Raw genomic sequence first — 57671 nt, 5'->3', positions numbered from 1 at the left:
CGAGCTTGTCGGGCAGCGGATGCACCTCCAGCGTGGCGATCGGCGCGTCGGCCAGGGCGGCCAGCACGCCGCGCAGTTCTGCCAGGCGCTCAGCCGTCATCGACCCGTCTCCGGCCAGTGCAGGCACCCGGACGTCACCGGTCGCCAGCGTCCACACCGGAACGAGTGCCTTGTGGGCGTCAACCATCGTCTCCCCCTCTTTTCCACAACTGCCTATGGCGTACATCAGACAAGAACGCTATGAGCCTCGCGCATCCGGCTACGGACGCTGCCTGCCGGTGAACTGACGATCACCAGGGCAACCCACCAGATCATCCACGGCCGTTAGGCCGAAGACGAGTCGAGGCCGAAGGTCGCCCGGGCCGGCAGTCCAGCCGGGGCGTACGCATCAGACGTCGTCGTCCAGGCCCTCCTCGCGGCGGATCATCCGCCAGGCCGCCTTGCGGGCGCTGCGGTCCAGGCTGGACTTGAAGCCCTTGTCCGGGCCGAAGTACTGGCGGCCCATGCCCGCGATGGTGTCGATGTGGTCGGCCATCTTGTCCGCGAAGACGTTGTCGAAGACGAGGCCGAAGTTCTCCTCGTCGTTGACGACGGCAGCCGCCCGCACCTTCGGGTCGGCCTTGGCCTCCTCGAACGGGCGGATGACGTCCTGCTCGGTGAACTCGGTGCCGAACCGTTCGTTGAACTTCTCGATCAGCTCGGAGAGCAGCGACTTCTCCGCCTCCTTCGCGCCGCCCGAGCCGTTGCCGAAGCCCGGCATCGTCGCCGGCCCCTCGGGGGCGAGGGACACGTCGTACTCGCCGGTCTTCTCCACCCGCAGATGGCTGAGGTCGACCTCGCCTATGTCCACCCCGCCGTCCGCGCGGCGCGGCAGCCGGTTGAGGAGGTAGCGGCCGTAGAGATGCAGCCGTTCCAGCTCGGCGTCCCGGTAGGGGACGATCTGCGCGAGGAAGCCGTACTTCCTTACGTAGTCGTTGAGGTCGGCGCGGAAGCCCTCCGCCGTCTCCTGGTCGTCCTCGTCGTCGCTGTCCTGCAGCGCGGTGAAGCGGGCGACGGCGGGGGAGAGCAGCCGGTACAGCTCGGCGTGCAGCTTCTCCCACTTCGACTGCGAGCCCGCCGCCTTCTCCTTGGCGGCGAAGTACGCGGCGGCGAACTCGTCCATCTCCTGCCCGGACAGGATCGCCGCCTGCATGACCCGGCTCTGCGCGGTGTAGAGCAGGTTGGGGTCGGAGGGGAGGGTGTTCGCCTCCTCGAAGTACGGGCGGAAAGACTCCTGTATGTCCTCGGCGTCGTTGACGAAGTCGAGGACCGCCAGGTCGGCCTGGGTCTTGCGCTCGGCGGTCCGGTTCAGCCGGGACAGGGTCTGGACGGCGGAGATGCCGGTCAGTGACTTGTTGACGTACATCGTCGTGAGGAGCGGCTGGTCGAAGCCGGTCTGGTACTTCTCCGCCACGACCAGGATCTTGTACTCGCGCTGGCCCGGACCCCCGGCTCGGGCGGCCTTGTCGTCGGCACGCGTGTACGCGAACGCCTTCGGCAGCGCGCTCTCCGACAGCCCGCCGTTCTCCTTCGGCTCGGTGGTCTCCTCGCCGTCGACGGTGAGCGATCCGGAGAAGGCGACCAGGACACCCAGGTCGGGGTACTTGGTGTCGTAGTCCCGGTCCTTGATGTAGCTCTTGATCGCGCGCGCCATCTGTACGGCAGCCTGCCGAGAGGCCGTCACCACCATCGACTTGGCCCGCCCGCCGAGACGGCCCCGGCTGTGCGCCACGAAGTGCTCCACGATCACCTGGGCGTGCTGGGCGACCGTCGAGTCATGGGTGAGCGCGTACCGGGCGAGGAGGCCGTTCGCCTTCGACGGGTCGACCTCCCGCTCGTCCGGGTTCTGGTTCACCAGCTTCCAGTACGTGTTGTACGTGACGTAGTTGCGCAGCGGGTCGAGGATGAAGCCCTCCTCAATCGCCTGCCGCATGGAGTACGTGTGGAAGGGCCGGTAGGCCGCCTTGCCGTCGATGTCCTGGAGCGCGCCGAAGAGTTCGAGGGTCTTGGCCTTCGGCGTGGCGGTGAACGCGAAGTAGGAGAGGTTCGCGGCGCGGGAACGCTGCTCGGCCCGCTTCTTGAGCTGCTCGTCGAGGGTGGCGCCCTTGGCCTTGACCGTGATCGCGCCCGCGTCGTCCGAGTCGGAGTCCAGGCCGAGGTCACGCAGAGCGGCCCGTACGTCCTTGGCGGCGTCGCCGGACTGCGAGGAGTGGGCCTCGTCCACGATGATCGCGAAGTGACTGCCCCGGATCTCGGTGGGGTTGCGCTCGATGTAGGAGATCAGCGCCGGGAACGAGTGCAGGGTGACCGTGACGATCTTGCCGGTGCCGCGGGAGAGGGCCTTGGCGAGCTGTTCGCCCTTCGCCCCGTGCTTCTCGTCGATCTTCACGACGAGGCCCGCGGTCTGCTCGAAATTGCCGACTGTTTCCCGGAGTTGGGCGTCCAGGTTGCGGCGGTCGGTGATGACGATGACCTTGTCGAAGACCGGCACGCCCGGCTTGAGGCCCTTCGCGACGGCTTCGGGGTCCAGTTCGCGGGGGTCGGTGGGGGTGTGCAGGTCGCTGAGGCGGTGGGCCAGCCAGCCGATGGTGTTCGACTTCCCCGAGCCGGCGGAGGCCATGACCAGGTAGTCGTGGCCGGCGCCGTGGGTGGCGGCGTGCGCGGTGAGCTTCTTGACCGCGTCCCACTGGTGGAACCTGGGGAAGATCATGGTCTTGGTGGTGCCGCCGCCGGGCGTCTTGCTCTTGTGCAGGTGCACGAACCGCTGGAGCAGGTCCAGCCAGTTGTCCGGCTGCCAGACCTGCTCCCAGAGGTAGGAGGTCGCGTACGTGCCGTACGTGGTCGGGGCGGGGTTGCCGGCGCCGCCCGGCTGGCCGGGTCCGCTGGAGCCGGTGTTGAACGGGAGGAAGCGGGTGTTCTTGCCCTTGAGCTGGGTGGCGACGAAGACCAGGTCCGGGTCGACGGCGAAGTTCGCGACGACCCGACGCGTGAAGATCAGCTCGGTGGGGTCCCGGTCGGTGCGGTACTGCTCCTTGGCCTGCTCCACACCTTGCTTGGTCAGCGGGTTCTTCAACTCGGCCGTGGCAACCGGGATTCCGTTGAGGAAGAGGGCGAGGTCGAGCCGGTTGCCCCAGTCGGCCTGCTTGGTTGCGTACTCGAGTTCCCGGACGACGGTGAGGCGGTTGGCCCGGTAGCCGTCCAACACGGAGTCGTGGGCGACGAGGTTCGGCTTGAAGTACGCGACGCGGAGGAGGACACCCCGGTCCTTTACGCCGTTGCGAAGCACGTCGAGGAGCCCGTTGGTGGCGATGGCCTGGTCCAGGCGGCCGGCGAACCCGCGCTGCGCCTCGTTCGGGTCACCGCCGTAGACGGTGAGCAGCTCGCTCCACTCGTCGGGCTGGGTCGCCCCGATGAAGGTGAACAACTCGTGGGTGTCGAGGCCGAGATCGGCCCGGTAATCCTGCGAGCGCGCCTCGCGCCAGCCACGCTCGACCATGGCGGCGACGATGGCATCACCGAAGGCGGACTCCGTGTGGATGGGGTTCATGGCTACGCGCTCACTCCGTCCGTTACGTTGCGTCCGCTGGCGGTGGTTACGTCGAACTGGCCGGTTACGGCGGCGGTGATGAGGGCTTGGCGGCGCTCGGTGAGGAGCTGCTCCTGGTGATCCAGTTTGCGATGCAGCAGGTCGAGAGCTCCGACCCTGACGTCAAGCAGGCGAACAATCTCGTCTTGCTCTGCACGAGGGATCGAGGGGATGGGGATCTGCTTCATGGCACCCACGTTGAAGTGCGCTTGGATACTGCCGACTGAGTGCTCAGTAACCCGTGCACTGGCATAGCCCGAGTTCAAGACGTACTGCAAGTACCTGGGCGACAGCTTCCTGCCGGGACGCACCACGATGAGATCGATGCAATTCACCCCGTCCAACTCAGCCGGTACCACAGCTGCTGCACCTGCCTGGCCCGTGCGCACAACGACAACGTCACCGGAATTGAGTCGCGACTTGCGGTTCTCGGCATGTCCCTCAGCACTGATCTGCACGAGGTCGTTGGTGCTGATGAAACCAGGCTTGACGTTTAGGCCCCGCAGTGCGGGAGTCCCGCCCGCTTCTACATACCACTTGGCCGGAGTGATGACGATTCCAACGGTGACATCGGCCACCAGATACTTCAGAGGTACCAAAGCATCAGTCGTCTGTGCTCGCTCAAGGCCCAGCGTCGACTCAATGACCCGTTCCCGCTTGAGCGTCAGCAAACTCCGCATCTGGCGGCGCTTCAACGCCAACTGGTCGATGCGGGCGGTCTCGGCGTCGAGGAAGTCGGCGATGCGGTGCTGCTCCTCTGCGAGGGCCGCCGGTACAGTCAGGTTTCCGACTTGCTCAAAATTAAGGCCCTCGCGATTCCCGCCCACCTGGAGCTCGGAGATCTGTTCCTGGATAGGCTGAGAAGACAGCGCATACGCTAGGTATCTGGCGTTCGCCTCTGTGTTGGGGCGAATGATGCAGACATGCTGATTTACATTGGCTTCACCAAGGCCCTCTGGAGCCCTAGACACTCGACCCAGCGAAGCGCCGGTGATGTTCAGTAGGACGTCACCCGGTTTGACCTTCGTTCCTTTCATCTCGCGGTGAGTGGCTTCGCTGATGTAAACTACGTCATCCAATCGAAGGCCATCGAAATGGATGTTTTGACTCCGCAGGAAGGTCACCCCGGATGCGAGGTAACTCTCTGAACCGCCAGAGGGGGTTTTTCCGCTTCCGATCTTGGTTGTGAGTGTCTTCACGCGTCGAGTTCCCCAGCGGGATTCGAAGGAGATCGTCATTTCGTCACCTCCCCCAACAGTGCCTGAATCTCCGCCTCCAGCGACTTCAGCTCCGCGTCGATCTCCGCCAGCGGCCTCGGCGGCTTGTACACGTAGAAGTGCCGCGTGAACGGGATCTCGTAGCCGATCTTCGTCTTCGTGTGGTCGATCCACGCGTCCGGCACGTGCGGCAGCACCTCGCGCTTCAGGTACTCCTCGACGTCCTCGCCAAGCGGCACGTTCTCGTAGTCCCGCAGGTCCGCGTCCGGCTCCGGCGCGCCCTTGACTTTCTGGACCTCGCCCTCGGGGTCCCGTACCCCGATCGTCTCCCGTACCGCCTTCGCGAACGGCGCTGCCGACGGCCAGGTCAGGCCGGCCGCGACCACCGCGTCCTTGAGCGCGACGAACGCCTCGGACTTGGTCGTCCAGGACGAGCCGAGCAGCGTACGAACCGCCGCCACGAACTCCTCACTCCGCTCCAGCTTGACCACCGGCTTGGCCTCCGCCAGCGCCGCCAAGGTCTCCTCCGTGACCTCGAAGCGCAGCTTCAGCGGGCGTTCGACGGTGATGCGCTGGTAGCCGAAGTCCTCGTTCCAGAAGACCTTGACCTTGCTGTGCAGAGCGTGCTCCGGGTCGCCCGCGACCTGCAGCGCCTCCGCGTACAGCCGGGTGATGTCGCCGATGTGGTCGGGGCGGCCGTTCGTCCCGTCGCCGAGTTCCTTGCGCTTGTCGCCGAGCGACTTGCGCATCTTCACCCACTGGTCGCGCGCGTCGAGCAGGACGACCTTGCCCTTGTGGTCGGCGTCCTTGCGGTTGGTGAGGATCCAGAAGTACGTGGAGATGCCGGTGTTGTAGAAGAGCTGGTCCGGGAGGGCGACGATCGCCTCCAGCCAGTCGTTCTCCAGGATCCAGCGGCGGATGTTGGACTCGCCGGACTCGGCCGCGCCCGTGAACAGCGGGGAGCCGTTGAAGACGATGGCGATGCGGGAGCCGCCCCCGCCGTTCACGTCCACCGGCTTCATCTTCGAGATCATGTGCTGGAGGAAGAGCAGCGAGCCGTCGTTGATGCGGGGCAGGCCCGCGCCGAAGCGGCCGGCGTCGCCGAGCGACTTGTGCTCGTACTCGACCTCCTCTTTGACCTTCTTCCACTCCACGCCGAACGGCGGGTTGGCGAGGATGTAGTCGAACTTTCGGCGGGCGTGGCCGTCGTCGGAGAAGGAGTTGCCGAAGCGGATGTTCTCCGGGTTCTGGCCCTTGATCATGAGGTCGGACCGGCAGATTGCCCAGGACTCGGGGTTGAGCTCCTGCCCGTACACCTCGACCGTCGCGTGCTCGTTGAGCGCCTTGATGTGGTCGTCGGCGGCGCTGAGCATGCCGCCCGTGCCGCACGCCGGGTCCAAGACCGTGCGGACGACACCCGGCAGGCTGAGGGCGTCCGCATCCGGGGCCACCAGCAGGTTGACCATCAGCTTGATGACCTCGCGCGGGGTGAAGTGCTCACCCGCGGTCTCGTTCGACTGCTCCGCGAAGCGGCGGATCAACTCCTCGAAGATGTAACCCATGTTGTGGTTGGGCACGACGTCGGGGTGCAGGTCGAGGTCGGTGAACCTGCCGATGACCCGGTAGAGCAGGTTCGCGCTGTCGAGCTTCCTGACCTGCTGATTGAACTCGTACTTGTCGAGGACCTCGCGGGCGTTGTCGGAGAAGGCGCCGACGTAGATCTGCAGGTTCTTCGCCGCGTTCTGCGGGTCGGCCGCGATCTTCCGCAGCGTGAGGTCGCTCTTGTTGTAGAAGGAGTGGCCCGAGGCCTTGCGCAGGAAGTGGTCGGTGTCGATGTCCTGGCCCGCGAACCTGGCGACGGTCTCGACGACCTTCTCGCGCGTCGGCTCCAGGACGCACTCCAGGCGGCGCAGCACGGTGAACGGCAGGATGACCTTGCCGTAGTCGGACTGTCGGTAGTCACCGCGCAGGAGGTCGGCGACGGACCAGGCGTGGTTCGCCAGCTCCGTGTGCTTGCTGCTGTTCAAGAGGTCCCGGCTTCCTTCCGAAGAGCACCGTCCGGGCGTGGGACGGCAGGGATCCAGTGTGGTCGTGTGCGGGGGGACGCGTGGGGCGTTTCAGGCGGAACGGCTGTCCGGGCTGTCCGGTGGCAGGAGTACGCCGGCGGTGAGGCCGGTGGTGAGGGTGGCCGCGGTGTCGGCGGCGAGGTCGGCGGTTCGGCGGACGGCCGCGCGCAGTTCGTACACGCGGCGGAAGGCCTCCCCGTAGCGCCGCTGTTCCTCCAGGGGCAGCAGCGGTACGCGCAGCCGGCCCGGTGTGACGTGCACGTGGGTGCTGCCGGTGGACGCGGAGGCGATGTTGTCCTCGGCGCCGAGGAACCCGGCCAGGAACCACGGGTCGAGGCGGGCCGGGTCGGGGCGCAGGAGGTGGATGTGCGGACCGAGCAGGGCTCCGGCGTCCTGGTCGTCCGCGACCCGGGTCATCGCGGCCGCGGCGCCGCCGCCCCCGAGGGCGCGTACGAGGACGTCACCGGCGGCGACGGGTTGCGCGGCGTCCGCGTGGAGGTCGACGGCCCTGGTGGACGGGGGGTTTCCGGCGGAGATGTCCGAGGCGGTGAGAACCGGCCGGTCCATGGTGGGGGCGGCGGAGCCCTTGGAGCCTCGGGTGCCGGACGGCGCCGCCCGCAGCACGGTCAGGGCCCCGCCGCGCGCCAGGTCGGAGACGGTCGCCGTACGCCACTCGCGGGCCGAGGCCCCGGACGGCTGCCACCCGCCGGACGCGGAGGCGGCCGCCAAGGCGGCCACCTGGTCGGCCAGTTGGCCGTGCAGGTCGTGGACGCGGCGGGACAGGGCGGCCGGGTCGATGTCGGCGGCGGTCGCCCGCACATGGCGGGCCGGGGTGACGTCGACGACGTCGTCGAGGAGGTCGACGAGCGGCACCGCGCGGGCGACGCCGGGCTCATCGGCGTAGGTGTCGGGAGCGGTGGTGAACGCGGCCCACTGGCCGAGGACCCGGTCGGTCAGCCCCGCCCAGTCGAAGGAGGAGGCAGAGGCGGAAGAGGCGGGCGCAGAGGAGGCGGCGGAAGAGGAGGAGCCGGATCGGCGGGGGCGCGAGCCGCCACGGGTGCCGGCGCCGGCCGTGGCCGTGTCGGTGGCGGACGGCGTGCCCGCGGCGCCGTCCCGCTGCTCGCCCTCCCCGTCGACGAACAGCACCGTCGTACGGTCCGTGCCGCCCGGCTCGGGGCGTTGGAGCACCCAGATCTGCAGCCCGATGTGGAGCGGATACGCGGCACGCGCCGGAAGGGAGACGACGGCGCGCAGGGCCCCGCTGCGGATGAGTTCCGCGCGGATGCGGCGGCCGGAGGAGCGGAAGGCGAGCGCGGGCGGCAGCAGCATGACCGCGTGGCCGCCAGGCTCCAGGTGCGCGAGGGCATGTTGCACCCAGGCCAGTTCGGATTCGATGCGCGGTGGGAGTCCGTACGCCCACCTCGGGTCGTAGGCCAGCTCGTCGTGACCCCAGTCGCGGTCGGCGAACGGCGGGTTGCACAGGACGGCGTCCACGGTGACGTCGGGGAAGGCGTCGGCGCGCAGGCTGTCGCCGACGCGGATCGCCGTCTCGGCCTCAGGTGCGGCAAGCAGCAGCCGGACCGCGGTGCGCCGGCCCTGGACGGGGAGCGAGTCCTGCCCGAACAGCTCCTGCGCACCCTGCCGGGCCGCGGCGGCGAGGAGCGTGCCGCTGCCGCAGGCGGGGTCGAGGACGCGGGACGCGCCGGCGGGCAGCAGCCGTGCCATGAGCAGGGCCAGGCCGTCCGGGGTCTGGTAGACGCCGCTGGCGGCGCTCTCGTCCAGTTCGCGTTCGGCGAGGACGTCGACGGCGGCCTGCGCTCCCGCCTCACGGACGCAACCCAGCAGGGCGCGGAGCACGCCCGCGTCGTCCGGGCCGTAGTGGAACGGCTCGGCCTCGGGCACGGCGACCGGGAGCTCGCCCGCGGACTTCTCCGCCCGGGCGATCAGCTGGTCGTCGGGCAGGGTGGCGAGTTCGGCCAGCTCCTCCGGCGTTCGGCGGGAAGCGGCGGCCACCAGCGGGAACAGTCGCGCGGCCACTCCCGAGCCGGGCCCCATCAGCCGTAGCGCCGTCCGCAGCTCCTCGGTCGGCGAGGCGGCGGAGGTGTGCCCGCGTGCCCGCAGCCATGCCTGGACGGCCGGCAGGTCGTAGAGCGGGCTGGTCTCCGTGCCCGCACTGGGGGCCGGGAAGTCGTCGTGGCGGCGGCGCCAGTTGCTGACGGTGGCGCGCGTGACCCCCGCGATGCGGGAGATCTCGGCGGCTGTCACGTGCGCCGAGGGCGCCGGTCGGGCTGGTGGCTGCTGGGGCATGGCGTGGGGTTCCGCACCTCTCGGGCCAGTCGGACAGGAGACGGTTAACACATTACAGCGGTCGTCAAGTCCGTGAAGCTGTTTGACGGTGCTTTCAGTGCTGTGCTTATCTATTCCTGCTTCCGAGTGGAAGCGGCGGCCGGGGTGCTCTGCTGCGTCCGCGCCGCGCATCGGCTCTCTCCACTCACGGCCGTCGCACATCTCGCGCATCGCAACAGGAGGAACCCAGATGACCAACCAGCCCCCGCAGCAGCCGGGATACGCGCACCAGCCCGGATTCCCGCACCAGCCGGGTTATCCGCAGCCTCCCGTGCCGCCGAAGAAGCGGTCCGTGGCCAAGATGGGCTGCCTCGGTGTCCTGGCCGTGATGGTGATCGGCGGCATCGCCTCCGTGGCGGGGTCCGGCTCGGACGACTCCTCGGCCGGCCCCGCGTCCTCCGCCGCGTCCACGGGCTCCTCCAAGGGCAAAAACGGCTCCTCCAAGGGCGGTCGCTCCTCCAAGGCCACCGCGCCCCAGCAGTCCACCGTCGACGCCTTCAAGGCGTACGTGAAGAAGCACGAGTCCGCGAAGACGCGGGAGGCCGCGACGCACGTCACCAAGGTCCAGGGCGCCGACAAGAACAACGACATCCTGGACGCGGCCGACATCTACACGGACTACACCGGGGACCTGGTCAGCGCGGACGCCGGCAACGCCAAGCTGCTCGCCTCGGCCTTCGCGGACTTCCAGGCCGACCGGGGGAAGGCCAGCAAGAACGGCCTCGTCACCGTCTACAACGCTGACGGCGAGATCCTCAGCAACGGCAACTACTGAGGTCGTGGCCGGAGCCCGCGCCGAGGGCTCGGCGGCAGGGCCCCCGTCCGCCCACTCGCTCCGCCCGGGCGCAACACCCCCACAGCACGCACCAGTTCCCCCGCTCGTGACTCGGAAGGTCACCGTGACGATCGCCCCGCACACCGAGCTGGTCCACCACTACACCGAGGACTTCACCGCGCTGCAGGACGCCGTCCTCACCCGCATGAACGGCATGGCGTCCCCGGAGACCACCGCGGCCCTGGCCCACCCGACGCTGGCCGGGCCCATCGCCATCGCCCTGGCCCACGCCGACGTCCTCGCCCGTGGGGACGTCAGGCGCACCGAGCTTTCAGGGTTGTCGGCACCCCACCGGCTGCGACACCTGCGTGAGCACGCACGCCGTGTGCGCCGGGCACGGTCCGCGGCGGATGCCGTGTGCAAGGAGCAGCGTGCGCGTCGCGTCGCCGATCGCCGCAGGCCCCCGCTGGAGCCGCTCGAGCTGCGCGTGGCGCGCGCCGCGGACCCGGAAGCGTACGGCCGGGCCCTGCGGGAGGAGCTCCTCGACCGCGGATCGACGGCCGCCGACGGGCGGGAGCCGGACAACGATCTCGCCCTGTGGGCCTGGCAGCGGGGCCCGGCGGCCGCCGAACTGCCGGTAGCCGTCCGCGAACTGCTGGAGTGCCACGACGCCGCCTTCGTCCAGGTTCTCCTGCGCGACGCCCGGGAGGGGGAGAATCCGCACCTCGCGCACGACGCGGTGGTGGAACGGTGGGGCCGGCATGCCCGTACCGCGCTGGCCTGGGGCCGCTACGCCATCGCCCAGGCCGAACGCCAGGTGCTCGCCCGTCCTCTCACCGCCCGCCGTGCGCAGCTCGACGCGCTCGACGACGCCTACCAGGACGCCGCGATCCTCGCGGCCCGCGCTCGCGAGGCCAAGCACCGGATCGCCGATCTCCATGACCGGATCCGGGACCGTGCGACCGCTGGGCCCGTCGCGGAACTCATCGCGCAGTGCCGCGCCGCAGCCCACATACGCTTCGCCGCAGGCGAGCCCGAGTTGTGGCAGCGGGTCTGCCGGCTGGCCACCGAGCACCAAGCGGACTGCGACGCGCGGGCCGACGGCTGCCCGCGGTGCCACCGCACCCTCGCCGCCCTCCTCACCGGGAACACGTCCGCCGACACGTCGCAGGACGGCGGTGGCGACGGCCGCGGTTCGGAGGGTCTCGCCCCCGGCTACAAGAAGCGTTACGCCATCCTGGACGACTCCCCCAGCCGCGCCGCGGTGGCCGTCGCCGACGCCGCGGTCGGCGACGAATCCGCACTGTGCGGCTACGGCTGGGCCGCCGAGGACGGGACTACCAGATACGGCGACTCGATGGCCTCGTGCAGCGGCGAGGCCGAGATCATCGGTATCTGCCAGGCCGCCCTCAGTCTCCTGGGCCGCCACCCGGAAGCCCCCGTGGTCATCCTGTGCGACAGCACCGAGGCCGTCGAGAAAGTGAACCTGGCCCTGACGAGTGCCGATCCTGCAGCTGCCCACCGCACCGTCCTGTTCCCCGAGGGCAGGGAACTCCTGGACCGCCTGCTGCCCCATCGCGACCGCTTCCAGGTCCGCTGGCTCAAGGGCCACATCGGACACGACCTCAACGAAACCGCCGACGCCCTCGCCGGCCTCGCGCTCCGGCGCGCCACCGGCCGCCTCTCTGTTTCCGCCGCCCGCAAGGAAGAGGCACGGATCCTGCGCTCTCTCAGCTCCGACCAGCAGCCGGGCATGGCCGCCGCCTGACCCCGACTACTTCCACCTCCGGCCGTCTGACCCCTTGTCACTAGATGGCCTTTGAATGTTATTTCAACGGTGTACGGGCACATGCCCGGCGCAGCACCCTTCGGGGCACTGCAAGGGAGGGGACACACATGGGCACCACCACGCGCGACGAGATCATCGTCATCGAGCAGAAGGCGGTGGACCGCGCCTACGACTGCTACGACGCGCGGCTGGCCGAACTGACCGGGGGGTCGGTCGCCTCGGCCTCCGCGAGCGGCAAGGACAGCGTCGCCAACCGTCTCGCGGCCGAGGAGCGAGCCGCGGCGTACGGAGGTCTCGGCAACGCGTCGCTGGTCATCAGCCGCGTAGACGTGCAGGACGGGCCCGGTGGAGAGCGCGGTACCTGGTACGTCGGCCGGCGTGCCGTCTCCGACGTCCAAACCCGCGACACCGTTGTCGTGGAGTGGACCAACGCGCTCGCGAAGAAGTGGCTCGACGCGCTGCCGGACGCTCCGGGAGAGGTGCTCCTGCGGCGGCGGCTGCACTGCACGCAGCGCGTCGTCGAAGGCTATGCCGACGACATCGCCGTCGCCGTCCCCGCCCCGCGGCCGCCCGTGGACGACGACGCCGATCCGGAATCCGCGGCGGCGGACGCCGCCACCGACGTACAGCGGCCGGAAGCCGACGTACAGCGGCCGGAAAAGGCAAGGCCGCCCGTCCTCACCCCGGCCGACGTCGCCCGCCTCCATCGTCAAAAGCCCCAGCAGCCCGACGACTTCCTCCTGCGCGAGCTTCAGCGCTCCCGCGGCGGCAGCATGCGGGACATCGTCGAGACCATACGCCGCGACCAGATGGCTCTGGTCACCGGTTCACCCTCCGACATCCTCGTCGTGCAGGGCGGCCCGGGCACCGGCAAGTCGGCGGTCGGCCTGCACCGCGTGACCTGGCTCGTCAACAACGGGCACTTCAAAGCCCAGGACGTCCTCGTCGTCGGCCCCCATCAGCGGTTCCTGGACTACGTGAGCCAGGTGCTGCCCACGCTCGGCACCCGGAACGTCAACGCCGTACAGGTGACCCGCCTGTGGGACGGCGAGATCCTCGGCACCGACACCCTCCAGGCGCGGCTGGTGAAGTCCGACGAGCGGATGGCGGCCGTCCTGCGGCGGCGCGTCGAGATCGAGTGCCGTCCCGAGGCCGTCGACGAGTTCACCACCACTCCCTCCTACGAGGGGGCCAAGCCGGAGCTCACCGTCACCGCCGGCGGCACGACCCTGCGTGTCCCGCGCTCCGAGGTGCTCGCCCTGCTGGAGGACGTCCGCCAAGGTGATGGCTCCTACCGTGAGCGCCGCGACCGGTTCCGCGGCCTGCTCGTCGACCGCCTGCTGCGGGAACTCGTCGCCGTCGCCCCTCGCCGCAGCCGCGACGACACGATCCGCCGCGACCTGGAACGCAACCGTCAAGTCGAGCGCCTGATCGAACGTGTCTGGCCGTCGCCGGGCGCCAGGGAAGCCCTGCGCACCCTCTACGACTCGGAAGATCTCCTGCGTACCTGCTCCGAGGGCATTCTCGACGACGCGGAGCAGGCCGCTGTGCACCGCCCCCGGGCTGACAAGGCCGACGCCGATCCCTGGACGCTCGACGACCACGTCTGCCTCGAAGAACTGCGCTACCTCATTACCGGGGAGACCCCGCAACGGTACGGGCACATCGTCGTCGACGAGGCACAGGACCTGACACCCATGCAGGCCCGCTCCCTGCGCCGGCGCTCCGCGGCGCACGGCTCCATGACCATCCTCGGCGACCTGGCCCAGGCCACCGGCCCCCACACCCACACCGACTGGGACCGCCTCGGCACCCTCCTGTCCGACCACGGCGACTGGCGCGTGGCCGAGCTGACCACCAGCTACCGCGTGCCCGCCGAAATCATGGAGTTCGTCGCCCCTCTGGCTCGTACCGTCGCCCCCGCACTGCCGTACCCGCAGGCCGTGCGCGCGGCGGGCCAGGACGCCGTACGGACGGTCGCGACCGACCCGTGGAAACTCCTCGACGACACCGTGGCCGAAGCCACCCGCCTCATCGGCACCAGCGACGGACACACCCTGCGCTCCGTGGCGGTCATCGTCCCCGACGACTCCGGCTGGCTCGACGAGATCAGCCGCCACCTGGACCTGGCCGACGGCATCACCGAGCAGGGCCGCGAGGCGGTGTCCGTGCTGGCCGCCGCCCAGGCCAAGGGCATGGAGTACGACCACGTCCTCGTCGTCGAACCCGCCACCATCGCCGACCGCGGCCCGGCCGGCCTGCGCCAGCTGTACGTCGCGCTCACCCGCAGCACCCAGAGCCTGACCGTCCTGCACACCTCCCCGCTCCCGGAGGCCCTCACGAACACCGACGGCGGCAGTACCCAACCAGCACCCACCGAAGGCGAACCAGGCATGGCAGACGGTGACGTCCCCGACATCGGTACGGACATCCGAGTCCGCGTGACCGGCCGGGCACCCGGCGGCCGCTACAGGGTCAAGGCCCTGGATCCCTCGATTGACGTGCCTCTGGTCCTGACCGTCCGCCACGGCTCGGTGCCCCCGGGCCCCGGCGAGGAACTGGACTGCTGGGTGTTCGCCCACGAGACGAACCACTGCCTGCTCACCGCGGACCAGCGTGGTCGCCAGCCCATCTCGCCCAGAATGGCGGAACGCTACGTGGCGGCTCTCGGCGTCTTCGACGACCTGACCAACGGTGACGGAACCATTCCGGAGAACGCCCGTGACCGCCTGTCCGAGCTCAAGGGCATGGCCAACCGCGTCCTTCGCCGCGACCAGGCGGACTGGGTGGACGTACGCCGTGTGCTCGGGTCTCCGGACAAGCACCGCCTCTGCCTCCTGCGCGACCTCGCGGCGCACACCAACCGCATGCTCAAGGACAACGACCTGGACGTGAACCGGCTCCAGGAGGACCTGGCACGCGCCGGCTGGGCCCAGGCCCTGGACGAAGCCCGGGAGACGCTCCGGCACCGCTGGGCCGCCGTGGACGAACCCGAAACCAACAATGCATCCTCCTCCGCTGAACAGCAGTCCGAGCAGAAGGAAGCCGAGCCTGTGACCTCCGCCGAAGACATGCCCGCCACGTCGGCGCCCGCGAAGGGGCTTCTGCACTCGCTGGAGACAGCGGCGGCCGCCGACCGCACGTGCAAAAAGCACGAGGCGGTGCGTCACGCGCTCAAGGCGGCCCTGCTCTGGGCGGACCTGCAGCCGACCGACTCCCCGATCGTCGACGTCAGCCGCATCGCGGAAGACGGCCACTTCCTCTACGAGGTTCTCGGTGCAGGCCGCTCCACCTACGCCGACCTCCGCTCGGGGGCTACCCGCCTCTTGGAGATCAACCACACCCTGCCCGCTCCTGCGGACCGCCTCTATCTGGTGCTCTCCGAACCGCCCGCCGAGGACTGGTCGGCCGACACCTTGTACGGCGTCTTCGGGGTTCACGTCCTGTGGCGCACCCCCGACAGCTGGGGCGGCCTGGACGCGGAAACCGCCCTGAGCTCCGGCCAGGTGTAACCCCTTCCGACATGAGCGCGACTGTCCCGTGCCCGCTCGTGCGCTGCTCGCGCCCTGGAAGCGCGGCGTGCCCGCAGGGCAGGACGTTCCCATTCAAGGCCGAAAGGCCCCTCGGATCCCAGCGGTCCCAGGGGTCATGGCAACACTCTGAAGGCGGTTTTCCACGCGCACCCCGGTCGGCCCACGAGGTGCGCGTGGACAACCTGCAGACGCTGCGGCACCGGGGGCGACAAAGGACCCGCCCCCATCAGGAACCAGGCGTCGGCGCCAAGTGGTTGCTGACGGAGAAGATCTCCTGGAGTCTGTCAACGCCTTCCCCCACCGCACCTTCTGGTGGGAGGGAGTCGGCGGCTCCCAGCTGCAGACGTCAGGGAGCCTTCCGGTTCGCCCGCTCGTATAGGGCTGTATAACGCCGGAGCGCCTCGTCGGCGAGTTCCTTGTCCAAGCGCCCAGCCAGGATCCGCTCGCGGGTGGCACTCGCGGGGAGTCTACGCGCCTTGAGGCGCTTGACCTTCTGTTCGGCATCCGTGAGCGAGGCTTCAGCCAAGGCAAGAGCGGGTCGACGGCCGGATGCCTCGTCGATCTTCCGCTCAAGCCGAGCGGTTGCGGAGTCGAGTTGATCAAATCTTCGGCAACGCTCGCACACGAGGCCGCCAGATCTCTGGAGCCGGAAGAGGAACTGGTGGCAGGCGCTACACGGGGATGAGAGTGCGAAGAGCGCCAGTGGGACTCGGGTGCCGGATTCTGGAATTTGGCCGCCCGTTTGACGGACGTGGCGGACCTTGTTGTGCATCGGCCGGACTCCCTCTCTAGCTTGCTATTTGAGCCGCGTACTTGGTCCGGCCGGTTGAAATCCGGTGTTAGCGGGGCGTGGAGCGCGGTGGGCTGTGGCTGTCGGAGTGTCGAGGTCCGAAGCACAGAGTGGCCGCAGTAGCGAGTCTCCCGGTAGATGTCCTCGCCGTCGAGCCATTGGAGGTCGGTTTCGAACCGAGTTCTACTTGATCCTCGACATCCGCGCAGACGTCCCTCCACTCATGGCCATCCCATCCGTTTGCACTGGAGTCCAGGCAGGCTCATGCGGTCAAGTCTCGGGTGTTCCCGGCGGTGCCGTGCTAGATGCGTGCTAGATGGGGAGGGAACCGGGGGAGTCGCCCGCGCATCCCACGCAGGATGCTGCCTGAGGGCGCGTTCCCATGTTTCGTTCCCATGCAAGGCCAAAAGGCCCCTCGGAGACGACTCTGAGGGGCCTTTCTGGTGCATCGTGCCTGGTCAGACATGGTGCCCCCGGCAGGATTCGAACCTGCGACACCCGCTTTAGGAGAGCGGTGCTCTATCCCCTGAGCTACGAAGGCGGATCGTGGCCGCGTGGGCCACAGGCGTCAGCGTACCGGATGTGGGCGGTCGCAGGTGGGGGACGCCGGGCGTCAGGTCAGGGGGACGTGGGTGAAATGGGTGGCCACGTGCAGGTCTGCCTCGATGGCGGCGGCCGTGCGGCGCAGGGCGGGGAGGAGGTGCTCGAGGCACTGTTCGCGGGTGTGGCGGGCCGTGTGCATGGCCACGCCGGCCGCGGCGACCACCCGGCCCGCGCGGTCGTGGATCGGGACCGCGAGGGAGCGGAGGCCCGCTTCCAGTTCCTCGTCCACCAGGGCGTAGGCGTGCTCCGCGGATTCGGGGTGCATCTGCGGCACGAACGGTGTGTCCGACAGGAGGACGCGGCCCAGGGCGGTGGCGTGGGCCGGGAGGCGGGTGCCCACAGTGATGTCCACGCTCATGATGCGGCCCGTCGTCGCCCGGGCCGTGTACTGGATCTCCTCGCCGGAGGGCGTCAGGACCGCCAGCGACGTCGACTCGTGGACGTGGGAGGCCAGTTCCTCGAGGTGCGGCAGAGCCGTCCGGGGGAGCGAGGTGCGGGACAGCGGCGGGAAGCCGAGGGACAGCACCCTCGGGGTGAGGGTGAAGGTCCGGTCGTCCTCCTGGCGTACCAGACCCAGGTGCTCGTACGTGATCAGCGCTCGCCGTGCCGTCGCCCGGGACAGCCCCGTCGCCTTGGCCACCTGCGCCGACGTGAGCGCGGCCCTGCCCTCGCCGAAGGCGGTCAGCACGGTCAGGCCGCGGGCCAGGGACTCGACGAACTCCCGGCCCAGTTCCTGCTTCGACGCGGCCGTCCACGTCGCCAGGTTCGACGGGGGTGAGGTGCCCGAGAGGGGCGGGGCCGCGCGCAGGTCCGCCTCCATCGCCGCGACCGTCCTTTGCAGGCGGGGCAGGAGGGTGGTGCGCAGGTCGTCCGCCGAGCGCCGGCTGGTGTGGCTCACCACGCTCGCCACGCACGCGATGCGGCCCGTGTCCGGGTGCCGTACGGGTACGGAGACCGCGACCAGGCCCGGCTCGATCAACTGGTCGTCCAGCGACCAGCCGTCCTCCCGCGCCCTCGCGGCGCGCCGCTCGAAGTCCGCGCCGATCGCGCCGACCGCGTCGATAGCGTCCCCCGGCCGGTCCGTCGGCGGCAGCCGTGGGGGTACGGCCGTAAAGCCCCTGTCCTCCGGGTCGGCCGTCCGGCGTGCGTGCCAGAGCCGCCAGTCCGCGTCGGTCCACTCCGTCGCGAACAGCGGGCCCGGTGCGGTGCGTTCGGCGGGGAGCAGGTCGCCGATGCGGAAGCTCAGCGACATCGCGCGGCGGCGGGTGGCCTGGTGGATGAAGCGGATGCCGTCCCGGTCGCCGACCGCCAGGGACACCGACTCGTCCAGTTCGTCGGCGAGGGCGTCGGCGCGCGCGTGGAGCAGCGCCGGCAGCCGCAGGGCGGCCAGGTAGGCGTTGCCCAGTTCCATGAGGCGGGGGGCGAGTACGACGTCCCGGCCGTCCGGACGGACGTACCCCATGCGGGCGAGCGTCGCCGTGATCCGGTCCACGGTGGAGCGGGCGAGTCCCGTGGCCCGTTCGAGGGCGCTCGGGCTCAACGTTCCGCCGGCCTCCGTCAGCTGCCGCAGCACCGCCACGCCCCGCATCAGCGGGGTGACGGCCTCGGCGGGCGGGACGGCCGCAGGGGCCGCGGTGGGTGCGGCGGGGGAGCCGGCGCCGGTGACCCGGTGGGCCACCGGCGGGGTGTTCGCGGGCATCGCTTCTCCGGTACGGGGGTGGCGGCAGGCCTACCGTAAGCCCGCACCGCGCGTTCCCTCCTCCGTACCTTCCGAGCGACCCGCATCCACCGGCCCCTCACTGCCGGGTGACCCGCACCCGGTAGTTCCCGTCGAGGTCGGCCGCCGCCACGTCGATGCGGATGCCCGCCCGCGGGTCCCGGAAGGACTGGCCCGGCGCGAAGGGCGCGTCGGAGAGCTCGGCGTGAACGTTGGGGCTGCGGGTGCAGCCGCCGGAGCCGCGGTGGGCGTCGTAGACCTTGATCGGGCCGCGGCCGGTGTCGACGTCCGCGTCGACCTTGTAGACGAGGACGCCCGGTTGGCAGACGGTCTTGTCGTTGCCGGCGCGGGTGCGCAGTTCCAGGGCGTAGCCGCTGCGGGCGTCGAGGGGGACGAAGACGAGTTTCGGGCCGCCGGGGCGGGCCAGCGGCGTCAGCGGGTACTCGACCGAGCCCCGCTTGGCCGCACAGCTCACCTGGGAGGCGTCCAGCCAGCCCAGCTTCCACTTGTGCCAGCCGAGGAGATCGTTGTCGGCCCCCCAGTCCTCGCTCATGATGTCCCAGTGGCCGACCGCGCCACCGCCCTCCGGCGTGTACAGGTCGGGCAGGCCGAAGACATGGCCGTTCTCGTGGGGCAGGACGCGGTAGCCGGTGGTGTCGTACGAGCCGGAGCCGTCGTCCTGGCGGGAGTAGACGAAGGAGGCGTTCGCCACCGGGACGCCGTCGGCGACCGGGGCGGCGCTGTTGCCCGCGAACGTCACCGACAGCACCGTGTCCAGCGCGGACGGTCCGGCGTTGGGGGTCATCAGCACGTTCAGCAGGTCGTAGTCCCGGAAGTCCACGGTGGGGTCGGCCGCCTTGACGATGTCCTGGACGAGTTGGCGGTAGCCGGGGTCGAAGGGCGCGCCGCGCTCTATGCCGTACGCCTTGAAGGGCTTGGGCATGCGCAGCCACCCGGATATCGGGGTTTCGGGGCGGTAGTCGAGCCGGCCGTAGGAGGCGGTGCGGAACCACTCCTGGGTCCGCGGGAAGAACTCGTGGTAGCGGTCGAGCGCTTTGCCCTCGCCCGGCGCGTCCGGGAAGTCGATCATGACCGTCAGGGCGTGGACGGTGCCGACGGAGCGGGCGTAGCCGCTGCCGGTCGGTATGCCCTCCGACATCTGCACGGCCGAACCGCCGCTGATCAGACACGGGTTGAGGGCGGGGGAGCGGGCCAGGACGGCCGAGCCCGCACCGGTGGCCGAGGGCCCCGCCGTGAGGCCTCCCCATCCGGCCGACGTGCTGACCGCCAGGGTCAGCGCGGTCACGGAGGCGAGGGCGGCCGCACGACGCTTGCGTATCCGGTGGCGGGGCTGCGGCTGCATCCGGGGACCTTTCGCGCCAGGCAGCCACCGGTCTCCGGCTGCGTCCTTTCGATCACCCTGTGTCGTCGGGGCGGTGGACGCGCGCTGGAGCGGCCGATCGTGCGACGGCCGATCGGGAGGAGGGGCCGGTCAGGCGGGGGCCGGGGGGCACCCATGGTCCGGGGGCGGGGGGCACCCATGGTCCGGGGCCCGCCCGGGGGGTCACCCATGGTCCGGGGGCCGGGCGGTCGCCCACAGTCATGTGACCCAGGTCACCGGAAAACTTGGCCGACGCGGGAAATAACCGGGGATCGTTTCCCCGTTTAGCCCTGTGTCGAGCGAAACGGGGAGTCCTTCCCCGGATCGCGGCGACACGCGACAGGACTCAACAAGACCCGAGGTTCGGGGCCTGAGGCCCAAGGCCCCATGGCGCCATCCCGAGCCCCCGGACCCGCAAGCCCCACGATCAGTCGAGGAGTACGCCGTGCAGACCGCGACCGCCCACTCGCGCAAGGCGACCCGGCCCCGCGCCGACGCTCTGCGCAACCGGGAGCGGATCGTCACCGCCGCCCGCGAGATGTTCGTCGAGTTCGGACCCGAGGTGCCGCTCGACGAGATCGCCCGCCGGGCCGGCGTCGGCAACGCCACGCTGTACCGCAACTTCCCGGACCGCGACGCTCTCGTCCGCGAGGTCGTCTGTTCCGTCATGGACCGTACGGCGCTGGCGGCGGAGCAGGCGCTCGCGGAGACCGGCGACGCCTTCGAGGCCCTGGAGCGCTTCGTGCACGTCGCCGCCGACGAGCGGATCAGCGCGCTGTGCCCGATGATCTCCAGCACCTTCGACCAGCACCACCCCGATCTGGAAGCCGCCCGCGAACGGGTGGAGCGTCTCGTCGAGGAGGTCATGGACCGCGCCAAGGCGGCCGGGCAACTGCGCTCGGACGTGGGCGTCGGCGACCTGATGGTGGCCGTGGCCCAGCTCAGCCGGCCCCCGGCCGGCACCGGCTGCCTCGGCACCGACCGCTTCGTACACCGTCATCTGCAGCTGTTCCTGGACGGGCTGCGGGCCCCGGCCCGGTCCGTCCTGCCAGGTGAGGCCACGACCATGGAGGACCTGAGGACCTGCGCCAGGCTGCCTGAGTAACGCGGGCACCGCACCGCGCCCCTCCTCCACCACCCGGGCGCCGAGCCGCCCAGCCACCGAGGCGCCGAGCCACCCAGCCGCCAAGACCACCCAGCCACCCGGGCGTCGAACCGCCAAGTCGAGCCATCCAGCCACCAACGCCACCCCACCCAGCCACCCAAGCCGTCAAGACCCTGCGGCCGTCACCGACGACGAGCCGCCGGCACACGTCACCCTTTTTCCGTCACGAAGTCCCGAAGTGGGTACCCCCATGTCCGAAACAGCCGTGAAGGCCCCCGGCGTCCCCGACGCCAACCGCTGGAAGGCGCTCGTCTTCATCGCGCTCGCCCAGCTGATGGTCGTCCTGGACGCCACCATCGTGAACATCGCCCTGCCCTCCGCCCAGCAGGACCTCGGCATCTCCGACGGCAACCGGCAGTGGGTCGTCACCGCGTACGCCCTGGCCTTCGGTGGTCTGCTGCTGTTCGGCGGCCGCATCGCCGACCTGTGGGGCCGCAAGCGCGCCTTCGTCACCGGCCTGGCCGGCTTCGCCGCCGCCTCCGCGCTCGGCGGCGCGGCCACGAGCGGCGCGATGATGTTCGGGGCCCGCGCCCTGCAGGGCGCGTTCGGCGCGCTGCTCGCGCCGGCCGCGCTCTCCCTGCTCGCGGTGATGTTCACCGACGCCAAGGAACGCGCCAAGGCGTTCGGCATCTACGGCGCGATCGCCGGTGGCGGCGGCGCCGTCGGCCTGATCCTCGGCGGCTTCCTCACCGAGTACCTGGACTGGCGCTGGACGTTCTTCGTGAACATCCCGTTCGCCGTCCTCGCCGCGGCCGGTGCCTACCTGGTCGTCCGCGAGCCGGAGGGCAGCCGCAAGCGCGCGCCGCTCGACATCCCCGGCGTCGTGCTGTCCACCCTGGGCCTGGTCGCGCTGGTCTACGGCTTCACCCGCGCCGAGTCCGACGGCTGGGGCGACTCCGTGACCGTCGGCATGTTCGTCGGGTCGGCCCTCCTGCTCGCGGCATTCGTGGTCGTCGAGTCGAAGGTCAAGGCCCCGCTGCTGCCGCTGCGCGTGGTCACCGAGCGCAACCGCGGCGGTGTCTACCTCTCCCTGGGCCTGGCGATCATCGCGATGTTCGGCCTCTTCCTCTTCCTCACCTACTACCTCCAGGTCGTGAAGGGCTACTCGCCGGTGAAGACCGGCTTCGCCTTCCTCCCGATGATCGCGGGCATGATCACCGGCTCCACCCAGATCGGCGCCCGGCTCATGACCCGGGTGGCGCCGCGGCGGCTGATGAGCCCCGGCTTCCTGGTCGCGGGCCTCGGCATGCTGCTGCTGACCCAGCTGGAGATCGGCTCCTCGTACGCCACGCTGCTGCTGCCGGCGATGCTGCTGCTCGGCCTCGGCATGGGTACGGCGTTCATGCCGGCCATGTCCCTGGCCACCCTGGGCGTCGAGCCGCGTGACGCCGGTGTCGCCTCGGCGATGGTCAACACCTCGCAGCAGGTGGGCGGTGCGATCGGTACGGCCCTGCTGAACACGATCGCGGCCTCCGCGAAGACCGGGTACGTCAAGGACCACATCGGGGCCGCCGTGTCCAGGCCGCAGCAGCAGCTGGTCCAGCTGGAGGGCATGGTGCACGGCTACGCGAGCGCCATCTGGTTCGCCGTCGGCATCCTGGCCGCGGCCTCCTTGATCGCGCTGACCTTCGTCAACGCCGGCCGCCCGGGGAGCGCGACGGTCACCGGCTCCGGCGCGGGCGAGGGCGTCGAGGACGAGGTGGCGGTCCCGGTCGTCGCCCACTGACCCACCGGCCCACCGGCCGCCCACCGACCCATCCACCGGCCGTCCACCGACCGGACGGCCTGCCCCTTGCCTTGCCCCGGCCCCTCCGCGCACTCCGCTCAGCGGAGCCAGGGCAGGTCCGCACCCGCTTCGTCCGGCTGGAGTCCCTCGGCGACGATCCGCATGATCTCGCCGAGGGATTTCTGCTGTTCCGGGGTCAGCCGGTCGAACAGGGCCTGGCGTACGGCGGCCACGTGGCCGGGCGCGGTACGGCGCAGGACGTCCCGCCCCTCCTCGGTCAGCACCGCGAACTGGCCCCGCTTGTCGGAGGGGCAGTCCTCACGGCGTACCCATCCGTTCTTCTCCAGGCGCGCCACGGCGTGCGAGAGACGGGAGCGGGTGATCTTCGCGTTCCTGGCCAGCTCGGTCATCCGCAGCCGGAGGCCCGGGGACTCGGCTAGCTGGACGAGGAGGCCGTAGTAGATGTGCGGCATCCCCGCGTCACGCTGCAGCTGCCGGTCGAGGTGGTCCTCCAGGAGGGTGGTGGCGTGCAGGTAGGAGCGCCAGACGAGCTGCTCCTCGGCGGTGAGCCAGCGATGGTCCCCGGTGGGGCCGGGGCCGGAGCCGGTCGCGGATGCGGGTGCCGTGTTCATGGCTCCACTGTACGAGGCCACTTCTTGAAAGTTAAACAATCGGGACGTACCCTCTCGAGTAAAGCTTTAGCTTTCAAGCAATGCCGGAGGGAGCCGCCATCATGTCCGAAGCCACCCAGGCGCACACGCAGCAGGGCCGCAGCCGGGAGGGTACGGCGGAGCGTGCCCCGGGACGCATGCCCGCCCTCTACCTCAGCCACGGCGCCCCACCGCTCGCGGACGACCCGGTCTGGCCCGGTGAACTCGCCTCCTGGTCCGCCGCGCTGCCCCGCCCCAAGGCGATCCTCGTGGTGTCCGCCCACTGGGAGGAGGCCCCGCTCGCCATCGGCGCCACCGAGCCGGTCCCCCTCGTCCACGACTTCTGGGGCTTCCCGGAGCGCTACTACCAGGTGCGCTACGACGCTCCCGGCGCCCCCGAACTCGCCGCGAGCGTACGCAAGTTGCTGCGCGCCCCCGGTATGCCGGTGCAGGACGTGCCCAGTCGCGGCCTCGACCACGGCGCCTACGTCCCCCTCGTCGAGATGTTCCCCGCGGCCGACGTCCCCGTCCTGCAGATCTCCATGCCGACCCTCGACCCGGTGAAGCTCATGGACATCGGCCGCAGGCTGGCCCCGCTGCGCGACGAGGGCGTGCTGATCGTCGGCTCCGGCTTCTTCACCCACAACCTGGCCGCGCTGCGTCACGCCGGGCGCGGGGTGCCGAGCTGGTCCTCCGAGTTCGACGACTGGGGCCGCCGCGCGCTGGAGACCCGCGACTGGGACGCCCTGCTCGACTTCCTCGACAGGGCCCCGGCCGGCCGGTACGCCCATCCGCGCACCGAGCACTTCGCCCCGCTCTTCGTGACCATGGGCGCGGCGGAGGCCGGTGGGGAGCTGGACACGCAGAAATCCGTGATCGACGGCTTCTGGATGGGAATGGCGAAGCGGTCCGTGCAGTTCGGCTGAAACAAGCACACACGCGCTGCGTACCTCTGGGTGTGGAGAGTCTGGGAATCTCCTGAGAGTCCGGGTTTGCGGCAACCTTCGGCCGGTACCACCCGTCCTTGAGGGTGGGAGAGCGGCCGAGGGCGACGCTCTCCCCGCGGCTCTTCCCGCGACGCTCTCCGTGGCCCTCCCCGTGAGGGACCGGCCACCGCACGTGTGACCGGAGCCTCGCGGCGGCCGGAGCGCGGGGCTCGCGGGGACCTCGACGGAGAGGGCGCTCACCGCTCTGACCTGCGTCTCCGTGAGGGCCGTCGGCGGTGCTCGGGCGCAGCGGCCGTGCAGGGTACTGCATGATCAGAAAAATTGGGGGGTGGGTTGGGAATTCTGTCCGGATTCCAGTCGTTGTTTCCATCGGATGCGGGGCACCCGAGGAGAGTCCCCCAAGACAGTGTCCAGCGTCCGCAGCCCACCCGCTGACCCACCATCGCAAGGGAGCACGCATGGCAACCCGTGCCGTCGCCCGTCGTAAGTCCGCCACCGGCGAGACGGCCGACGCGGCAAACAGTGTTCGCGCCCATGGCGGCGAGATCGCCGACCGCGACCTGGTCGGCATGTATCTCGACGAGATCGCGCGCACACCGCTGCTCGACGCCGCGAAGGAAGTCGAGCTCTCCCAGGTCATCGAGGCGGGTGTGTTCGCACAGCAGATCCTCGACGGGCTCGAGGAGTCCAAGGCGGACGCCTCCCGCGAGGAGCTCGAAGCCCTGGTCGCCGAGGGGGAGCGGGCCAAGGACATCTTCATCCGTTCCAACCTCCGCCTGGTCGTCGCCGTCGCCCGGCGCTACCCGCGCAGCGGTCTGCCCCTGCTGGACCTGATCCAGGAGGGCAACGCCGGCCTGGTGCGCGCCGTCGAGAAGTTCGACTACCGCAAGGGCTTCAAGTTCTCGACGTACGCGACCTGGTGGATCCGTCAGGCGATCACCCGCTCCATAGCGGACCAGTCCCGCACGATCCGCCTGCCCGTCCACCTCGTGGAGGAACTCGGCCGCATCCGCCGGGTCCAGCGCGAGTTCAACCGGGAGCACGGCCGTGACCCGGAGCCCGCGGAGATCGCCACCGAGCTCGGCTCGACGCCGGAGCGCGTCGCGGACGTCCTCGACTGGGCCCGCGACCCGGTCTCGCTGAACATGTCGGTGGACGACGAGGGCGAGACCCAGTTCGGCGACCTCCTGGAGGACACCTCGGCGGTGTCGCCGGAGCAGTCGGTGCTCACCCTGCTGCGCAGCGAGGAGCTCGACGACCTGATCGGCCGCCTCGACCAGCGCACGGCCTCCATCATCAAGATGCGCTACGGCATCGATGACGGCCGGGAGCGCACGCTGACCGAGGTGGGCAAGGAGCACGGGCTGACGCGCGAGCGCATCCGCCAGATCGAGAAGCACGCCCTGCTGGAGCTGAAGAAGCTGGCCCGCGACACCGGCTTCGACGCGGCGGCCTGACCCGGTCCCGAGGCGTCCGCGTGACACCACCCCTGGTGTCGGCGTGACGCGGGCCCCGAAAGGGGAGCCCCGTCACGCCGGCCGCGCAGGGGGGAACCGGGACTGTCCGCCGCTCGCGGAGGGTTCCGCGGCTCGCGGGTGCCGGAAGGGTCTCGTCGATGCCGGAAGGCGGGCGAGCGCCGCGCGCCGGCCGCGTACGCCGGGTGGCAGAAGTACGCGCGAACAATGGCGCTGTACCGCCGCTTCAACCCGGGGGGCCGTGGGAACAACCTTTCAGGGCACAGCAGTTCGGCCCGCACGGCCCCGCACGAAACCGCCCGCACCGACCCCGGAACGGCCACCGGAGGAGTCGGCGGACGGACCACCGAGCCAAGTCCCGACGCACACCCCCCCGGCGCCGGGACTCTCCCCAGCCGGGCTTCGGCGCCACCCCCCCCCGGGTGCCGGAGCCCGGCTACTTCCTTCTCCGCCTCCGCACACACCGGACAGGCGGGGCACCCCGGACCTGAACCCCGGGGTGGCCCGCCCAGATGGCAGATTGTGCCACACAGGCATAACCTGCCGATGTGAGCAGTTCCACCCCTTCTCCGAGACGTACCCCCTCCTCGCCCACGCTGACCGAGCGCCGCAAGGCGGTCACGCGGATGGAGATCGCCCGGGCCGCGGCCCGCCTCTTCGTCACCCGGGGGCTGCGGGCCACCCGCGCCGAGGACATCGCCCAGGCCGCCGGTGTCGCCCCGCGCACTTTCTACCGGTACTTCGCCACGAAGGAGGAGGCCGTGGCGCCCCTCTACGCGGCCGGCGCCGAACGGTGGACACAGGCGGTGCGCGAAGCCCCCGGCGACCTCCCCGTCCTCCGCACCCTGGAACACGCGGTGCGCTACACGCTGACCCCCGGCGCCGGGGTCTCGGAGGCCTCCTGGCAGTGGGTCCGCACGCTCATCCGGCTGGCCGACACCAATCCGGCGGTGCGCAAGGTCTGGGCGGAGGAGTGCCAGGCGTCGGAACGGAGGCTGGCGGAGGTCCTGGCGGGGCGCCTCGACAACGTTGCCGAGCGGCCGCCCGGCTCCCAGGAGGTGCGCTTCGCCGCCGCCGTGGCCAGCGCCGCCGTACGCGTGGCGGTGGAGAGCTGGGCCGCCGGGGAGTCCCGGCCCGACGGCCCGGACGGCCCCGCCGAGCTGGCCCTGCGCAACCTCGCCGCCCTGCGCGACTTCGACTGGACCTGATCCGCGCACCCCTGAACGCGGACCGTCCCCGCCGCCGGCCGCGTCCCGCTCAGGCGCCCCCGGCCGCCCGGCTCAGCCGCGCCCCCAGTTCGCGGACGCCGTCCACCAGTTCCGCGGGCTCCCGCACCACGAACTCCAGCCCCGTCATCAGCAGCCGCACCGCCAGCCACTCCACCCGGTCACCGGTACTCGCCCGCACGCGGCACCCGCCGCCGTCGAGCGGCTCCGGCGCACCGAGCCAGGCCGGCAACCGCCCCGCGACGACGTCCGCGGACTCGGCGAACGTCACGGTGAACTCGTACGTCCCCTGCTGCCGGTGCATCGACTGCCGCAGGTACTCCGCCGCGCTCCCGGTCGGCAGCTCCCGCGGAGCGAACCGCGCCCCCGTCGCGAACGGCTCGCTCACCCGGTCGACCCGGAACGTCCGCCAGTCCGCGCGATCGAGGTCGTAGGCCACGAGGTACCAGCGCCGCCCCGTCGAGACCAGACGGTGCGGCTCGGTCAGGCGGCGCGTCTCGGTCCCGTCCCCTGCCCGGTAGGAGAACCGCAGCCGCTCCTGCCCCGCGACCGTCGACGCCATCACGGTCAGCGTCTCGGGCGCGATGCTCGCCCCGTCCCCGCTCACCAGCGGTGTCGTCGCGGCCTGCAGGGTGGAGACCCGGTGCCGCAGCCGGGCCGGCAGCACCTGCTCCAGCTTCGCCAGGGCCCGTACCGACGCCTCGTCCACGCCCTCCACCGCGTGCCCGGCCCCCGCCCGCAGCCCCACCGCGATCGCCACCGCCTCCTCGTCGTCGAGCACCAGCGGCGGCATCGCCTTGCCCGCGACCAGCCGGTAGCCCCCGTCGGAGCCCCGCGTCGCCTGCACGGGATAGCCCAGCTCCCGCAACCGGTCGATGTCGCGCCGGACCGTACGGCGGGACACCCCGAGCCGGCCGGCGAGTTCACCGCCGGGCCATTCGCGGGGCGTCTGGAGGAGGGACAGGAGCGTCAGCAGCCGAGCCGGAGTGTCCGTCGTCATGCGTTCGAGGATGCCGTACAGCTAGGACATGATCTGACCTATTGCGCTTCTACCGTGAAGCCATGACCACCGACACGACCCGCGACACGCCACCCGAACCGGCGGCCGCCGCCGACGCCCCGCGCACCTCCGGCCCCACCCCGCACACCGCCGGCTTCTCCGGCGCCCCCGGCACAGCCGACCGCCGCCGCTGGTTCGCGCTCGCCATCGTCATGACCGCGGCCTTCATGGACCTCGTGGACGTCACGATCGTCAACATCGCGATCCCCTCCATCCAGCGGGACGCCGGCGCGTCCTTCAGCCAGATCCAGTGGATCACCGCCGGTTACGCCCTCGCCTTCGCCGCCGGCCTGATCACCGGCGGGCGGCTCGGCGACATCCACGGCCGCAAGCGGCTGTTCCTCGTGGGCATCGGCGGCTTCACCCTCGCCTCCGCCCTGTGCGGCTTCGCCGCGAACCCGGACATGCTGGTGGCCTCCCGCATCCTCCAGGGCGGCATGGCGGCGATGATGGTTCCGCAGGTCCTGTCGATCGTGCACGCCACCTTCCCGGCGCACGAACGCGGCAAGGTCTTCGGCCTGTTCGGGGCGATCGTCGGGCTCGGCGCGGTCTCCGGTCCGCTGCTCGGCGCGCTGCTCACCGAATGGAACCTCCTCGGCCTCGAATGGCGCCCGATCTTCCTGATCAACCTCCCGGTCGGCGTCGCCGCCCTCCTCCTCGGCGGCCGCTTCATCACCGAGTCCAGGGCCCCGCGCGCGCTGAGACTGGACCTCGTCGGAGTCGGCCTGGTCACCCTCGGCCTGCTGATGCTGCTCTACCCGCTGACCCGCGGCCGTGAGCTGGGCTGGCCGCTGTGGGGATACGGGTCGATGGCGGGCGCCTTCGTGGTCTTCGCGGTCCTGGTCGCGTACGAGCGGCGGAAGGCGGCGCGGGACGGCTCCCCGCTGGTCGAACTGTCCCTGTTCCGGGTCAAGAGCTTCGCGGCGGGCATCGCCGTCCAGACCGTCTTCGGCGTCGCGCTCGGTGTGTTCTTCCTGGTCTGGACGCTGTACATGCAGATCGGGCTGGGATGGAGCGCGCTGCGGGCGGGGCTGACGGGTGTCCCGTTCTCGATCGCGGTCTCGGTGGCGGCGGGGATGTCGGTGCAGAAGCTGGTTCCGCGGTTCGGCCGCAAGGTCCTTCAGGCGGGCGCGCTGACCATGGGCGCCGGTGTCCTGCTCTACATCTGGGAGTCCGGCCGCTACGGCCTGCACATCGCCTCCTGGCAGATGGCGCTGCCGCTGGTCGTGATGGGCGCGGGCATGGGCCTGATCGTCGCCCCGCTGACGGACGCCGTGCTCTCGGAGGTGCCGCGCGAGCACGCCGGTTCGGCGTCCGGCCTGATCAACACCGTGCAGCAGATGGGCAACGCGCTGGGCCTCGGCCTTGTGTCGGTGGTGTTCTTCGGCGTGATCGGCGACCGGCCGGCACCGGCCCAGGTCGGTCCGGCCTTCGTGCACGCCTTCCGGCACGCGCTGGTGTACGTCGTCGCGGTGATGGGCGTCATCTTCGTCCTGATGTCCGCGCTGCCCAGGCGCCCGGCGCAGCACATGGAGGGCGCAGGCGAGGAGCAGGCGGCGCCCGGGACGCCGGAGCGGGAGCGCGCGCTCGTGGGCTGACCGCTCCGCTCCTACTCCGCAAGCCCGTTCATGCCCGATTCGAGCCCGAACCTGTTTACTTTCCCCGAACGCGGGCGTAGCCTCGCAGGGAAACCACAGGTTCGGGCATCGGTCGGAGGCAAACGGACATGTACGCACCGGAGCGGCAGCAGGAGATCCTCCGGCTCGCCCGTGACGGCGGCCGGGTGGACGTCGTGTCGCTCGCCGAGGAGTTCCAGGTGACCGCGGAGACCATCCGCCGGGACCTGAAGGCCCTCGACCGCGCCGGCCTGGTCCGCCGGGTGCACGGCGGTGCCATCCCGGCCGGGCGCCTCGACTTCGAGCCGGACCTCACCGAGCGCGAGTCCACCGCCGCCGACGAGAAGGACCGGATCGCCAAGGCCGCCCTCGCCGAGCTGCCCACCGAGGGCACGGTGATCCTCGACGCCGGTACGACGGTCGCCCGCCTGGCCGGGGCCGTCCCGCTGGAGGCCACTCTCACCGTCGTCACGCACAGCCTCCCCATCGCGGCCCGCCTCGCCGACCACCCTGGCATCCAGCTGCACCTCGTCGGAGGGCGCGTGCGGCACCGGACCCGCGCCGCGGTGGACGCCTGGGCCCTGCGCGCCTACGGCGAGATCCGCGCCGACGTGCTGTTCGTCGCCGCCAACGGCTTCTCCGCCGAGCACGGTCTCACCACCCCCGACCTCGCCGAGGCCGCCGTGAAGCGCGCGGCGGTCGCCGCCGCCCGACGTGTGGTGCTGCTCGCCGACTCCGCCAAGCACGGCCAGGAGCACTTCGCCCGCTTCGGCGACCTGAGCGACGTGGACCTGCTGATCACCGACAGCGGTCTGAGCCCCGAGGACGGCGCCGCCATCGAGCGCGGCGGCACGGAAGTGGTGCGCGCATGATCCTCACCGTCACCCCCAACCCGTCCCTGGACCGCACCTACGAGGTCCCCACACTCCACCGCGGCGAGGTCGTCCGCGCCACCGGCGAACGGATGGACCCGGGCGGCAAGGGAGTGAACGTCTCGCGCGCGGTCGCCGCCACCGGACGGCGCACGGTCGCCGTGCTGCCCCTGGGAGGCGCGCCGGGCGCGCTGGTCGCGGAGCTGCTCGACGCGCAGGGCATCGAGGTCGCGCCGGTGCCGGTCGCCGGGGCCACCCGCTCCAACATCGCCCTCGCCGAGGCCGACGGTGTCCTGACGAAGATCAACGCGCCGGGGCCGGAGCTCTCCGCCGACGAGCAGGAACTGCTCCTGGACACCGTGCGGCGGCAGTCGCGCGGCGCCGACTGGATCGCGTGCTGCGGCAGCCTGCCGCGCGGACTCGACCCGTCCTGGTACGCCGACCTGGTCGCGCGGGCGCACGCCGCCGGCGTGCGCATCGCGCTGGACACCTCCGGACCCGCGCTGCTCGCGGCACTGCGCGAGGGCCCGGACGTGGTGAAGCCGAACGTCGAGGAGCTGGCGGAGGCCGTCGGACGCCCGCTGGCCACGGTGGGCGACGCGCTGAAGGCGGCCGAGGAACTGCGCGGGCTGGGCGCGGGCGCCGTGCTCGCCAGCCTCGGCGCCGACGGCCAGCTGCTCGTGGACGGTGCGGGCGCCTGGTTCGGCTCCGCGCACGTCGACGTCGTCCGCAGCAACGTGGGGGCCGGCGACTCCTCGCTCGCCGGCTTCCTGATCGCGGGCGGCAGCGGCCGGGAGGCCCTCGCCTCCGCCGTCGCGCACGGCGCGGCCGCCGTCCGGCTGCCGGGCAGCCTGATGCCGGCCCCGCGCGACCTGGACCCTGCGGCGGTGACGGTCACGGCCGAGGTGCCGGTCGACCGCCCCCTGAAGGAGCCGGTGCCATGAACGTACGTACGACGTCTCCCGCTTCCCCGCACAGCACCCCCGCCTCCGCCCCCGCCCACCGCACGCCCCGGGCGACACGCGTGCTAAGGAGCCCGCGATGAGCAGCATGATCACCGCGGACCTGGTCGACCTCGACCTGTCCGCCGACACCAAGGACGCGGCGGCCCGAGCCCTCGCCGAGCGGATGGTGGCCCAGGGCCGGGTGACCGACCTGGAGGGTTTCCTCGCGGACGTGGCCGCCCGCGAGGCGCAGATGCCGACCGGTCTCGACGGCGGCATCGGCATCCCGCACTGCCGCAGCGAGCACGTCACCGAGCCCACGCTCGCCTTCGGGCGCAGCGCCGCCGGGATCGACTTCGGTGCGGCGGACGGCCCCGCCGACCTGATCTTCCTCATCGCCGCGCCGGCCGGCGCCGACGACGCCCATCTGACGATCCTGTCCTCGCTGGCGCGGCAGCTGATGAACGCCGAGTTCACCTCCGCGCTGCGGTCGGCGGGCGACGCGGCCGCCGCGGCGGCGCTGATCCGCGGTGACGAGGCCCCCGAGGCGGCGCGGAGCGACGGCGAAGACTCCGCTGCGGCGCCGGGGGCGGCCTCCGCCGGCGCCGCAGCGGGCAGCATGCCCGAGACGGACACCGCCGCCTCGGGCTCCGCCCCAGTCCCCACTCCGGCGCCGGGCGTCACCGCCGGGTCTCCCACCGAGTCCAAGGCTGCCGCCGGCTCCGGCGCTCCCGCCGGGTCCGAGGCGCCCGGCGCATCCGGTGGGCGTCCCTTCCGGATCGTCGCCGTCACCTCCTGCCCCACCGGCATCGCCCACACCTACATGGCGGCCGAGTCGCTGGAGAACGCGGGCCGGGCGGAGGGCGTCGAGGTCGTCGTCGAGACGCAGGGCTCGGCCGGCTTCACCCGGATCGACCCGGCCGTGATCGCCGCCGCGGACGGCGTGATCTTCGCCCACGACGTGCCCGTACGCGACAAGGACCGCTTCGCCGGGAAGCCGACCGTCGACGTCGGCGTGAAGGCGGGCATCAACCGGCCCGGCGAACTGATCACCGAGGTCCGGGACAAGGCGGCGCGCGGCGAGGTCACCTCCGGTGCGGCGCGGACACCGGTCGAGCGGGCCGGCGACGCCCACGAGGGGTACGGCACCAGGCTGCGCAAGTGGCTGATGTCCGGCGTCAGTTACATGGTCCCCTTCGTCGCGGCCGGTGGTCTGCTGATCGCTCTCGGCTTCGCGATCGGCGGCTACAAGATCAACAAGGCGCCGTCGGTGATGGACCACTTCGTGTGGACCCAGGGCGACAGCTGGGCCGCGCTGCTCTTCCAGATCGGCGTGGTGTCCTTCGGCTTCCTCGTCCCGGTCCTCGCCGGATACATCGCCTACGGCATGGCGGACCGCCCCGGCCTGGTGCCCGGTTTCGTCGGCGGCTCGATCGCCCTGACCATCAACGCGGGCTTCCTCGGCGGCCTGGCGGCCGGTCTGATCGCCGGCGGTGTGGTGATGGCGATCCAGAAGGTGCGGATACCGCAGGCCGTGCGCGGCATCATGCCCGTGGTGGTGATCCCGCTGATCTCCTCGGCGGTGGTCGGCTTCCTGATGTTCGTGGTCATCGGCAAGCCGATCGCCGCCGGGCAGAAGGCGATGACCGACTGGCTGAACGGCCTCACCGGCACCAACGCCGTCCTGCTCGGCGCCCTGCTCGGCCTGATGATGTGCTTCGACCTCGGCGGCCCGGTCAACAAGGTCGCCTACACCTTCGCCACCGCCGGCATCGCGGTCGCCGACCCGAGCGACTCCGCGATGAAGATCATGGCCGCGGTGATGGCGGCGGGCATGGTGCCGCCGCTGGCGATGGCGCTGGCGACCACCGTGCGCGGCCGGCTCTTCACCCGGGCCGAACGGGAGAACGGCAAGGCCGCCTGGGTGCTGGGCGCCTCCTTCATCTCCGAGGGCGCGATCCCGTTCGCCGCGGCCGACCCGCTGCGCGTCATCCCGTCCGCGATGGTCGGCGGCGCGGTCACCGGTGCGCTGTCCATGGCCTTCGGCGCGACCCTGCGCGCCCCGCACGGCGGCGTCTTCGTGGTCCCGCTGATCGGCAGCCCGTTCCTCTACCTGATCGCCATCGCGGCGGGCGTGTGCGTGACGACGGCCCTGGTGGTCGCGCTGAAGAGCCTGCGCAAGCCGGCCCCCGGCGCGGCGGCCCAGGGCACGGGGGAGAACGCGCAGGCGCCGGCGGCCGACCGGAAGCACCCCGTGGCGGCGTGAGTCCGTGGCGCCGGCCGCCGCCCTGGGAACGACCCGGGGGCGGCGGCCGTCGCCCTGCCCGCCTGCTTCTGCCGCTGTCCCTTTGGGGCACTGTGAGTTGTTCCACGGCACCTGCGAGATACGTCACGGTCCGGGGTCAAAGTCCCGGCCGTGGTGTCTACTGGAACGCATGCCTGAGCATGTCTCGCCCCTGATGTGGATGGGTGTGGCCGTCCCCGCCGCGCTGACCGCCGCCTGTCTGATCGGCCTGGCCCGCATCCGACGCGCCGTCCGCCTCGAGACCGCTCACCGGCCCACTCTCCCGCGCCTGCCGGCCGTCCCCCACCAGTCCGAGTCCGGCCCCCACCGCGAGTCCGTCGAACTGACCCCGGCGGAACGGGACGCCTTCGTGGGCCTGATGCGGCAACTGGACGAGGGCCACTGAGCGGCCGCTGCCGGCGCTCGCCCCTACGACACCCGCGCCGCCCGGCGCTCCATCGCGTCCCGGGCCGCGTCCTCCGTCGCGTACACCTCGCACATGTGCCGGCCGTCCGGCGTCGCCGTGTGCTCGACCTCCCACAGGGAGATCTCACTCCCGTCCCCGAGCAGGAAGGCGTGCTCGTAGAGGGAGAAGCACAGCCCGGCGCGGCCCGCGCGGCAGGGGCGGCCGAAGGCCTGGGTGATCTGGTGCGCGGCCGCCGTCGCCAGCAGGGAGGCGATGTCCGCGCCCGGCCGGTCCGGGTTCTCCGCGCGCCGCAGCAGACGGCGCGCATGATCGGCCGAGCCGTCCGGCACATACGTGTGCCGCGCCTCGGCAACCTGCGAGAGCTGCATCAGCACCGGGAGTTCGAAGTCCGGCGTGTCCGCCGGGAGCGGCAGTCGGCCGGTGGCGGTGCGCAGCTCCTCCTCGTCGACGTAGACCTCGTGCTGCGGCTCGCTGCCCGGCGCGGTGTTGTGCACCAGCTCCCAGAGGGTGAGCGCCGAGCCGTCGGCGAGCAGCCAGGTGTGCCGGTACGTCTCGCGGTGCAGCCCCGCGCTGTGGTGGGCGGAGTGCAGCGAACCGTCGTACGCGAGGGCGCAGTCGAGCCGCCGTATGGTCTCGTCGGGCAGTTCGAAGGAGTTCAGGGCGCGGCCGAGCAGTCGCGCGAGGTGCTCCTCCGGAGACTCGGGCGATTCGCGTGGCTCGTACGCTGCCGTCTCGTACGGAACGCTCAAGGTTTCTCCCGGCGTCGCTGCATGTCACCTTGTGGGTGCATACCGTAGCCCCTCGGTCGGACATCATGTCCGGGAACCGAGAAAACGTACGCCGGGAAAACGAGCGGGCCGCGCGAGAAGTTCCCGCACGGCCCGGCGATGGGTCAAAATCCGCTGCTGGAAGGCCTGTTGGCGATCACACGGCGCTTCCCGCGGTCCACTGGCTCCAGTCCATGTTCCAGCCGTTGAGCCCGTTGTCCGGGGCGACCGTGGAGTCGGGGGAGTGCTTGACGACCACGACGTCGCCGACGAGCGAGTTGTCGTAGAACCACTTGGCGCTGGTGTCGCCCTGCGCGCCCTGCACGTCCGCGAGCCCGACACAGCCGTGGCTGGTGCCCTCGCGGCCGAAGGGCGGGTTGCCCTTGTTGTACCAGTAGTTGCCGTGGATGAACGTGCCCGACGAGGTCAGGCGCATCGCGTGCGGTACGTCCGCGATGTCGTACTCACCGCCGAAGCCGACCGTGGAGCCGTTCATGCGCGTCTGCACGAACTTCTCCGAGATCACCATCTGCCCGTTGTAGGTGGTGTGCTGCGGGCTGCCGGCCGAGATCGGCACCGTCTTCAGGGTCTGCCCGTCCCGCACGACGGTCATCGTCTGCGTGCCGACGTCGACCGTGGAGACCTGCGAGCGGCCGATCGTGAAGGTGACCGTCTTCTTCTGCACGCCGTAGACGCCGTTCGCGCCCTGCACGCCGTCCAGGTCGATCCTCATCGTCACCTTGGAGCCGGCCTTCCAGTAGTCCTGGGGCCGGAAGTCGAGCCGCTGCGCGCCGAACCAGTGGCCGACGACCTGCTGTCCGCTGTTGGAGATGACCGTGATGTGCGACTGCACGGCCTTCTTGTCGCTGATCGCCTTGTCGAAGGTGAACGACACCGGCATCCCGACGCCCACCGTCGCGCCGTTGTCCGGTGTGTACGTGCCGATGAAGCTGTTCGCCGAGCTGACCGTGGTGAAGATGGAGTTGGCGGCGGCGGTACGCCCGTCCTCGTCCTTGGCGGTCGCCGAGATCTGGTACTTCGTGCCGCGCTCCAGCTGCTCCTTCGGCTTCCAGCTCCGGCCGTCGGCCGAGATCGAACCCTGCACGGCCTGCCCCGAGCCCGCCACCGTCATCTTCACCTCGGTCAGCCTGCCGTCACTGACCTTCACGCCGGTGGCGTTGATCGAGGCACCCGTCGAGCCGTCCTTGGCCGAGATGGCGATCTTCGCCGTGGACGTCTTGGGGTTGCTCCTGTCACCGTCCTTGCCGTCGTTGGCGGTGGCGTCGCCACCGCATCCGGTGAGGGTCAGGGCGCCGACCATCAGGGCGGCACAGGCCACCAGTGCGCGCCGCGCTGCTATGTCCGGCGTTGTCACGGGCTGCTCCAGGTTCGAGTGGTGAGGTGATCCGCTGCAGTGCGTCGGTAAAGAGCGATCCACCACCCGCCGGGGTTCCCGCCGATCGCGCTACGGGCCACCGCGTGACAGAACCGGGACAATCGCAGGCATCACGAGATATACGAGCCGGACCGTCCACCTCCGACTCCGTACAACTCCTCGTAGGCGGGCCAGGCCCCGCCCGGCCCGTCCACCGGCTCGGCGGCGCGTACGGCCCGTACGATCGCCCGGGTCACCACGTCCGCGCCCGCGGCCAGGACGGCGTTCAGGGCGAGGGGATCGCGGGAGTCCAGCGGGTGTTCACCCGTGGCCAGAGCGAACACCGTGTCCCCGTCGTTGAGCAGATGGACCGGGCGCACGGCGCGCGCGATGCCGTCGTGCGCCGTCCCGGCCAGCTTCTGCGCCTGCGCCTTGGACAGGTCCGCGTCGGTGGCGACCACCGCCAGCGTGGTGTTCAGCGGCGGCGTGCCGTTCCGTTCGGCGGACTCGGCGAGCCGCCGGCGCGCGGTGTCGTGGACCCGCGCGTCCGGGTACGTCACCCGCCCCCGTCCCACCTCCCCGTACAGCACCCCCGTCTCCGGATCCAGCGCCGATCCCACCGCGTTGGCCGCCACCAGCGCGGCCACCGTGATCCCGGAGTCCAGCACCGTGCTCGCGGTGCCGATCCCGCCCTTGAGCGGACCCACGGCCGCTCCCGTCCCGGCGCCCACGCAGCCCTCCGGCACGGACGCACCCGGTTCGCTCGCCGCCGCCTCCTCGACCGCCGCGCGCCCGGTGGCCGCGTCCGGCCGGGCCCGGAAGTCGCCGCCCCGCCCGAGGTCGAAGAGGCAGGCGGCGGGCACCACCGGCACGACCTGCGCGGGGTCCGGCCCCACCCGCACCCCGCGCCCCCGCTCCTCCAGCCAGGCCATCACCCCGGAGGCCGCGTCGAGCCCGTAGGCGCTGCCCCCGGTCAGCACGATCGCGTCCACCTTCCGCACCAGGTTGCGCGGATCGAGTGCGTCGGTCTCCTTGGTGCCCGGGCCGCCGCCGCGCACGTCGACGGCGGCGACGGCACCGCCCTCCGGCGCGAGCACGACCGTGGTGCCGGTGAGCCACCCGCCGCCCCTGCGCGTCGCGTGTCCCACCCGCACACCGGCGACGTCCGTCAATGCGTCAACTCTCATGGGGGCAGTCTCCCGCCGCCGCCCGTGTCCCGGAGCGGACTTCACCGACGGCCCCGGCCGCGCCGGACCGTACCCTGGAGGCATGAGTACCGCCCCCGAGCCGCGCGATCCCAAGAGTGCGCTGATCTTCGACGACCCCCTGAGCCAGCAGTCCACGGACGACACCGACCGCGGGTGGGGCGAGCGGACGGAGAGGGACAGCGCCGCCGACCTGAAGCGCTTCCTCGACGAGAAGCCGCCCCACCACATCTGAGGCACGCTCCACCGCCTCCGGGGTCAGCCCTGCGACCGCCAGGGTCAGCCCTGTCGACTCCGGTATCGGCCCCGGCGCCTCCCCGGCCGACAGGCCTCCCGGAGTCCCGCCGGCCCGAGACCGCTACCGCCGGCCCTGCTCGGGGCCGCGCTGCGCGACCAGCTCGTCGCGGATCTCCTTGAGCACTTCCAGTTCGGTCACCTCGATGATCTCCCGGGTGCCCTCCCGGGCCTTCCTCCGTGCCTCCTGGCGGGCCAGGAACTTCGCCATGGGCAGGACCATCAGGAAGTAGACCACCGCCGCGGTGATCACGAACTGGAGGGTGGCGCCGAGCACCGATCCCCACAGGATCTGGATGCCCTCGTCGCCCTTGCACCTGTCGCTCAGGCACGAGCTGTAGTGGTCGAGGTTCTTGGTGCCGATCGCCCCGATGACCGGGCTGATCACACCCTTCACCACGGCATTGACGATGTTGGTGAAGGCCGCGCCGACGACCACCGCGACCGCCAGGTCGACGACGTTCCCGCGCATCAGGAAAGCCTTGAAGCCCTGCCAGACGCTCGGGTCCTTCTTCTCGCTCACCTCGGAGCCCTCCTCGTACAAACAGGTTGTGGAACAAACAGCTCCGCAACCTACGGCTCACCACAGCGTCACCGCCAGCCGGGACGTCACACCGGCCCCCGCCAGACGCGCCGCCGTGGCGCGCGGCACCGAGAGAGCCACCAGCGCGCCGCTCTCCGCCGTGCCGTCCACGGGTTCCGGCACCTTCGTCACCCGCGCGCCCCGCGCGACCACACGGGCCTCGCCGCCCGCCGCCGGATCCTTCGCGGCGATGACGTCGACCCGGTCTCCCGGCCGCAGCAGCCGGACCGTGGCCGCGTCGGCGATCCGCACCGGCGCGGTCACCAGGGCCTCGCCGTGCCCGCCGGGGTGCTCCCGCACCCGGGCCGCCGGCGGATGGCCGCGGGGCCGCCCGCTCCGAGGAGAGTCGGGTCCGTATCCCGGCCCCGCCGCCACCAGCGCGGCCGCGGTCACGGCGAGCCCGGCCGCCACCGCCCGCCTCCGGTGCCGTACGAGCCGCCGCAGCCCGTACCGGCCGCCGCGCACCCGCACCGGCGCGAAAGAGGGCACCGGGCACGGGGCGGGAGCGTCCGTGCCCGGCGGGAGCAGCGACGACGGAGAAGCCGGGGAAGGCACCGCCGACGGACACGACGGACACGACGGACACGACGGACACGACGGACACGGCGAAGAGGGCGGAGGCGAGGGAAGCGACGGAGACGACGGAGACGAGGACACGGGAACCCGCTGAACCACCAGGGACCACCACCTGTGGACGACGTGGAATCGGTTGCGATGCCACGATCCACGAAGCGGCGGCCGTCCGCCGGGGCCCGTGTGCTACTGCCGGGTTGTGGACAACCGCCTCACCCGAACGGGACGTTCCGCCAGGCAGCGGAGGCAGCGGAGGCAGCGGAGGCAGCGGAGGCAGACCAGTCCCGCCGGAGAGGCCCCCGCACCCCCACCTACGGCAGCACGAACCCCGGATCCATCCCGCCCAGCGCGTTCGAGCACAGGCAGTCCCGTTCCGCCTCCGGGGGCAGCGCGGCCACCGCGTCGAAGAGCACGCCCCGCAGCCGTTCCACGTTGGACGCGAACACCCGGAGCACCTCCTCGTGCGAGACGCCCTCGCCGGTCTCGGCACCCGCGTCGAGGTCGGTGACCAGGGTCAGCGAGGTGTAGCAGAGCTCGAGTTCGCGGGCGAGCGCCGCCTCCGGGTGGCCGGTCATGCCCACCACCGACCAGCCCTGCGCCTGGTGCCACAACGATTCGGCACGGGTCGAGAAGCGCGGGCCCTCCACCACGACCAGCGTGCCGCCGTCGACGGGTTCCCAGTTCCGCCCGCGTGCCGCCTTCAGGGCCGCCGCGCGCCCGGTGGGGCAGTAGGGGTCGGCCAGGGAGACGTGCACCACCCGCGGCACCGTGCCGTCGGGCAGCGGCAGCCCGTCGAAGTACGTCTGCACCCGGGACTTCGTACGGTCGGCGAACTGGTCCGGCACCAGCAGGGTGCCGGGCCCGTACTCGGGGCGCAGGCCGCCCACCGCGCAGGGGCCGAAGACCTGGCGCACGCCCACGGAGCGCAGCGCCCACAGGTTGGCCCGGTAGTTGATGCGGTGCGGCGGAAGGTGGTGGCCGCGGCCGTGCCGGGGCAGGAAGGCGACCCGGCGGCCGGCGATCTCACCGAGGTAGAGGGAGTCGCTGGGCGGCCCGTACGGCGTGTCGACCTGGATCTCGGTCACGTCGTCCAGGAACGAGTAGAAGCCGGAACCGCCGATTACACCGATCTCTGCGTTCGCCATGACCAGCACACTATCCGCCCCCGACCGTCGTGAGGAGGCCGCTTCGGGAACGCCGGGAACCCCGCCGTCCGGCGACGGCGGGGCCCGGGGAGAAGAGGTGTCAGGCGGCGGAGCTGCCGGCCGAGCTCGACGGCGAGGCCGAGGACGTGCCCGCGGCCGACGAACCCGAGTCGGAGGAGGACGACGAGCTCGAGGACGTGCTCGACGACTTCGACGACGCCGGGCTGCTGCTCGACGAGGAGCCGCGGCTGTCGTTGCGGTAGAAGCCGGAGCCCTTGAAGACAATGCCGACCGCGGAGAACACCTTCTTCAGGCGCCCCTGGCAGCTCGGGCACTCGGTCAGCGCGTCGTCGGTGAACTTCTGCACCGCCTCGAGGCCCTCGCCGCACTCGGTGCACTGGTACTGGTAGGTGGGCACTGTCTTCCTCCTGGCACTCTGACTCGATGAGTGCTAACGACGATCCATAGTGACGTATTCCTCGAGATCAGTCCACCGACACGGGCGCGCGGTGACCGACGCCACGTGCGACCGTCCGGGCGCGGGGCCGCGCGTCGAGCCGTGACCGCAGGGCCACCAGGGTCGCCAGGGCCAGCACCGTGCCCGCCAGCGGGACCAGGAACCCGGCGCCGCCCCACAGCCGGTCCTCCAGCTGCCCGGCGACGGTGACGGCGGCCGCCTGGCCGAGCGCGACGGCGCCGGTGAGCCAGGTGAACGCCTCGGTGCGGGCGCCGGCCGGCACCAGGCTCTCGACCAGGGTGTAGCCGGTGATCAGGGCGGGTGCGATGCACATGCCGACCAGGAGGCCGAGCACGGCGAGGACGGCCGCCGAGTGGGCGGTCCACAGGGCCGACGCGGTCAGCGCGAGGGCCGCGTAGCCGAGGACGAGGCGGCGCTGCGGGGAGGCCTTCCAGGCCACGGCTCCGCAGACCACGCCGGAGAGCATGTTGCCCGCGGCGAAGATCCCGTACAGGACGCCGTTGAGGCCCGGCTCGCCGATCGACTCGGTGAACGCGGCCAGCGAGACCTGCATCCCGCCGAAGACCGACCCGATGCCCAGGAAGGTCACCATCAGCACGCGCACGCCGGGCACGCGCAGGGCGGAGGCGTGCGCCACGCGCGCGTGGGCCTCGGCGGTGACGGCGGGCTGGGTGTGCTTCTGCGCCGCGAACAGCAGACCGCCGGCCAGGGTCAGCACGGCCTCCGTCAGCAGGCCCGCCGCCGGGGCGACGGTCGTGCACAGCGCGGTGGCCAGCAGCGGGCCGACGACGAAGGTCAGCTCGTCCGTGACCGACTCGAAGGCCGCCGCGGTGCTCATCAGCGGGGAGTCCTTGAGCATCACGCCCCAGCGGGCCCGCACCATGGGCCCGACCTGCGGCACCGAGGCCCCGGTCGGCACGGCGGCCGCGAACAGCGCCCACAGCGGGGCGTGCGCGAGAGCGAGCGCCGTCAGCGTCAGTCCCGCCAGGGCGTGCATCAGGACGCCGGGCACCAGCACCGCGCGCTGCCCGTGACGGTCGGCGAGCCGGCCGCTGTAGGGGGCGAACAGGGCCATGGAGACACCGGTGACGGCCGCGGTGGCGCCCGCCGCGCCGTAGGAGCCGGTGGTGTGCTGCACGAGCAGCACGATGGAGAGGGTGAGCATGGCGAACGGCTGGCGGGCCGCGAAGCCGGGGAGCAGGAACGTCCAGGCGCCGCGGGTGCGCAGCAGCTGCCCGTACCCGGGCCGGGAGGACGATGCCGCCGGACCGGTCGGTTCGGTGGGGTTCCCCGAGCGCGCCGGGTTGGTGGCGCTCGCGGTGGTCGCCGCGTGCGCGGAGTCCGTCGAGGTGCCCGGCTCCGTCGTGTTCCGCGCCGGTCCGGTGGAGACCGTGGATGCCACGGCCCGTGCCTTTCTGCCGCCTGGTAGCGCGGGCCCACGGGCGGGGCTCCGGGCGCCGAGAGCTGTCCTCTTGCGCGGACTGCGGTAGATACCGGCGCCCACTGCGGGGGGCGAGACGGCCGCCATACGGTCGCGCCAGCTCTGCGTCAGGCAGAGTTGGTTCGATCAGGGTGCGCCTTCATCGTACAGGGGCCGGTGCCTCGTACCCCTGTGAAAAGGAGCACCGCGGCGGCCGTTCGCCTGTGATTGCCGCCGGTGTGAACAGTGCGAAACGTGCCCTCAACGCGAGCCGCCGGGATGCCGCCGCTCGCCGTGGCCGCCCCCGTTGGTGCCCAGCCAGCCGGCCAGCTTGCCGCCCCGGCCCACCGCGCGCAGCCGCCGTTCCGCGGCGTCCCGGACGGGGTCCGTGGCGACCACGAGCAGCTCGTCGCCGCGCCGCAGGACCGTCGTCGGCAGCGGGACGAACGACTTTCCCTCACGGACCACGAGCGTGACCGCGGCCCCGGCCGGCAGCCGCAGCTCGTTGACCTCCACGCCGTGCATCCGCGACCCCTCCGGGATCGCGACGGAGAGCAGATGGCCGCGCAGCCGCTCCAGCGGCGCCGCCTCGATGCCGAGGTCGGCGGCCTCCGGTCCCACGCCCAGGCGCAGCGTCCGGGCCAGCCACGGCAGGGTCGGCCCCTGCACCAGGGTGTAGACCACGACCAGGATGAAGACGATGTTGAAGATGCGGTGGGTGGCGTCGACGCCGTTCACCATCGGGATCGTCGCCAGGATGATGGGCACGGCGCCGCGCAGCCCGGCCCAGGACATCAGGGCCTGCTCCTGCCAGGGCACCCGGAACGGCACCAGGCTGGTCACCACGCTGAGCGGCCGCGCCACCATGGTCAGGACCAGGCCGATGACGAGGGCGGGCCAGATGTCGTCGCCCAGTTCGTGCGGTGTGACCAGCAGGCCGAGCAGGACGAACATGCCGATCTGGGCGATCCAGCCGAGCCCCTCGGCGAAGCCGCGGGTGGCGGGCCAGTGCGGCAGCCTGGCGTTGCCGAGCATCATCGACGCGAGGTAGACGGCGAGGAAGCCGCTGCCGTGCGCGAGGGCGCCGGCCGCGTAGGCGGTGACCGCGATCGCCATCACGGCGATCGGGTAGAGGCCGGAGGCGGGCAGTGCGACATGGCGCAGGCCCCAGGAGCCGAGCCAGCCGACCGCGAGGCCGATGGCCGCGCCGATGGCCAGTTCCAGAGCTATCTCACCCAGCAGTACGTACCAGTGTTCGACCGGCCCCGCCGAGGAGAAGGCGACGACCAGGATGACCACCGGGGCGTCGTTGAAGCCGGACTCGGCCTCCAGCGTGGCCGTCACGCGCGCGGGCAGCGGGACCCTGCGCAGGACCGAGAAGACCGCCGCCGCGTCCGTGGAGGACACCACCGCTCCGATGATCAGCGCCGGCCGCCAGTCCAGCCCGATGAGGTAGTGCGCGCCGGCCGCCGTGACGCCGACGCTCACGCCGACCCCGACCAGCGCCAGGACGGAGGCGGCGGGCAGGACCGGCTTGATCTCCTGCCACTTCGTGCCGAGACCGCCCTCGGCCAGGATCACGACCAGGGCCGCGTAGCCGATGATCTGGGTCAGCTGGGCGTTGTCGAAGTGCAGGTGGACCAGGCCGTCCTGGCCGAGGAGGACACCGATCCCCAGGTAGACGAGCAGGCTGGGGAGCCCGCTGCGCGAGGAGATCCGGACCGCTGCCACGGCGACGAGCAGGACGAGCGAGCAGACGAGAAGGAGCTGGTTGAGGTGGTGGACAGTCAGCGGCGGTTCCTCCCCCGGAGGTCTCGGGTTACTTCGTTACCTTACCTAACTCTTGACGCTTTCTTGACGCTTCGCGGGGCAAGATCGAACGTTCGCCCGCGCCTGGACCCGACTCCGCGTCAAGAGGTATCGGGCCCTGCGCCTATGGTTGCTCCAGCACTCCAGTACCGCCTGCCGCTCGCGTTAGGACAGCAAGGACAGCGATGCCCCCCAACACCACCGCCTCAACGGGTGACAAGCCCGGCAAGTCCGGCAGGAAGAAGGGGCGAAAAGCCCGACTGATCGTGCTCGTCCTGGTGCTGGCCCTCATCGGAGGCGTCGTCTACGGGGCCTACTGGTCCATCAGCACGGTCCGCTCCTCCTTCCCGCAGACCAAGGGCACCGTCACGCTGCAGGGCCTGTCGGGCCCGGTCGACGTCAAGCGCGACGGCTACGGCATCCCGCAGATCTACGCCTCCTCGGCCGAGGACCTGTTCATGGCCCAGGGCTTCGTCCAGGCCCAGGACCGGTTCTACGAGATGGACGTGCGCCGGCACATGACCTCCGGGCGCCTGTCGGAGATGTTCGGCAAGGGCCAGGTCAAGAACGACGCCTTCCTGCGCACCCTGGGCTGGAACCGGGTCGCCCAGCGGGAGTACGACACGAAACTGTCGGCCTCCACCAAGAAATACCTCCAGGCGTACGCAGAGGGAGTCAACGCCTACCTCAAGGGCAAGGACGCCTCGGACATCTCCCTGGAGTACGCGGCCCTGGGCTTCACCAACGACTACCGGCCCGGACGGTGGACCCCGGTCGACTCCGTGTCCTGGCTGAAGGCGATGGCCTGGGACCTGCGCGGCAACATGCAGGACGAGGTCGACCGCGCCCTGATGACCAGCCGCCTCGGCCCCAAGCAGATCAAGGACCTCTACCCGGACTACCCCTACGCCCGCAACAAGGCGATAGTCACGGAGGGCCAGTACGACACGCTCGGCAGGACGTTCCGGGCGAGCGGCGGCGCCGGCACCCCGACGGGCACGACCGGCTCGGCCGGCAGCTCGACGGGCACCGGCCGCTCCTCCGGCACCGCGGGCACCGGCGGCACCTCCGGGACGGCCGGCACGAGCCGGTCGGCCGGCGCGGGCGGCATCCCGGCGTCCTCCGGTTCGGGCGTGCAGAGCCAGCTGATGGGCCTGCACGACGCCATGCAGGACCTGCCCTCGGCCGTCGGCGTCAACGGCGACGGCATCGGCTCCAACTCCTGGGTGGTGTCCGGGAAGTACACCATCACCGGCAAGCCGCTGCTGGCCAACGACCCGCACCTGGGTCCCGCCCTGCCGTCGGTCTGGTACCAGATGGGCCTGCACTGCCGCACGGTCTCCAGCGCCTGCCCCTACGACGTCACCGGCTACACCTTCGCGGGGATGCCGGGCGTGGTGATCGGCCACAACCAGGACATCGCCTGGGGCATGACCAACTCCGGCGTCGACGTCACCGACCTGTACCTGGAGAAGCTCGGCGGCGACGGCTACCTGCGCGACGACAAGGTGGTGCCCTTCACCACCCGCCAGGAGACGATCAAGGTGGCCGGCGGCGCCGCCAAGACGATCACCGTCCGGGAGACCGGCAACGGGCCGCTGCTCTCCGACCGGGACGACGAGCTCGTCACCGTCGGCCGGAAGGCCGCCGTCGACACCGCGGCGCCCGACCGCGGCGACGGCTACGCCATCGCGCTGAAGTGGACCGCGCTGGAGCCGGGCACCACCATGGACGCCGTCTTCGCCCTCGACAAGGCGAAGGACTTCGGCGAGTTCCGGTCGGCGGCGGCTCTGTTCGACGTGCCCTCGCAGAACCTGATCTACGCCGACACCCGGAACCACATCGGCTACACGCTGCCCGGCCGCATCCCGGTCCGCGCCAAGACCGACGACGGCTCGATCCCGGCGCCGGGCTGGGACTCGAAGTACGACTGGACCGGCTACCTCAAGCAGGACGAGCTGCCCTACGAGTACGACCCCAAGCGCGGCTACATCGTCACCGCCAACCAGGCCGTCGTCGACCCGAAGACCTACCCGTACGCGCTCACCACGGACTGGGGCTACGGCGCCCGCAGCCAGCGGATCAGCGACCTGATCCAGTCGAAGATCGACGGCGGCGGCAAGATCTCCACCGAGGACATGCGGCAGATGCAGCTGGACAACAGCAGCGAGATCGCCAAGCTGCTCGTGCCCAAGCTGCTGAAGATCGACATCGGCGACAAGGACGTCCGCCAGGCGCAGAAGCTCCTGGAGGGCTGGGACTACACCCAGAACGCCGACTCGGCGGCGGCCGCCTACTTCAACGCCGTCTGGCGCAACGTGCTCAAGCTCGCCTTCGGCAACAAGCTGCCCAAGGAGCTGCGGGTCAAGGGCCAGTGCCTGTGGGTGGAGCCGTCCGACACCACCGGCCCGGCCGACGAGGCGCAGAAGGTCCGCGAGTGCGGTGAGCGCGACTCCGACCAGGCGCAGCCCGACGGCGGCGACCGCTGGTTCGAGGTGGTGCGCACCCTCACGGACGACGAGAACAGCGACTGGTGGAAGGCGCCTGCGGCGGGCACCCGCCCCAAGGCCGACAACCGGGACGAGCTGTTCCGGCGCGCCATGATCGACGCCCGCTGGGAGCTGACCGCCAAGCTCGGCAAGGACATCGACACCTGGAGCTGGGGCCGGCTGCACCGCCTGTTCCTGAAGAACCAGACCCTGGGCACCGACGGACCCGGCTTCCTGCAGTACGCCCTCAACCGCGGCCCCTGGAAGCTCAGCGGCGGCGAGGCCGCGGTCAACGCGGCGGGCTGGAACGCGGCCGGCGGCTACGGCGTCATCTGGGTGCCGTCGATGCGGATGGTCGTCAACCTCGCCGACCTGGACAAGTCCCGGTGGATCAATCTCACCGGCGCCTCCGGGCACGCCTTCAGCGCCCACTACACCGACCAGACCGGCAAGTGGGCCAAGGGCGACCTGCTGCCGTGGTCCTACTCGCCGGACGCGGTCGACCGGAGCACGAGCGACAAGCTCACGCTCAAGCCCTGAGCGGCCGGTGAGAAAAGGGGCCCGCACCCACCTCGGGGGCGGGCCCCTCGCGCTCGGCACGTCCGGCACCGGCGCGGTCATCTCCCTGACCGGGTCGGGCAATCACGCGGCCGGCGACCGTGCCGGTGATCCACGCTTCCGGTTATCGGAAAGCTGAACAGGAGCCGAGTCCGGGTGCGACCGACAAAGCCCCGAGCAGGGTTTGACCGGCGCTCTGATAAAGCCCTGATAATGCACTGATCAAGCTCTGAAACGCCGCACGCCGGAGGGCGTCACGACCGCCTGCACCGGCCGGTCGTGTCCCTCCCCGGGGACGTGCCCGACGACCTCGGAGTCGTACAAGAGCACCACCAGCGCCGGGTGGACGCCCGCGCGCTCCAGACGGGCCAGGACCCGGTCGTAGGATCCGCCGCCGCGGCCCAGCCGCGTCCCGCGCGCGTCGACGGCGAGCCCGGGCAGCAGGACGACGTCCGCCTCCGTCACCGCGTCCGGGCCGAGCCGCTCGCCCGCGGGCTCGAACAGCGCCATCCTCCCGCCGTGTTGCACACGCGTGAGGGAGCCCTCCCCGCCGTACACGCCCCAATCCAGGTCGTTGTCGGGCAGCAGGGCCGGCAGCAGGACGCGCGCCCCCCGCGCGCGCAGCGCGTTCAGCAGCGCGAGGGTGCCCGGCTCGGCGCCCACGGAGACATACGCGGCCACCGTGCGCGCCCCCGCCAGCTCGGGCAGCTCCAGCGCGCGCCCGGCGAGCCCGGCCGCCGACTCCCGCACGTCATCCGCGGTCAACCTGTTCCTCACCGCGAGGAATTCCCGGCGCAACATTTGCTTGTCAGGCTCGCCTTTGTGTCCGGTGTGACGCAACGTCGTTCCCGTACCCTTCCCAATGTGCTCGTACAAGAGCCGAATGACCGGAGCCGCAGATTCCCTGCAAAGGCACCGGATAAGGTTGCGGACATGACTCAGTCGCACCCCAGGATCAGCAAGGCTGTCATTCCCGCAGCAGGTCTCGGTACCCGGTTCCTGCCGGCCACCAAGGCCACTCCCAAGGAGATGCTGCCGGTGGTCGACAAGCCGGCGATCCAGTATGTGGTCGAGGAGGCCGTCACCGCGGGTCTCAACGACGTCCTCATGGTCACGGGCCGCAACAAGCGCCCCCTGGAGGACCATTTCGACCGCAACTACGAGCTGGAGTCGGCCCTGGAGAAGAAGGGCGACGAGAGGCGGCTCGCCAAGGTGCAGGAGTCCAGCGACCTGGCGATGATCCACTACGTCCGCCAGGGCGACCCCAGGGGCCTGGGTCACGCCGTGCTCTGCGCGGCCCCGCACGTCGGCCACGAGCCCTTCGCCGTGCTCCTCGGCGACGACCTCATCGACCCGCGCGACCCGCTGCTCCAGCGGATGATCGACGTCCAGGAGACCTACGGCGGCAGCGTGGTCGCGCTCATGGAGGTCGCGCCCGAGCAGATCCACCTCTACGGCTGCGCGGCCGTGGAGAGCACCACGGACGGCGACGTCGTCCAGGTGACCGGCCTGGTCGAGAAGCCGGACGCGGCGGACGCCCCCTCCAACTACGCGATCATCGGCCGGTATGTGCTCGACCCGCACATCTTCGACATACTCCGGACCACGGAACCCGGCCGCGGCGGCGAGATCCAGCTCACCGACGCGCTGCAGCAGCTCGCCCAGGACGAGAAGATCGGCGGCCCGGTGCACGGCGTCGTCTTCAAGGGCCGCCGTTATGACACCGGAGACCGTGGCGACTACCTGCGTGCCATTGTCAGACTCGCGTGCGAACGTGAAGACCTGGGCCCCGACTTCAAGGCCTGGCTTCAGCGCTACGTAGCCGAGGAGATGTAACGACGTTGAGCAGCGCCGCGACCCCCGCCGCCGACCCGGACCGCCTGTGGTCGGTGGACGAGCACCTGGAGGACGTCCTCACGACCGTCCGCCCCCTCGACCCCATCGAGCTGAACCTGCTCGACGCCCTGGGCTGCGTCCTGGTCGAGGACGTGACGGTGCCGGTCTCCCTGCCGCCGTTCGACAACAGCTCCATGGACGGCTACGCGGTACGGGTCACGGACGTCGCGGGCGCGAGCGAGGAGTTCCCGGCGGTGCTGGAGGTGATCGGGGACGTCGCCGCGGGCGCGGCCGGCCTCACCCGGGTGGGACCGGGTCAGGCCGCCCGCATCATGACCGGCGCGCCGCTGCCGCCCGGCGCCGAGACGGTGGTCCCCGTGGAGTGGACCGACGGCGGCCTCGGCGAGGGCCCGGTGCGGGGGATGCGCGCCCGCAGCCTGGCCCCCGAGGGAGCGCGCGGGCACGTGCGCGTGTACCGGTCGGCCGAGGCACGCGCGCATGTGCGCCCCCAGGGCAGCGACGTGAAGGCGGGCGACCTCGCCCTGGAGGCCGGCACCGTCCTCGGGCCGCCGCAGCTCGGGCTGCTCGCCGCGATCGGCCGCGGCACGGTCCGGGTGCGCCCGCGCCCGCGCGTGGTCGTGCTCTCCACCGGCAGCGAACTCGTCCAGCCCGGCGAGCGCCTGGGCGAGGGCCAGATCTACGACTCCAACAGCTTCGCGCTGACCGCGGCCGCCCGGGACGCCGGCGCCATCGCCTACCGGGTGGGCGCCGTCGCCGACGACGCCGACACCCTGCGGTCCACCATCGAGGACCAGTTGGTCCGCGCCGACCTGATGGTCACCACCGGCGGCGTGAGTGTCGGAGCGTACGACGTCGTCAAGGAGGCGCTGGCGCACGTCGGCGACGAGGACGAGTCCGGCGGCGGCGTCGACTTCCGCAAGCTGGCCATGCAGCCCGGCAAGCCCCAGGGGTTCGGCACCGTCGGCCCCGACCACGTCCCGCTGCTGGCGCTGCCCGGCAACCCCGTCTCCTCGTACGTCTCCTTCGAGCTGTTCGTCCGGCCCGCGATCCGCGTCCTGATGGGCCTGGAGGACGTCCACCGGCCCCGGACCCGGGCGACCCTGGCCGCCGGCAAGGCGCTCGGCTCGCCCAAGGGGCGCCGGCAGTTCCTGCGCGGGACGTACGCCGACGGCGAGGTGACCCCCGTCGGCGGCGCCGGGTCCCATCTGGTCGCGGCCCTCGCCCAGGCCGACGCGCTGATCGTCGTCCCCGAGGACGTCGAGTCCGTCGAGCCCGGCACCGAGGTCGAGGTCGTCCTGCTCGGCTGAACCCGTCATGCGCGGGGGTGCGCGGCCGACCCCATCACGCCCGGGGGTGCGCGGCGGGCTCCCACGCGCGCGGGTGTGCGGCGGGCCCGGGGGTCCTGGTCCGCTGCCCGCTCCGCCCGGGCGGTACCGTGTCGCGCACAACAGGCCCGCGCACCGCACCGCGGCGGGCCCGGACCGGGAGCGCCACACGATCATGACCGTGCCTTCCCGGGGGGAGACCCCCGGATCCCCTGCGCAGGACCGACTGACGCACCTCGACGACGCGGGCGCCGCCCGCATGGTCGACGTGTCCGGCAAGGAGGTGACCGCGCGCACCGCCCGCGCCGCCGGCCGCGTCCTCGTCTCGCCCCGCGTGGTCGAGCTGCTGCGCGGCGAAGGGGTCCCCAAGGGCGACGCCCTCGCCACCGCGCGGATCGCCGGGATCATGGGGGCCAAGCGCACCCCGGACCTGATCCCGCTGTGCCACCCGCTGTCGGTGTCGGGTGTGAGACTGGACCTGTCGGTCGCGGACGACGCCGTGGAGATCACGGCCACCGTGCGGACGACGGACCGCACGGGCGTGGAGATGGAGGCGCTCACCGCGGTCTCGGTCGCCGCGCTCACCGTGATCGACATGGTCAAGGCGGTCGACAAGGGAGCGGTCATCACGGACGTGCGGGTGGAGGAGAAGACGGGCGGCAAGTCGGGCGACTGGAGCCGGGCATGAGCGGCGCGCCGGACGTGCCGTACCGGGCACTCGTCGTGACCGCCTCCAACCGGGCCGCCGCCGGGGTGTACGAGGACAGGGGCGGTCCGCTCATCGTGGACGGCCTGAAGGGCTTCGGGTTCGCCGTGGACGGCCCGCGGGTCGTCCCGGACGGCGACCCGGTCGAGGCCGCGCTGCGCGCCGCCGCCGAGGCGGGGTACGACGTCGTGGTCACCACCGGCGGCACCGGCATCTCGCCCACCGACCGCACCCCCGAGGCGACCCGCCGGGTGATCGACCACGAGGTGCCGGGCATCGCGGAGGCCGTCCGGGCGTACGGACGGCGGAAGGTGGCGACCGCGGCGCTCTCCCGGGGCCTGGCCGGAGTGGCCGGACGGACGCTGATCGTCAACCTGCCGGGCTCCACCGGCGGGGTGAAGGACGGACTGGCCGTCCTGGAGCCCCTGTTGACGCACGCCGTCGACCAGCTGCGCGGCGGCGACCACCCCGGGCCGGGCGGGGAGCCGGCTCCGTCCGGCGACGACCGGTCCAGACGCCCCGGGGGTGCGAGCTGAACAGCCCGTCCTGGCCCGTGGTGCTCGCGGAGGGCGATGTCGTCCTCCGCCCGATAAAGCTGCGCGACCAACGGGTCTGGCGCGAGGTCAACCGGCGCAACCGGGACTGGCTCAGACCCTGGGAGGCGACCATCCCGCCGCCCACGCCCAGCGGCCCGATAACGCACCGGCCGACCTACCGCCAGATGGTCCGCCACCTCAGGTCCGAGGCGCACGCGGGCCGGATGCTGCCGTTCGTCATCGAGTACCAGGGGCGGCTGGTCGGGCAGTTGACGGTCGCCGGCATCACCTGGGGCTCGATGTGCTCGGGCCACGTCGGCTACTGGGTGGACGAGGCGGTGGCCGGCCGCGGAGTGATGCCGACGGCCGTGGCGCTCGCCGTGGACCACTGCTTCCGCACCGTCGGCCTGCACCGCGTCGAGGTCTGCATTCGCCCGGAGAACGGGCCGAGCCGCCGGGTGGTGGAGAAACTCGGATTCCGCGAGGAGGGGCTGCGGCCGCGTTATCTCCACATCGACGGCGCCTGGCGCGACCATCTGGTCTACGCGCTCACCGCGGAGGAGGTGCCCGACGGGCTGCTGAACCGGTGGCGCCGCACCCGCGCCCAGCGGGCCCGGAACACGACCTCCGGCGAACAGAACACCCCAGGGAATCCCGCGTGGCCCGGAAATTGAATAAGTGTTCGAAATTGCCTCGTCCTGGATCTGCTCGCGACCGTCTCGGGGACATTGAATTTGCAGGGTTGACGGCCGACTGATCGCATCGGTCACAAAAAAAGTTCGAAATATCAGCCAGATCGTGCGACACACCGGCGCAATTGGCAGATGGCCTCACGCAAACCCCTCTACCGTGTGAGGCGTGAGCAGCAGCGGCCTCATCTACGCAGTCATTGTCGGGGCCTGGGCCGCCTACTTGGTGCCGATGTGGCTCCGTAGGCAGGACGAGCTGAACGAGGCCCGTCCGACGGAACGCTTCAGCACAGCCATCCGGCTGCTGTCCGGACGGGCGGGCATGGAGCGCCGGTACGCCAGGGACCTGCGGGCGCGCTCCACCGACGAGGGGGAGCGTGACGCCATGGGACCGGACGCCGTCACCGACTCGGTGGACGTCCGGGCCTTCGCCGTGTCCCCGACCCGGGCACAGGAGCCCGCTCCGGTGCCGGCACCGGAGCGCGAGCAGACACCGGACCGCGGGCGTCCGGGGGCGGCACATCCCGGGCGCCCGGGCAGACCCGCGGCCCGGTCCGCCTCCGCGGCGGCCCACTCCACCGGGCCGGCCGTCACGGCCGGCGAGGTGCCCGCACGGCCGCGTGTGCCCGCCGCCCGGCGGGCCCCCGGCGCGGAGGCGGCCGCAGCGCGCGCCCGGCGCTCGAAGGTCCTCGCGCGCCGCCGGCGCACCACCGTCATCCTCTTTCTCGCCTTCACCCTGGGCGCGATCGTGGCGGCGGTCGGCGGCCTGGCGCTCCTGTGGGCGCCCGCGGTGCCCGCCGTCATGCTCAGCGGGTACATCGTGTACCTGCGGGCGCAGGAGCGGCGCCGCTTCGCCTTCCAGATGGACCGCCGCCGCGCGGAGGCCGCCGCGCAGCGGCTCCGCGAGCGCCAGCCGCGCCGGCGGGCGGCCGTGGAGGCGGCCGCGGACGAGCCGGAGGCCGGACCCGAGCCGGAGACCGACCAGGAGCTCGCCGCGCTCGCCGCCGACCGCCGCGCCCTCGTCGAGCAGACCGACCACGCCGAGTGGCTCGACCAGCAGCGCGAGCGCCAGCGGCGTCCCGGCCACGGCGACAGCTGGGACCCCGTACCGGTGCCGCTGCCGACGTACGTGACCGCGCCGGTCGCCCCCCGCGCCACCTCCGACGTCGACCTCGGGGCGCCCGACGCCTGGAGCTCGGCCCGGTCCAGCTCCGCCGTGCCGGAGCAGGAGGCGGCCCCCGCCGTCCCCGACGCAGCGCCGCAGCGGCCGTCGGCCCACGACGAGGACCGGCCGGCCCCCGACGAGCGCAGCGACGCCCGCCGCGCCGCCTCCGCCCGCCGCTCCCGCGAGCGCGGCCGGACGCCGCTCTTCGACCAGTACGAGGACGGGGATCGCCCGCGGGCGGTCAACGAGTAGACCGCGGGGCGGCGGGACTCCGGCGGAAACACCGCCTCCGGAGCCCCGCCCCTGACCAGCCGGGCAATGGATTTCCGACCACCCGGACGGGGATGCTAGAGTTTCACTCGTTGCAAGGGCCTGTGGCGCAGTCCGGTAGCGCACCTCGTTCGCATCGAGGGGGCCAGGGGTTCAAATCCCCTCAGGTCCACGCAGCTCAGAGCCCCGGTCGGTGAATTCCGACCGGGGCTCTGACACGTTGTAGGCCCCGGTGATCGGGGCGCCCCCCGCCGTGATCCCTCTCCCGCGCCGAAGCCCCGCGCGGGCAACTGGCGGGGACTCCGGGCGGGTTGGCGGTCGCCGCCCCCGGCTACAGCAGCTTGGCGAAGCACATGCTCGACTCGTACTCCCGGTAGTAGCCGAACTTGGCGCACGGTTCGTAGCCGCTGGAGGTGTACAGGGCGATGGCCTCCGGCTGCTGGTCGCCGGTCTCCAGGACCATGCGGACCCGGCCGGCCGCGCGGGCGTCGTCCTCCAGCGTGGCGAGCATCCGCCGGGCCAGGCCGCGGCCGCGCATCTGCTCGACGACGAACATCCGCTTGAGCTCGGCGTCGCCGTCCTCGTTGCCCTCGGGGTTGCTGTCCTGGCTGCGCCAGCCGCCCGTCGCGACCGGGGTTTCGTAGGCGTCGTACGCGATCAGGTACACGCCGCGCGGCGGCCGGAAGTCCGCCGGGTCCAGGTGCGTGGCGTCGCCGCCGTCGCCGTAGCGCAGGTGGTACTCGGCCTGGACCTCGTCGTTCAGCTTGACGGCGTCGGGGTGGTCGAAGGACACGGGGCGGAAAATCATGTGGGGAACCGTATATCAATGCAGTGGCGGACGGGTATCCGTCTCGAACGAGACCTCGTCCAGTGTGCCGGTAAGGTGCCCGGGTGCTCACTGTGACGACCGCCAATGTAAATGGACTGCGGGCCGCCGCGAAGAAGGGCTTCGTGGAATGGCTCGCGGACACCTCCGCCGACGTGCTCTGCCTGCAGGAGGTGCGCGCCGAGCCGCACCAGCTCCCGGAGCACGTACGCGCCCCCGAGGACTGGCACGTCGTCCACGCCCCGGCCGCCGCCAAGGGCCGCGCGGGCGTCAGCCTCTACACCCGCCGGGAGCCCGACCGGGTCCGGGTGGGATTCGGGTCGGCCGAGTTCGACGGCGCCGGACGGTACGTCGAGGCCGACCTGCCCGGCGTCACGGTGGCCAGCCTGTACCTGCCCTCCGGCGAGGTCGGCACCGAGCGCCAGGACGAGAAGATGCGCTTCATGGGCGAGTTCCTCGCCCACCTCAAGGAACTGCGCGAACGCGCCGCCGCCGACGGCCGGGAGGTCCTCGTCTGCGGCGACTGGAACATCGCCCACCGCCAGGCCGACCTCAAGAACTGGCGCGGCAACACCAAGAACTCCGGCTTCCTCCCCGAGGAACGGGAGTGGCTGAGCACCGTCCTCGAACCCACCGCCGGCGGCTACGTCGACGTCGTCCGCACCCTCCACCCGGACATCGAAGGGCCGTACACCTGGTGGTCCTACCGGGGCCGGGCTTTCGACAACGATTCAGGTTGGAGGATCGACTACCACGTGTCCACGCCGCGGCTCGCCGCCAGGGCGGTCAAGGCGTTCGTGGAGCGGGCCGCGACGCACGCCGAGCGGTGGTCGGACCACGCGCCGGTGACGGTCGTCTACGACCTCTGACGCCCGGGCCCGCCCGTCCTCACGCCCGCTTGCGCAGGCGGCGGTCCAGGGCCATGGAGAGTTCCGCCTCGACCACGCTCTTGGCGAGGGGGCGCAGGCGGTGGAGTTCCTCCTCGGGGGCGTGGCGGGTGACGAGGTCGGTGAAGAGTTCGGCGAGGGCGTCGGCGTGCTCGCGGACGCGTTGTCCGGCGGCCAGGACCTCGGCGAGCGGGATGCCCTCGCGGACCAGGGCGGCGGAGACGTCGAGCAGGCGGCGGCTGATGTGGACGATCTCGTCGCCGTCGGTGCCGAGGTAGCCGAGCCGCATGGCGGCGGCGAGGTTCTCCGCGGTGACCTGGCCGGCGAAGTGGTCGGCGAGTTCCTCGGGGGTGAGACGGACCGGGGTCTCCTCGGTGGGGGCGCCGAGGCCGAGCAGGTCGCCGACGTCGCGGCCGTGGTCGAAGGCCTCGGCGAGTTCGGCGATGCCGTTTAGGGTGTGGCCGCGTTCCAGCAGGGCCGAGATCGTGCGCAGGCGGGCCAGGTGGTGGTCGTCGTACCAGGCGATACGGCCCTCGCGACGGGGCGGCGGGATGAGTTTGCGCTCGCGGTAGAAGCGCAGGGTGCGCACCGTGATGCCGGCCAGTCTGGCCAGCTCCTCCATGCGGTACTCGCGTCGTCCACCGTCTGCTGCCACGTCAGAAGCCTATGTTGTACCGCCGGTAACTTTCGTCGTCCCGACCCCTACCGCTCGGTACGCGCCTCCTCTACTCTCCCCATTGCGCCAGTGTTCACTGGCGGAGTCGGCTGGGCCGGGACATCCGGACCGGTCGGCGGATTTCGCCGCAGGACTACGCGAGGCATGGAGGGGCGCGCAATGGCCGAACACGAGCATGTGCGGGTGGCGGTGATCGGGTCCGGGTTCGGCGGACTCGGCGCGGCCGTGCGGCTGCGCCGCGAGGGGATCACCGACTTCGTCGTCCTGGAACGTTCGGACAGCGTCGGCGGCACCTGGCGCGACAACAGCTATCCGGGGTGCGCCTGCGACGTGCCGTCCCACCTGTACTCGTTCTCCTTCGCTCCCAACCCCGACTGGCCGCGCGCCTTCTCCGGGCAGGATCACATCCGCGCCTACCTGGAGCACGTCGCCGACGTCTTCCGCCTGCGCCCGCACATCCGCTTCGGCTCCGAGGTCGCGCGGATGACCTGGGACGCCGAGAAGCTGCGCTGGGACATCGAGACGGCGAGCGGGAACCTGTCGGCCGACGTCGTGGTCTCCGCGACCGGGCCGCTGTCCGACCCCAAGGTCCCGGCCATCCCCGGCCTGGACTCCTTCCCCGGCAAGGTCTTCCACTCCGCCCGCTGGGACCACGACTACGACCTGCGCGGCAAGCGGGTCGCCATGGTCGGCACCGGCGCCTCCGCCATCCAGATCGTGCCGTCCATCCAGCCCGAGGTCGCCCATCTCACCCTCTTCCAGCGCACCGCGCCCTGGGTGATGCCGCGCGCCGACCGCGCCATCAGCGGCCTGGAGCGCCGGCTGCACCGCGCGCTGCCGTTCACCACGCAGCTGCGCCGCGGAGTGCTGTGGGGCATCCGGGAGTTGCAGGTCCAGGCGTTCACCAAGCACCCCAACGAGCTCGGCTTCGTCGAGAGGCTCGCCAAGGGCAACATGGCCCGCGCCGTCAAGGACCCGGCGCTGCGCGCCAAGCTCACCCCCGACTACCGCATCGGCTGCAAGCGGATCCTGCTGTCCAACACGTACTACCCGGCGCTCGCGCAGCCCAATGTGGACGTCGTCACCGGCGGGCTCGCCGAGGTCCGCGGTTCGACCCTGGTCGCCGCCGACGGCAGCGAGGCCGAGGTCGACACGATCGTCTTCGGCACCGGCTTCCACGTCACCGACATGCCGATCGCCGACCGTGTGGTCGGCGCGGACGGCCGGACGCTGGCGGAGACCTGGAAGGGCGGGATGGAGGCGCTGCGCGGCGCGAGCGCGGCCGGGTTCCCGAACTGGATGACCATCATCGGGCCCAACACAGGCCTCGGGAACTCGTCGATGATCCTCATGATCGAGTCCCAGCTGAACTACATGGCCGACTACCTGCGCCAGCTGAACGTCCTCGGCGGCCGCGCCGCCCTCGACGCCCGCCCGGACGCGGTGGGGGCGTGGAACCACATGGTGCAGGAGCGCATGAAGCGCACGGTGTGGAACACCGGCGGCTGCACCAGCTGGTACCTGGACGCCAGCGGCCGCAACACCACCATCTGGCCGGGCACGACGGCGGAGTTCCGGCGCGCCACCCGGCGGGTGGACCTCGCGGAGTACGAGGTGCTGCGGGCGCCCGTGCGGGAGGCCGGCGAGGCGGCCGCCCCGGTGGGCACCGCGCGGGACACCGCCGGGACCTCGGCGCCCGCGGAGGTGGACGCGTGAGCCGTCCGACGCACGTGGTCTCCGACCCGTACGCCCCGCCCGCCCCCACCCGCGAGCTGACGGCCGTCTCCGCCGACGGCGCCCGGCT

At 71.6% G+C, this 57671-nt stretch carries 46 protein-coding genes and 2 tRNA genes (2 of these 48 running past the window's edge); 25 read left to right on the top strand and 23 right to left on the bottom strand.

Translation table 11 applies throughout. From position 1 onward, the window contains the following. The 5 genes from ACF1A5_RS19235 to ACF1A5_RS19215 all read right to left on the bottom strand — a co-directional run. A protein-coding gene (locus tag ACF1A5_RS19235) for a hypothetical protein (RefSeq protein WP_392194048.1) crosses the window boundary here: on the bottom strand, nt 1-187 show its beginning. The gene continues 1121 nt to the left of window position 1, outside the view; 187 of the gene's 1308 nt are visible here — the first part of the coding sequence; its start codon is at nt 185-187; the stop codon falls past the left edge of the window. 201 nt (nt 188-388) lie between these two features. Then, nucleotides 389-3586, bottom strand: coding sequence for a type I restriction endonuclease subunit R (locus ACF1A5_RS19230; RefSeq protein WP_392194047.1), 3198 nt, complete (start codon nt 3584-3586; stop codon nt 389-391). 2 nt (nt 3587-3588) lie between these two features. After that, entirely contained in the window at nt 3589-4863 is a 1275-nt protein-coding gene (locus tag ACF1A5_RS19225) for a restriction endonuclease subunit S (RefSeq protein ID WP_392194046.1), read from the bottom strand. Beyond that, the gene (locus ACF1A5_RS19220; protein ID WP_392194045.1) at nt 4860-6869 is read right to left on the bottom strand and encodes an N-6 DNA methylase; all 2010 of its coding nucleotides are present in this window, start codon (nt 6867-6869) and stop codon (nt 4860-4862) included. The genes ACF1A5_RS19225 and ACF1A5_RS19220 overlap by 4 nt, the downstream gene beginning before the upstream one ends. Nucleotides 6870-6959: 90 nt before the next feature. Further along, nucleotides 6960-9173 carry an N-6 DNA methylase gene (locus tag ACF1A5_RS19215; RefSeq protein ID WP_392194044.1) on the bottom strand — a complete coding sequence of 738 codons (2214 nt, stop codon included), beginning with the start codon at nt 9171-9173 and terminating at the stop codon, nt 6960-6962. 271 nt (nt 9174-9444) lie between these two features. On the opposite strand from ACF1A5_RS19215, the gene ACF1A5_RS19210 reads away from it, so the two are divergent. The 3 genes from ACF1A5_RS19210 to ACF1A5_RS19200 all read left to right on the top strand — a co-directional run bounded on the left by ACF1A5_RS19210 (nt 9445) and on the right by ACF1A5_RS19200 (nt 15330). Then, entirely contained in the window at nt 9445-10029 is a 585-nt protein-coding gene (locus ACF1A5_RS19210) for a hypothetical protein (RefSeq protein ID WP_392194043.1), read from the top strand. Nucleotides 10030-10153: 124 nt separating this feature from the next. Then, entirely contained in the window at nt 10154-11797 is a 1644-nt protein-coding gene (locus ACF1A5_RS19205; protein ID WP_392194042.1) for a hypothetical protein, read from the top strand. Nucleotides 11798-11925: 128 nt separating this feature from the next. Continuing rightward, nucleotides 11926-15330, top strand: a complete 3405-nt coding sequence (locus ACF1A5_RS19200; protein ID WP_392194041.1) for a HelD family protein — start codon at nt 11926-11928, stop codon at nt 15328-15330. A gap of 367 nt (nt 15331-15697) precedes the next feature. Here the strand turns inward: ACF1A5_RS19200 and ACF1A5_RS19195 are convergent, their stop codons facing one another. From ACF1A5_RS19195 to ACF1A5_RS19180, 4 genes are all read right to left on the bottom strand, one after another. Beyond that, on the bottom strand, nt 15698-16123 hold the full coding sequence (locus ACF1A5_RS19195) for a hypothetical protein (RefSeq protein WP_392194040.1): 426 nt from the start codon (nt 16121-16123) through the stop codon (nt 15698-15700). Nucleotides 16124-16606: 483 nt separating this feature from the next. Further along, nucleotides 16607-16682, bottom strand: a tRNA-Arg gene (locus ACF1A5_RS19190). Nucleotides 16683-16754: 72 nt separating this feature from the next. Then, the gene (locus ACF1A5_RS19185; RefSeq protein ID WP_392194039.1) at nt 16755-18443 is read right to left on the bottom strand and encodes an IclR family transcriptional regulator C-terminal domain-containing protein; all 1689 of its coding nucleotides are present in this window, start codon (nt 18441-18443) and stop codon (nt 16755-16757) included. Nucleotides 18444-18540: 97 nt separating this feature from the next. Beyond that, nucleotides 18541-19824, bottom strand: coding sequence for a M6 family metalloprotease domain-containing protein (locus ACF1A5_RS19180; protein ID WP_392194038.1), 1284 nt, complete (start codon nt 19822-19824; stop codon nt 18541-18543). Between the two features lie 463 nt (nt 19825-20287). Here ACF1A5_RS19180 and ACF1A5_RS19175 point away from each other — a divergent pair, with 463 nt between their 5' ends. Together ACF1A5_RS19175 and ACF1A5_RS19170 are read left to right on the top strand one after the other, a co-directional pair. After that, nucleotides 20288-20947, top strand: coding sequence for a TetR/AcrR family transcriptional regulator (locus ACF1A5_RS19175; RefSeq protein WP_392194037.1), 660 nt, complete (start codon nt 20288-20290; stop codon nt 20945-20947). A gap of 250 nt (nt 20948-21197) precedes the next feature. Continuing rightward, nucleotides 21198-22733 (top strand): MFS transporter, encoded by a 1536-nt coding sequence (locus tag ACF1A5_RS19170; RefSeq protein WP_392194036.1) that lies wholly within the window; start codon nt 21198-21200, stop codon nt 22731-22733. A gap of 98 nt (nt 22734-22831) precedes the next feature. On the opposite strand, the gene ACF1A5_RS19165 is transcribed toward ACF1A5_RS19170, so the two are convergent. Continuing rightward, nucleotides 22832-23365: a MarR family winged helix-turn-helix transcriptional regulator gene (locus ACF1A5_RS19165; protein ID WP_392194035.1), complete on the bottom strand. Its 534-nt coding sequence runs from the start codon at nt 23363-23365 to the stop codon at nt 22832-22834. Nucleotides 23366-23541: 176 nt separating this feature from the next. Between ACF1A5_RS19165 and ACF1A5_RS19160 the strand changes: the two genes are divergently transcribed. The 3 genes from ACF1A5_RS19160 to ACF1A5_RS19150 all read left to right on the top strand — a co-directional run bounded on the left by ACF1A5_RS19160 (nt 23542) and on the right by ACF1A5_RS19150 (nt 27013). Further along, complete coding sequence (locus tag ACF1A5_RS19160) at nt 23542-24309, top strand: dioxygenase (protein ID WP_392194068.1); 768 nt, start codon at nt 23542-23544, stop codon at nt 24307-24309. A gap of 479 nt (nt 24310-24788) precedes the next feature. Next, complete coding sequence (locus tag ACF1A5_RS19155; protein WP_392194034.1) at nt 24789-25787, top strand: RNA polymerase sigma factor RpoD/SigA; 999 nt, start codon at nt 24789-24791, stop codon at nt 25785-25787. 566 nt (nt 25788-26353) lie between these two features. Next, a complete protein-coding gene (locus ACF1A5_RS19150; protein ID WP_392194033.1) occupies nt 26354-27013 on the top strand; it encodes a TetR/AcrR family transcriptional regulator in 660 nt (219 codons plus the stop codon). A gap of 49 nt (nt 27014-27062) precedes the next feature. Here the strand turns inward: ACF1A5_RS19150 and ACF1A5_RS19145 are convergent, their stop codons facing one another. Then, entirely contained in the window at nt 27063-28031 is a 969-nt protein-coding gene (locus ACF1A5_RS19145) for a helix-turn-helix transcriptional regulator (protein WP_392194032.1), read from the bottom strand. Between the two features lie 62 nt (nt 28032-28093). Here ACF1A5_RS19145 and ACF1A5_RS19140 point away from each other — a divergent pair, with 62 nt between their 5' ends. From ACF1A5_RS19140 to ACF1A5_RS19120, 5 genes are all read left to right on the top strand, one after another. Beyond that, the gene (locus tag ACF1A5_RS19140; RefSeq protein ID WP_392194031.1) at nt 28094-29689 is read left to right on the top strand and encodes an MFS transporter; all 1596 of its coding nucleotides are present in this window, start codon (nt 28094-28096) and stop codon (nt 29687-29689) included. A gap of 128 nt (nt 29690-29817) precedes the next feature. Continuing rightward, nucleotides 29818-30579 (top strand): DeoR/GlpR family DNA-binding transcription regulator, encoded by a 762-nt coding sequence (locus ACF1A5_RS19135; protein WP_392194030.1) that lies wholly within the window; start codon nt 29818-29820, stop codon nt 30577-30579. Further along, nucleotides 30576-31523: a 1-phosphofructokinase gene (pfkB, locus tag ACF1A5_RS19130; protein WP_392194029.1), complete on the top strand. Its 948-nt coding sequence runs from the start codon at nt 30576-30578 to the stop codon at nt 31521-31523. The genes ACF1A5_RS19135 and pfkB overlap by 4 nt, the downstream gene beginning before the upstream one ends. A 97-nt stretch (nt 31524-31620) precedes the next feature. Further along, nucleotides 31621-33789: a fructose-specific PTS transporter subunit EIIC gene (locus ACF1A5_RS19125; protein WP_392194028.1), complete on the top strand. Its 2169-nt coding sequence runs from the start codon at nt 31621-31623 to the stop codon at nt 33787-33789. Between the two features lie 169 nt (nt 33790-33958). Beyond that, nucleotides 33959-34213: a hypothetical protein gene (locus ACF1A5_RS19120; RefSeq protein WP_392194027.1), complete on the top strand. Its 255-nt coding sequence runs from the start codon at nt 33959-33961 to the stop codon at nt 34211-34213. Nucleotides 34214-34236: 23 nt separating this feature from the next. Here ACF1A5_RS19120 and ACF1A5_RS19115 read toward each other — a convergent pair whose 3' ends face one another. The 3 genes from ACF1A5_RS19115 to ACF1A5_RS19105 form a co-directional block, all read right to left on the bottom strand. Continuing rightward, on the bottom strand, nt 34237-34983 hold the full coding sequence (locus ACF1A5_RS19115; RefSeq protein WP_392194026.1) for a DUF6227 family protein: 747 nt from the start codon (nt 34981-34983) through the stop codon (nt 34237-34239). 175 nt (nt 34984-35158) lie between these two features. Beyond that, nucleotides 35159-36376, bottom strand: coding sequence for an Ig-like domain-containing protein (locus ACF1A5_RS19110; protein WP_392194025.1), 1218 nt, complete (start codon nt 36374-36376; stop codon nt 35159-35161). Nucleotides 36377-36507: 131 nt separating this feature from the next. Next, entirely contained in the window at nt 36508-37563 is a 1056-nt protein-coding gene (locus ACF1A5_RS19105) for a P1 family peptidase (RefSeq protein ID WP_392194024.1), read from the bottom strand. Between the two features lie 82 nt (nt 37564-37645). Here ACF1A5_RS19105 and ACF1A5_RS19100 point away from each other — a divergent pair, with 82 nt between their 5' ends. Then, the gene (locus tag ACF1A5_RS19100) at nt 37646-37816 is read left to right on the top strand and encodes a hypothetical protein (protein ID WP_392194023.1); all 171 of its coding nucleotides are present in this window, start codon (nt 37646-37648) and stop codon (nt 37814-37816) included. Between the two features lie 123 nt (nt 37817-37939). On the opposite strand, the gene mscL is transcribed toward ACF1A5_RS19100, so the two are convergent. The 6 genes from mscL to ACF1A5_RS19070 form a co-directional block, all read right to left on the bottom strand. Beyond that, entirely contained in the window at nt 37940-38398 is a 459-nt protein-coding gene (mscL, locus tag ACF1A5_RS19095; protein ID WP_392194022.1) for a large conductance mechanosensitive channel protein MscL, read from the bottom strand. A gap of 57 nt (nt 38399-38455) precedes the next feature. After that, on the bottom strand, nt 38456-39013 hold the full coding sequence (locus tag ACF1A5_RS19090; protein WP_392194021.1) for a hypothetical protein: 558 nt from the start codon (nt 39011-39013) through the stop codon (nt 38456-38458). Between the two features lie 329 nt (nt 39014-39342). Further along, nucleotides 39343-40176 (bottom strand): S-methyl-5'-thioadenosine phosphorylase, encoded by an 834-nt coding sequence (locus ACF1A5_RS19085; protein WP_392194020.1) that lies wholly within the window; start codon nt 40174-40176, stop codon nt 39343-39345. Between the two features lie 100 nt (nt 40177-40276). Next, on the bottom strand, nt 40277-40594 hold the full coding sequence (locus tag ACF1A5_RS19080) for an FmdB family zinc ribbon protein (RefSeq protein WP_392194019.1): 318 nt from the start codon (nt 40592-40594) through the stop codon (nt 40277-40279). A gap of 67 nt (nt 40595-40661) precedes the next feature. Next, nucleotides 40662-41885: an MFS transporter gene (locus ACF1A5_RS19075; protein ID WP_392194067.1), complete on the bottom strand. Its 1224-nt coding sequence runs from the start codon at nt 41883-41885 to the stop codon at nt 40662-40664. A gap of 450 nt (nt 41886-42335) precedes the next feature. After that, the gene (locus ACF1A5_RS19070; protein WP_392194066.1) at nt 42336-43865 is read right to left on the bottom strand and encodes a potassium/proton antiporter; all 1530 of its coding nucleotides are present in this window, start codon (nt 43863-43865) and stop codon (nt 42336-42338) included. Nucleotides 43866-44068: 203 nt separating this feature from the next. Between ACF1A5_RS19070 and ACF1A5_RS19065 the strand changes: the two genes are divergently transcribed. Next, a complete protein-coding gene (locus ACF1A5_RS19065) occupies nt 44069-46912 on the top strand; it encodes a penicillin acylase family protein (protein ID WP_392194018.1) in 2844 nt (947 codons plus the stop codon). 240 nt (nt 46913-47152) lie between these two features. Here the strand turns inward: ACF1A5_RS19065 and ACF1A5_RS19060 are convergent, their stop codons facing one another. Continuing rightward, on the bottom strand, nt 47153-47731 hold the full coding sequence (locus ACF1A5_RS19060; RefSeq protein WP_392194017.1) for a 5-formyltetrahydrofolate cyclo-ligase: 579 nt from the start codon (nt 47729-47731) through the stop codon (nt 47153-47155). Between the two features lie 132 nt (nt 47732-47863). On the opposite strand from ACF1A5_RS19060, the gene galU reads away from it, so the two are divergent. The 7 genes from galU to ACF1A5_RS19025 all read left to right on the top strand — a co-directional run bounded on the left by galU (nt 47864) and on the right by ACF1A5_RS19025 (nt 53650). After that, nucleotides 47864-48766 (top strand): UTP--glucose-1-phosphate uridylyltransferase GalU, encoded by a 903-nt coding sequence (gene galU / locus ACF1A5_RS19055; protein ID WP_392194016.1) that lies wholly within the window; start codon nt 47864-47866, stop codon nt 48764-48766. Nucleotides 48767-48771: 5 nt separating this feature from the next. Next, on the top strand, nt 48772-50094 hold the full coding sequence (gene glp, locus ACF1A5_RS19050) for a gephyrin-like molybdotransferase Glp (protein ID WP_392194015.1): 1323 nt from the start codon (nt 48772-48774) through the stop codon (nt 50092-50094). A gap of 193 nt (nt 50095-50287) precedes the next feature. Then, entirely contained in the window at nt 50288-50800 is a 513-nt protein-coding gene (gene moaC / locus ACF1A5_RS19045; RefSeq protein WP_392194014.1) for a cyclic pyranopterin monophosphate synthase MoaC, read from the top strand. After that, complete coding sequence (locus ACF1A5_RS19040; protein WP_392194013.1) at nt 50797-51354, top strand: molybdenum cofactor biosynthesis protein B; 558 nt, start codon at nt 50797-50799, stop codon at nt 51352-51354. Before moaC ends, ACF1A5_RS19040 begins: the two co-directional genes overlap by 4 nt. Before the next feature lie 17 nt (nt 51355-51371). After that, nucleotides 51372-52028 carry a GNAT family N-acetyltransferase gene (locus ACF1A5_RS19035; protein ID WP_392194012.1) on the top strand — a complete coding sequence of 219 codons (657 nt, stop codon included), beginning with the start codon at nt 51372-51374 and terminating at the stop codon, nt 52026-52028. 184 nt (nt 52029-52212) lie between these two features. Continuing rightward, nucleotides 52213-53460 carry a gephyrin-like molybdotransferase receptor GlpR gene (gene glpR / locus ACF1A5_RS19030; RefSeq protein ID WP_392194011.1) on the top strand — a complete coding sequence of 416 codons (1248 nt, stop codon included), beginning with the start codon at nt 52213-52215 and terminating at the stop codon, nt 53458-53460. Nucleotides 53461-53576: 116 nt separating this feature from the next. After that, a tRNA-Ala gene (locus ACF1A5_RS19025) sits at nt 53577-53650 on the top strand. Between the two features lie 159 nt (nt 53651-53809). On the opposite strand, the gene ACF1A5_RS19020 is transcribed toward ACF1A5_RS19025, so the two are convergent. Beyond that, nucleotides 53810-54286 (bottom strand): GNAT family N-acetyltransferase, encoded by a 477-nt coding sequence (locus ACF1A5_RS19020; protein WP_392194010.1) that lies wholly within the window; start codon nt 54284-54286, stop codon nt 53810-53812. Nucleotides 54287-54369: 83 nt separating this feature from the next. Between ACF1A5_RS19020 and ACF1A5_RS19015 the strand changes: the two genes are divergently transcribed. Next, on the top strand, nt 54370-55173 hold the full coding sequence (locus ACF1A5_RS19015; RefSeq protein WP_392194009.1) for an exodeoxyribonuclease III: 804 nt from the start codon (nt 54370-54372) through the stop codon (nt 55171-55173). A 19-nt stretch (nt 55174-55192) separates the two neighbouring features. On the opposite strand, the gene ACF1A5_RS19010 is transcribed toward ACF1A5_RS19015, so the two are convergent. Continuing rightward, nucleotides 55193-55813, bottom strand: coding sequence for a MerR family transcriptional regulator (locus ACF1A5_RS19010; protein WP_392194065.1), 621 nt, complete (start codon nt 55811-55813; stop codon nt 55193-55195). A 213-nt stretch (nt 55814-56026) separates the two neighbouring features. Between ACF1A5_RS19010 and ACF1A5_RS19005 the strand changes: the two genes are divergently transcribed. Both ACF1A5_RS19005 and ACF1A5_RS19000 read left to right on the top strand, forming a co-directional pair. Continuing rightward, nucleotides 56027-57583 carry a flavin-containing monooxygenase gene (locus tag ACF1A5_RS19005; protein WP_392194008.1) on the top strand — a complete coding sequence of 519 codons (1557 nt, stop codon included), beginning with the start codon at nt 56027-56029 and terminating at the stop codon, nt 57581-57583. Continuing rightward, nucleotides 57580-57671: the beginning of an alpha/beta fold hydrolase gene (locus ACF1A5_RS19000; protein WP_392194007.1), read on the top strand. It continues 868 nt past the right edge of the window; 92 of the gene's 960 nt are visible here — the first part of the coding sequence; it begins with the start codon at nt 57580-57582; the stop codon falls past the right edge of the window. Before ACF1A5_RS19005 ends, ACF1A5_RS19000 begins: the two co-directional genes overlap by 4 nt.

The organism is Streptomyces sp. NPDC014864, assembly GCF_043081525.1.
Lineage (GTDB): Bacteria > Actinomycetota > Actinomycetes > Streptomycetales > Streptomycetaceae > Streptomyces.
The sequence above is the reverse complement of the archived record's forward strand: the minus strand, read 5'-3'. Positions and strand labels throughout refer to the sequence as shown.

Bases quoted from the DNA above. Each gene is read 5' to 3' on its own strand.
- ACF1A5_RS19085 (WP_392194020.1), bottom strand. From the start codon at position 40,176: ATGGCGAACGCAGAGATCGGTGTAATCGGCGGTTCCGGCTTCTACTCG.
- ACF1A5_RS19105 (WP_392194024.1), bottom strand. From the start codon at position 37,563: ATGAGAGTTGACGCATTGACGGACGTCGCCGGTGTGCGGGTGGGACAC.
- ACF1A5_RS19060 (WP_392194017.1), bottom strand. From the start codon at position 47,731: ATGTTGCGCCGGGAATTCCTCGCGGTGAGGAACAGGTTGACCGCGGAT.
- ACF1A5_RS19100 (WP_392194023.1), top strand. From the start codon at position 37,646: ATGAGTACCGCCCCCGAGCCGCGCGATCCCAAGAGTGCGCTGATCTTC.
- ACF1A5_RS19040 (WP_392194013.1), top strand. From the start codon at position 50,797: ATGAGCGGCGCGCCGGACGTGCCGTACCGGGCACTCGTCGTGACCGCC.
- ACF1A5_RS19165 (WP_392194035.1), bottom strand. From the start codon at position 23,365: ATGAACACGGCACCCGCATCCGCGACCGGCTCCGGCCCCGGCCCCACC.
- ACF1A5_RS19140 (WP_392194031.1), top strand. From the start codon at position 28,094: ATGACCACCGACACGACCCGCGACACGCCACCCGAACCGGCGGCCGCC.
- ACF1A5_RS19145 (WP_392194032.1), bottom strand. From the start codon at position 28,031: ATGACGACGGACACTCCGGCTCGGCTGCTGACGCTCCTGTCCCTCCTC.
- ACF1A5_RS19135 (WP_392194030.1), top strand. From the start codon at position 29,818: ATGTACGCACCGGAGCGGCAGCAGGAGATCCTCCGGCTCGCCCGTGAC.
- pfkB (WP_392194029.1), top strand. From the start codon at position 30,576: ATGATCCTCACCGTCACCCCCAACCCGTCCCTGGACCGCACCTACGAG.
- ACF1A5_RS19005 (WP_392194008.1), top strand. From the start codon at position 56,027: ATGGCCGAACACGAGCATGTGCGGGTGGCGGTGATCGGGTCCGGGTTC.
- ACF1A5_RS19170 (WP_392194036.1), top strand. From the start codon at position 21,198: ATGTCCGAAACAGCCGTGAAGGCCCCCGGCGTCCCCGACGCCAACCGC.
- ACF1A5_RS19010 (WP_392194065.1), bottom strand. From the start codon at position 55,813: ATGGAGGAGCTGGCCAGACTGGCCGGCATCACGGTGCGCACCCTGCGC.
- ACF1A5_RS19180 (WP_392194038.1), bottom strand. From the start codon at position 19,824: ATGCAGCCGCAGCCCCGCCACCGGATACGCAAGCGTCGTGCGGCCGCC.
- ACF1A5_RS19125 (WP_392194028.1), top strand. From the start codon at position 31,621: ATGAGCAGCATGATCACCGCGGACCTGGTCGACCTCGACCTGTCCGCC.
- ACF1A5_RS19225 (WP_392194046.1), bottom strand. From the start codon at position 4,863: ATGACGATCTCCTTCGAATCCCGCTGGGGAACTCGACGCGTGAAGACA.
- ACF1A5_RS19120 (WP_392194027.1), top strand. From the start codon at position 33,959: ATGCCTGAGCATGTCTCGCCCCTGATGTGGATGGGTGTGGCCGTCCCC.
- ACF1A5_RS19065 (WP_392194018.1), top strand. From the start codon at position 44,069: ATGCCCCCCAACACCACCGCCTCAACGGGTGACAAGCCCGGCAAGTCC.
- ACF1A5_RS19230 (WP_392194047.1), bottom strand. From the start codon at position 3,586: ATGAACCCCATCCACACGGAGTCCGCCTTCGGTGATGCCATCGTCGCC.
- ACF1A5_RS19185 (WP_392194039.1), bottom strand. From the start codon at position 18,443: ATGCCCGCGAACACCCCGCCGGTGGCCCACCGGGTCACCGGCGCCGGC.
- ACF1A5_RS19195 (WP_392194040.1), bottom strand. From the start codon at position 16,123: ATGCACAACAAGGTCCGCCACGTCCGTCAAACGGGCGGCCAAATTCCA.
- ACF1A5_RS19200 (WP_392194041.1), top strand. From the start codon at position 11,926: ATGGGCACCACCACGCGCGACGAGATCATCGTCATCGAGCAGAAGGCG.
- ACF1A5_RS19210 (WP_392194043.1), top strand. From the start codon at position 9,445: ATGACCAACCAGCCCCCGCAGCAGCCGGGATACGCGCACCAGCCCGGA.
- galU (WP_392194016.1), top strand. From the start codon at position 47,864: ATGACTCAGTCGCACCCCAGGATCAGCAAGGCTGTCATTCCCGCAGCA.
- moaC (WP_392194014.1), top strand. From the start codon at position 50,288: ATGACCGTGCCTTCCCGGGGGGAGACCCCCGGATCCCCTGCGCAGGAC.
- ACF1A5_RS19160 (WP_392194068.1), top strand. From the start codon at position 23,542: ATGCCCGCCCTCTACCTCAGCCACGGCGCCCCACCGCTCGCGGACGAC.
- ACF1A5_RS19155 (WP_392194034.1), top strand. From the start codon at position 24,789: ATGGCAACCCGTGCCGTCGCCCGTCGTAAGTCCGCCACCGGCGAGACG.
- ACF1A5_RS19020 (WP_392194010.1), bottom strand. From the start codon at position 54,286: ATGATTTTCCGCCCCGTGTCCTTCGACCACCCCGACGCCGTCAAGCTG.